This window comes from Pseudomonas sp. LAIL14HWK12:I1 (assembly GCF_003202095.1).
Classification (GTDB): domain Bacteria; phylum Pseudomonadota; class Gammaproteobacteria; order Pseudomonadales; family Pseudomonadaceae; genus Aquipseudomonas; species Aquipseudomonas monteilii.
Window position 1 is genome coordinate 57672 of sequence record NZ_QJKG01000013.1, and the last position, 55400, is coordinate 113071.

At 63.4% G+C, this 55400-nt stretch carries 57 protein-coding genes, 1 tRNA gene and 1 riboswitch (2 of these 59 cut by a window edge); of the genes, 33 read left to right on the forward strand and 25 right to left on the reverse strand.

Going from position 1 to position 55400, the window contains the following annotated elements; all coding sequences use genetic code 11:
* Positions 1-434: the 3' portion of an oxidoreductase gene (locus tag D906_RS24905; RefSeq protein ID WP_016715385.1), read on the forward strand. The gene continues 211 nt to the left of window position 1, outside the view; 434 of the gene's 645 nt are visible here — the last part of the coding sequence; its start codon lies off the left edge, out of view; it ends in the stop codon at positions 432-434.
* A 46-nt stretch (positions 435-480) separates the two neighbouring features.
* On the opposite strand, the gene D906_RS24910 is transcribed toward D906_RS24905, so the two are convergent.
* The 4 genes from D906_RS24910 to D906_RS24925 form a co-directional block, all read right to left on the reverse strand.
* Positions 481-768: a YceK/YidQ family lipoprotein gene (locus tag D906_RS24910; RefSeq protein ID WP_019097906.1), complete on the reverse strand. Its 288-nt coding sequence runs from the start codon at positions 766-768 to the stop codon at positions 481-483.
* Positions 765-1394, reverse strand: coding sequence for a flavin prenyltransferase UbiX (gene ubiX, locus D906_RS24915; protein ID WP_027615792.1), 630 nt, complete (start codon positions 1392-1394; stop codon positions 765-767). Before ubiX ends, D906_RS24910 begins: the two co-directional genes overlap by 4 nt.
* Positions 1391-2740, reverse strand: coding sequence for a UDP-N-acetylmuramate:L-alanyl-gamma-D-glutamyl-meso-diaminopimelate ligase (gene mpl, locus D906_RS24920; RefSeq protein WP_019097905.1), 1350 nt, complete (start codon positions 2738-2740; stop codon positions 1391-1393). Before mpl ends, ubiX begins: the two co-directional genes overlap by 4 nt.
* A gap of 66 nt (positions 2741-2806) precedes the next feature.
* Positions 2807-4780: a sigma-54-dependent Fis family transcriptional regulator gene (locus tag D906_RS24925; RefSeq protein WP_019097904.1), complete on the reverse strand. Its 1974-nt coding sequence runs from the start codon at positions 4778-4780 to the stop codon at positions 2807-2809.
* A gap of 256 nt (positions 4781-5036) precedes the next feature.
* Here D906_RS24925 and D906_RS24930 point away from each other — a divergent pair, with 256 nt between their 5' ends.
* The 13 genes from D906_RS24930 (at position 5037) to D906_RS24990 (ending at position 18172) form a co-directional block, all read left to right on the forward strand.
* On the forward strand, positions 5037-6557 hold the full coding sequence (locus D906_RS24930) for an aldehyde dehydrogenase family protein (RefSeq protein ID WP_016715380.1): 1521 nt from the start codon (positions 5037-5039) through the stop codon (positions 6555-6557).
* Positions 6558-6671: 114 nt separating this feature from the next.
* Positions 6672-8120 carry an ethanolamine permease gene (gene eat / locus D906_RS24935; RefSeq protein ID WP_016715379.1) on the forward strand — a complete coding sequence of 483 codons (1449 nt, stop codon included), beginning with the start codon at positions 6672-6674 and terminating at the stop codon, positions 8118-8120.
* Positions 8121-8166: 46 nt separating this feature from the next.
* Positions 8167-9561 (forward strand): ethanolamine ammonia-lyase subunit EutB, encoded by a 1395-nt coding sequence (locus D906_RS24940; protein ID WP_016715378.1) that lies wholly within the window; start codon positions 8167-8169, stop codon positions 9559-9561.
* Between the two features lie 8 nt (positions 9562-9569).
* Complete coding sequence (gene eutC, locus D906_RS24945; RefSeq protein ID WP_025754627.1) at positions 9570-10388, forward strand: ethanolamine ammonia-lyase subunit EutC; 819 nt, start codon at positions 9570-9572, stop codon at positions 10386-10388.
* Between the two features lie 108 nt (positions 10389-10496).
* Positions 10497-10955 carry a GNAT family N-acetyltransferase gene (locus D906_RS24950; protein ID WP_016715376.1) on the forward strand — a complete coding sequence of 153 codons (459 nt, stop codon included), beginning with the start codon at positions 10497-10499 and terminating at the stop codon, positions 10953-10955.
* A 185-nt stretch (positions 10956-11140) separates the two neighbouring features.
* Entirely contained in the window at positions 11141-11788 is a 648-nt protein-coding gene (locus D906_RS24955) for a DedA family protein (protein ID WP_016715375.1), read from the forward strand.
* Positions 11789-11797: 9 nt separating this feature from the next.
* Positions 11798-12613: a zinc-dependent peptidase gene (locus D906_RS24960; RefSeq protein ID WP_016715374.1), complete on the forward strand. Its 816-nt coding sequence runs from the start codon at positions 11798-11800 to the stop codon at positions 12611-12613.
* 93 nt (positions 12614-12706) lie between these two features.
* Positions 12707-13234, forward strand: a complete 528-nt coding sequence (ppa, locus tag D906_RS24965) for an inorganic diphosphatase (RefSeq protein WP_003255365.1) — start codon at positions 12707-12709, stop codon at positions 13232-13234.
* A 187-nt stretch (positions 13235-13421) separates the two neighbouring features.
* Complete coding sequence (locus D906_RS24970; protein WP_016715373.1) at positions 13422-14123, forward strand: XRE family transcriptional regulator; 702 nt, start codon at positions 13422-13424, stop codon at positions 14121-14123.
* 404 nt (positions 14124-14527) lie between these two features.
* On the forward strand, positions 14528-16273 hold the full coding sequence (locus D906_RS24975) for a copper resistance system multicopper oxidase (RefSeq protein ID WP_019097902.1): 1746 nt from the start codon (positions 14528-14530) through the stop codon (positions 16271-16273).
* The gene (locus D906_RS24980) at positions 16270-16581 is read left to right on the forward strand and encodes a hypothetical protein (RefSeq protein ID WP_033693656.1); all 312 of its coding nucleotides are present in this window, start codon (positions 16270-16272) and stop codon (positions 16579-16581) included. Before D906_RS24975 ends, D906_RS24980 begins: the two co-directional genes overlap by 4 nt.
* Positions 16571-17512 carry a copper resistance protein B gene (locus D906_RS24985; RefSeq protein WP_025754625.1) on the forward strand — a complete coding sequence of 314 codons (942 nt, stop codon included), beginning with the start codon at positions 16571-16573 and terminating at the stop codon, positions 17510-17512. The genes D906_RS24980 and D906_RS24985 overlap by 11 nt, the downstream gene beginning before the upstream one ends.
* Positions 17513-17521: 9 nt before the next feature.
* Complete coding sequence (locus D906_RS24990) at positions 17522-18172, forward strand: cytochrome c (protein WP_016715369.1); 651 nt, start codon at positions 17522-17524, stop codon at positions 18170-18172.
* A gap of 145 nt (positions 18173-18317) precedes the next feature.
* On the opposite strand, the gene D906_RS24995 is transcribed toward D906_RS24990, so the two are convergent.
* Positions 18318-20495, reverse strand: a complete 2178-nt coding sequence (locus D906_RS24995) for a TonB-dependent siderophore receptor (protein ID WP_026020396.1) — start codon at positions 20493-20495, stop codon at positions 18318-18320.
* A 182-nt stretch (positions 20496-20677) separates the two neighbouring features.
* On the opposite strand from D906_RS24995, the gene D906_RS25000 reads away from it, so the two are divergent.
* The 3 genes from D906_RS25000 (at position 20678) to D906_RS25010 (ending at position 23695) form a co-directional block, all read left to right on the forward strand.
* On the forward strand, positions 20678-21370 hold the full coding sequence (locus tag D906_RS25000) for a response regulator transcription factor (RefSeq protein WP_016715367.1): 693 nt from the start codon (positions 20678-20680) through the stop codon (positions 21368-21370).
* Entirely contained in the window at positions 21370-22716 is a 1347-nt protein-coding gene (locus D906_RS25005; protein ID WP_019097898.1) for a sensor histidine kinase, read from the forward strand. The genes D906_RS25000 and D906_RS25005 overlap by 1 nt, the downstream gene beginning before the upstream one ends.
* An 82-nt stretch (positions 22717-22798) precedes the next feature.
* On the forward strand, positions 22799-23695 hold the full coding sequence (locus tag D906_RS25010) for an alpha/beta hydrolase (protein ID WP_019097897.1): 897 nt from the start codon (positions 22799-22801) through the stop codon (positions 23693-23695).
* Positions 23696-23733: 38 nt separating this feature from the next.
* Here the strand turns inward: D906_RS25010 and D906_RS25015 are convergent, their stop codons facing one another.
* On the reverse strand, positions 23734-24720 hold the full coding sequence (locus D906_RS25015) for a zeta toxin family protein (protein ID WP_019097896.1): 987 nt from the start codon (positions 24718-24720) through the stop codon (positions 23734-23736).
* Between the two features lie 158 nt (positions 24721-24878).
* A riboswitch (FMN riboswitch) is annotated at positions 24879-25020 on the forward strand.
* Positions 25021-25100: 80 nt separating this feature from the next.
* Here D906_RS25015 and ribB point away from each other — a divergent pair.
* The 5 genes from ribB (at position 25101) to D906_RS25040 (ending at position 30990) form a co-directional block, all read left to right on the forward strand.
* Positions 25101-25751 carry a 3,4-dihydroxy-2-butanone-4-phosphate synthase gene (gene ribB / locus D906_RS25020; protein WP_019097895.1) on the forward strand — a complete coding sequence of 217 codons (651 nt, stop codon included), beginning with the start codon at positions 25101-25103 and terminating at the stop codon, positions 25749-25751.
* Positions 25752-25886: 135 nt separating this feature from the next.
* Positions 25887-26129 carry an exodeoxyribonuclease VII small subunit gene (locus D906_RS25025; RefSeq protein ID WP_003255380.1) on the forward strand — a complete coding sequence of 81 codons (243 nt, stop codon included), beginning with the start codon at positions 25887-25889 and terminating at the stop codon, positions 26127-26129.
* Complete coding sequence (gene ispA, locus D906_RS25030) at positions 26126-27013, forward strand: (2E,6E)-farnesyl diphosphate synthase (protein WP_019097894.1); 888 nt, start codon at positions 26126-26128, stop codon at positions 27011-27013. Before D906_RS25025 ends, ispA begins: the two co-directional genes overlap by 4 nt.
* A 105-nt stretch (positions 27014-27118) precedes the next feature.
* Positions 27119-29014, forward strand: a complete 1896-nt coding sequence (dxs, locus tag D906_RS25035) for a 1-deoxy-D-xylulose-5-phosphate synthase (RefSeq protein WP_019097893.1) — start codon at positions 27119-27121, stop codon at positions 29012-29014.
* Between the two features lie 104 nt (positions 29015-29118).
* Entirely contained in the window at positions 29119-30990 is a 1872-nt protein-coding gene (locus tag D906_RS25040) for a TonB-dependent receptor domain-containing protein (RefSeq protein ID WP_019097892.1), read from the forward strand.
* On the opposite strand, the gene D906_RS25045 is transcribed toward D906_RS25040, so the two are convergent.
* The 12 genes from D906_RS25045 to nrdR form a co-directional block, all read right to left on the reverse strand.
* Positions 30968-31780: a cobalamin-binding protein gene (locus tag D906_RS25045; RefSeq protein WP_016715359.1), complete on the reverse strand. Its 813-nt coding sequence runs from the start codon at positions 31778-31780 to the stop codon at positions 30968-30970. The two genes, D906_RS25040 and D906_RS25045, sit on opposite strands and share 23 nt — an antisense overlap.
* On the reverse strand, positions 31780-32199 hold the full coding sequence (locus D906_RS25050) for a hypothetical protein (RefSeq protein WP_019097891.1): 420 nt from the start codon (positions 32197-32199) through the stop codon (positions 31780-31782). The genes D906_RS25045 and D906_RS25050 overlap by 1 nt, the downstream gene beginning before the upstream one ends.
* Complete coding sequence (gene ribA / locus D906_RS25055; protein ID WP_012270291.1) at positions 32196-32813, reverse strand: GTP cyclohydrolase II; 618 nt, start codon at positions 32811-32813, stop codon at positions 32196-32198. The genes D906_RS25050 and ribA overlap by 4 nt, the downstream gene beginning before the upstream one ends.
* Before the next feature lie 143 nt (positions 32814-32956).
* Positions 32957-33700 (reverse strand): ABC transporter substrate-binding protein, encoded by a 744-nt coding sequence (locus D906_RS25060; protein WP_027615791.1) that lies wholly within the window; start codon positions 33698-33700, stop codon positions 32957-32959.
* Between the two features lie 16 nt (positions 33701-33716).
* Positions 33717-34220 carry a phosphatidylglycerophosphatase A gene (locus D906_RS25065; RefSeq protein ID WP_003255391.1) on the reverse strand — a complete coding sequence of 168 codons (504 nt, stop codon included), beginning with the start codon at positions 34218-34220 and terminating at the stop codon, positions 33717-33719.
* Positions 34217-35185 (reverse strand): thiamine-phosphate kinase, encoded by a 969-nt coding sequence (thiL, locus tag D906_RS25070; protein WP_025754617.1) that lies wholly within the window; start codon positions 35183-35185, stop codon positions 34217-34219. The genes D906_RS25065 and thiL overlap by 4 nt, the downstream gene beginning before the upstream one ends.
* An 18-nt stretch (positions 35186-35203) precedes the next feature.
* Positions 35204-35704, reverse strand: coding sequence for a transcription antitermination factor NusB (gene nusB, locus D906_RS25075; protein ID WP_003255393.1), 501 nt, complete (start codon positions 35702-35704; stop codon positions 35204-35206).
* On the reverse strand, positions 35701-36177 hold the full coding sequence (gene ribE / locus D906_RS25080; protein ID WP_003255395.1) for a 6,7-dimethyl-8-ribityllumazine synthase: 477 nt from the start codon (positions 36175-36177) through the stop codon (positions 35701-35703). Before ribE ends, nusB begins: the two co-directional genes overlap by 4 nt.
* 92 nt (positions 36178-36269) lie before the next feature.
* Complete coding sequence (ribBA, locus tag D906_RS25085) at positions 36270-37361, reverse strand: bifunctional 3,4-dihydroxy-2-butanone-4-phosphate synthase/GTP cyclohydrolase II (protein ID WP_016484697.1); 1092 nt, start codon at positions 37359-37361, stop codon at positions 36270-36272.
* An 18-nt stretch (positions 37362-37379) separates the two neighbouring features.
* A complete protein-coding gene (locus D906_RS25090; RefSeq protein WP_003255399.1) occupies positions 37380-38045 on the reverse strand; it encodes a riboflavin synthase in 666 nt (221 codons plus the stop codon).
* Between the two features lie 42 nt (positions 38046-38087).
* The gene (gene ribD / locus D906_RS25095) at positions 38088-39218 is read right to left on the reverse strand and encodes a bifunctional diaminohydroxyphosphoribosylaminopyrimidine deaminase/5-amino-6-(5-phosphoribosylamino)uracil reductase RibD (protein ID WP_027615790.1); all 1131 of its coding nucleotides are present in this window, start codon (positions 39216-39218) and stop codon (positions 38088-38090) included.
* Positions 39219-39220: 2 nt separating this feature from the next.
* Positions 39221-39685: a transcriptional regulator NrdR gene (gene nrdR / locus D906_RS25100; protein WP_009685710.1), complete on the reverse strand. Its 465-nt coding sequence runs from the start codon at positions 39683-39685 to the stop codon at positions 39221-39223.
* 106 nt (positions 39686-39791) lie between these two features.
* On the opposite strand from nrdR, the gene D906_RS25105 reads away from it, so the two are divergent.
* From D906_RS25105 to trxA, 3 genes are read left to right on the forward strand one after another with little or no spacing between them, the layout of a single operon-like run.
* The gene (locus tag D906_RS25105; protein WP_019096521.1) at positions 39792-40244 is read left to right on the forward strand and encodes a YbaY family lipoprotein; all 453 of its coding nucleotides are present in this window, start codon (positions 39792-39794) and stop codon (positions 40242-40244) included.
* Positions 40245-40904 carry a methyltransferase gene (locus D906_RS25110; RefSeq protein WP_027615789.1) on the forward strand — a complete coding sequence of 220 codons (660 nt, stop codon included), beginning with the start codon at positions 40245-40247 and terminating at the stop codon, positions 40902-40904.
* A 31-nt stretch (positions 40905-40935) separates the two neighbouring features.
* Positions 40936-41808: a thioredoxin gene (gene trxA / locus D906_RS25115; RefSeq protein ID WP_016715351.1), complete on the forward strand. Its 873-nt coding sequence runs from the start codon at positions 40936-40938 to the stop codon at positions 41806-41808.
* 42 nt (positions 41809-41850) lie between these two features.
* Here trxA and D906_RS25120 read toward each other — a convergent pair whose 3' ends face one another.
* Positions 41851-42195 (reverse strand): hypothetical protein, encoded by a 345-nt coding sequence (locus D906_RS25120; protein ID WP_016715350.1) that lies wholly within the window; start codon positions 42193-42195, stop codon positions 41851-41853.
* Positions 42196-42325: 130 nt separating this feature from the next.
* On the opposite strand from D906_RS25120, the gene D906_RS25125 reads away from it, so the two are divergent.
* The 5 genes from D906_RS25125 to D906_RS25145 all read left to right on the forward strand — a co-directional run bounded on the left by D906_RS25125 (position 42326) and on the right by D906_RS25145 (position 46246).
* Positions 42326-42901 (forward strand): DUF2796 domain-containing protein, encoded by a 576-nt coding sequence (locus D906_RS25125; RefSeq protein ID WP_027615788.1) that lies wholly within the window; start codon positions 42326-42328, stop codon positions 42899-42901.
* A complete protein-coding gene (locus tag D906_RS25130; RefSeq protein WP_016715348.1) occupies positions 42902-43612 on the forward strand; it encodes an ABC transporter ATP-binding protein in 711 nt (236 codons plus the stop codon).
* On the forward strand, positions 43612-44877 hold the full coding sequence (locus D906_RS25135) for an ABC transporter permease (protein ID WP_019096676.1): 1266 nt from the start codon (positions 43612-43614) through the stop codon (positions 44875-44877). Before D906_RS25130 ends, D906_RS25135 begins: the two co-directional genes overlap by 1 nt.
* A gap of 63 nt (positions 44878-44940) precedes the next feature.
* The gene (locus D906_RS25140) at positions 44941-45453 is read left to right on the forward strand and encodes a DUF3299 domain-containing protein (RefSeq protein ID WP_026020315.1); all 513 of its coding nucleotides are present in this window, start codon (positions 44941-44943) and stop codon (positions 45451-45453) included.
* Between the two features lie 109 nt (positions 45454-45562).
* Positions 45563-46246: an OmpW family protein gene (locus D906_RS25145; RefSeq protein WP_014589498.1), complete on the forward strand. Its 684-nt coding sequence runs from the start codon at positions 45563-45565 to the stop codon at positions 46244-46246.
* Here D906_RS25145 and D906_RS25150 read toward each other — a convergent pair.
* Entirely contained in the window at positions 46234-47427 is a 1194-nt protein-coding gene (locus D906_RS25150) for an MFS transporter (RefSeq protein ID WP_027615787.1), read from the reverse strand. The two genes, D906_RS25145 and D906_RS25150, sit on opposite strands and share 13 nt — an antisense overlap.
* 101 nt (positions 47428-47528) lie before the next feature.
* Here D906_RS25150 and D906_RS25155 point away from each other — a divergent pair, with 101 nt between their 5' ends.
* Positions 47529-47972, forward strand: a complete 444-nt coding sequence (locus D906_RS25155) for a helix-turn-helix domain-containing protein (RefSeq protein ID WP_019096680.1) — start codon at positions 47529-47531, stop codon at positions 47970-47972.
* A gap of 30 nt (positions 47973-48002) precedes the next feature.
* On the opposite strand, the gene D906_RS25160 is transcribed toward D906_RS25155, so the two are convergent.
* From D906_RS25160 to D906_RS25170, 3 genes are all read right to left on the reverse strand, one after another.
* A complete protein-coding gene (locus D906_RS25160) occupies positions 48003-48935 on the reverse strand; it encodes an NAD-dependent epimerase/dehydratase family protein (RefSeq protein ID WP_016715344.1) in 933 nt (310 codons plus the stop codon).
* Positions 48928-49812, reverse strand: a complete 885-nt coding sequence (locus D906_RS25165) for a sugar nucleotide-binding protein (RefSeq protein ID WP_019096681.1) — start codon at positions 49810-49812, stop codon at positions 48928-48930. The genes D906_RS25160 and D906_RS25165 overlap by 8 nt, the downstream gene beginning before the upstream one ends.
* A gap of 150 nt (positions 49813-49962) precedes the next feature.
* Positions 49963-50772 carry a helix-turn-helix transcriptional regulator gene (locus D906_RS25170; protein ID WP_016715339.1) on the reverse strand — a complete coding sequence of 270 codons (810 nt, stop codon included), beginning with the start codon at positions 50770-50772 and terminating at the stop codon, positions 49963-49965.
* A 178-nt stretch (positions 50773-50950) separates the two neighbouring features.
* Between D906_RS25170 and D906_RS25175 the strand changes: the two genes are divergently transcribed.
* Both D906_RS25175 and D906_RS25180 read left to right on the forward strand, forming a co-directional pair.
* Complete coding sequence (locus tag D906_RS25175; RefSeq protein WP_019096683.1) at positions 50951-52393, forward strand: sodium:alanine symporter family protein; 1443 nt, start codon at positions 50951-50953, stop codon at positions 52391-52393.
* Positions 52394-52456: 63 nt separating this feature from the next.
* Positions 52457-53455 carry an asparaginase gene (locus tag D906_RS25180; RefSeq protein WP_177325295.1) on the forward strand — a complete coding sequence of 333 codons (999 nt, stop codon included), beginning with the start codon at positions 52457-52459 and terminating at the stop codon, positions 53453-53455.
* A 15-nt stretch (positions 53456-53470) separates the two neighbouring features.
* Here the strand turns inward: D906_RS25180 and D906_RS25185 are convergent.
* Both D906_RS25185 and selB read right to left on the reverse strand, forming a co-directional pair.
* Positions 53471-53566 (reverse strand) — tRNA-Sec (locus tag D906_RS25185).
* A gap of 6 nt (positions 53567-53572) precedes the next feature.
* On the reverse strand, positions 53573-55400 hold the 3' portion of the coding sequence (selB, locus tag D906_RS25190; RefSeq protein WP_027615785.1) for a selenocysteine-specific translation elongation factor. Its footprint extends 95 nt past the window's final position; 1828 of the gene's 1923 nt are visible here — the last part of the coding sequence; its start codon lies beyond the right edge, outside the window; the stop codon is at positions 53573-53575.

Sequence of the window (55400 nt, forward strand, 5' to 3'; positions counted from 1 at the left end):
GCTGCCTGGGCACCACGCTGAAGCAGGCCGGCTCCGAATCGGCGTTTCGTGCGGTGGACCTGGACATGGTGGTGGCGTTCAGCAAACGTGCCCGGGAAATGGGCGCGCGGCATCTGTTAGTGGTCAGCGCGCTGGGGGCCGACCCGAAATCGTCGATTTTCTACAACCGGGTCAAAGGTGAGATGGAAGAGGCGCTGAAGGCTCAGGACTGGCCGCAGTTGACCATCGTGCGGCCGTCGTTGCTGCTGGGCGAACGCATTCAGCCACGCCTCAGTGAGCAGTTGGTTTCGCCGTTTTCCAAGCTGATACCGGGTAAATACCGGGGGATCGAGGCTTGCACCCTGGCACGAGCGCTGTGGCGCCTGGCGCTGGAGGAAGAGGACGGGATACGGGTTGTGGAGTCGGATGAGTTGCGCAGGTTGGGCAAGAAATAGGCGTTACCTATGACGGCCTCTTCGCGGGTAGCCCGCGAAAGGGCCGTTACAGGCCACCGGTGGCCTGGAAGCCTACACCGGCTGCTGTCAGCAACGACAACGGCAACAACAGGGTATCGAGCAACATGCTCCCCGGCAGGTCCAGACCAGGATAGGCTGGTGCATCAGCCCCGTAGTGGTCTCGCGGGCAGCACCCACCATTGATCACGTACAAATCCAGCCGGGTGCCGGCATACACCACCGGCGCCCCGGGCTTGGCGGCATCCAGCGTGCGTACCGTGGCGCAGCCCCCCAGCATCAGCAGCGCCAGCCCCCCCACCAACGCTCGCTTCAATCATCCACCCCAAAGTGGTGTTCACCCCAGCGCGGCAACATGTCCTGGGGAATGTTCAGCAGGTTGAGAATACGCGCCACGACAAAGTCGACCAGGTCGTCGATGGTCTGCGGCTGATGGTAGAAGCCCGGTGCCGCCGGTAGGATCATCGCGCCCATCTGCGACAGCTTGAGCATGTTTTCCAGGTGGATGGTGGAAAACGGCGCTTCGCGTGGCACCAGGATCAGTTGCCGACGCTCCTTGAGGGTAACGTCGGCAGCGCGTTCGATCAGGTTGTTGCAGGCACCGGTGGCAATGGCCGACAAGGTGCCGGTGGAACAAGGCACTACCACCATCGCCGCCGGGGCACCGGAGCCGGAGGCCACCGGCGACATCCAGTCTTCCTTGCCATACACGCGGATCTGCCCGTCGGCGGCGCCGGTGTATTCGGTAAGGAAGGCCTGCATCGCCTGGGGCTTGGCCGGCAACAGCACGTCGGTCTCGGTGGCCATTACCAGTTGCGCGGCCTTGGAGATCAGGAAGTGCACTTCGCGGTCTTCGCGCACCAGGCAATCGAGCAGGCGCAGGCCATACTGGGCGCCCGAGGCGCCCGTCATGGCCAGGGTGATGCGTTCCGGCCCGCTCACTTCAGCGCCTCGGCCAGTTTGCCGTGCAGGCCGCCAAAGCCGCCGTTGCTCATGATCACCACATGAGTGCCCGGGCGGGCCTGGCCCTTGACCCGCTCGATGATCGCGTCAAGGCTGTCGGCTACCACACTCGGGACCTTGCACTGCGCGGCGGTGGCCGCCAGGTCCCAGCCGAGGTTGGCCGGGGCGTACCAGATGACCTGGTCGGCGTCGTTGACGCTCTCTGGCAAACCGTCACGGTGGGCGCCCAGCTTCATCGAGTTGGAGCGTGGTTCGATCACGGCAATCACCGGGGCCTCGCCAACACGCTTGCGCAGGCCATCGAGGGTAGTGGCGATGGCAGTCGGGTGGTGGGCGAAATCATCGTAGATGGTCACGCCCTGCACTTCGGCCACCTTTTCCATGCGCCGTTTTACGCTCTTGAACGCGCTGAGGCCTTCGATGCCCATGGCCGGGGCCACGCCGACATGGCGGGCGGCGGCCAGGGTGGCCAGCGCGTTGGCAACGTTGTGCTGGCCCGTCAGTGCCCAGTCCACCACGCCTTGCGCTTCGCCTTCGAACAAGACTTCGAAACGCGAGCCGTCGGGGCTGAGCAGGCGCGCCTGCCACTGGCCACCCACGCCTGTGGTCTGCACCGGGGTCCAGCAGCCCATGCCGATCACCCGCTCCAGCGCTTGCTCGGTGGTAGGGTGAATCACCAGGCCTTCGCTCGGGATGGTGCGTACCAGGTGGTGGAACTGCCGCTCGATCGAGGCCAGGTCCGGGAAGATGTCCGCGTGGTCGAACTCAAGGTTGTTGAGGATCGCGGTACGCGGGTGGTAATGCACGAACTTCGAGCGCTTGTCGAAGAAGGCGCTGTCGTACTCGTCGGCTTCGACGACGAAGAACGGCGTGTCGCCCAGGCGGGCCGATACCGAGAAATTCTGCGGCACACCGCCAATCAGGAAGCCCGGGCTCATGCCGGCGTGCTCCAGCACCCAGGCCAGCATGCTGCTGGTGGTGGTCTTGCCGTGGGTACCGGCAACGGCCAGCACCCAGCGGCCTTGCAGCACATGGTCGGCCAGCCACTGCGGGCCGGAAACATAGGGCAGGCCCTTGTTCAGCACGTATTCCACTGCCGGGTTGCCGCGTGACATGGCGTTGCCGATGACCACCAGGTCGGGTGCCGGGTCCAGCTGGGCCGGGTCATAGCCTTGGGTCAGTTCGATGCCCTGGGCTTCGAGCTGAGTGCTCATCGGGGGATAGACGTTGGCGTCCGAGCCGGTGACGCGATGGCCAAGTTCCTTGGCCAGCACCGCCAGCGAGCCCATGAAAGTGCCGCAAATACCGAGAATGTGAATATGCATGGTCGACCTCGCAAAACATCGAGGCAGGGTAGCCCAGGGCGCGACAAATCGCACCCGCTGTTTCGCTCAGTCGGCCCTCGCAATGCCGTGTTTGCGCAGTTTTCGATACAAGGTATTACGGCTGATGCCCAGATGCTCGGCGACACGGGTCAAGTGCCAGTGTTTTGCCTCCAGGGTCGCCATCAGCGCTTGGCGCTCGGCATCCTCCAACACAACTGGCCCTATCGCCGGCAAGCCAGATCCCACAGGGTTTGCACGCGCCTCAGGCTTGGTGCAGTACCTGTGGGAGCTGGCTTGCCGGCGATCGAGGGCGAAGCCCTCGCGAACAATAGCGGGGAGATCCGAGAACTCGATTCGGGCGTTCTCGCAAAGCGCCACCAAGGTACGCAGCACGTTGCGCATCTGCCGCACATTACCCGGCCAGGCAAAGTCCAGCAGCGCCTGACGCGCCCTGGGCTCCAGTTCGACACGTTGCCCCTGCGCCTCCTGATGCAGCAAAAAGTCCAGCAGCTGTGTTTTGTCACTGCGCTCACGCACCGCCGGCAACGCCACCTCCAGGCCATTCAGGCGGTAATACAGGTCCTCGCGGAAACTGCCCTGCTCCACCCGCTCCAGCAAGTCGCGGTGGGTGGCGCTGACAATACGGACATCCACCGCTTGCGGCTCGCCACCGATGGGCACCACCTGGCGCTCTTCCAGTACCCGCAGCAGGCGGGTTTGCAAGGCCAGCGGCATGTCGCCGATCTCGTCCAGCAGCAAGGTGCCGCCATCGGCCTGCAGCAGCTTGCCGCGCATGCCTTCTTTGCGTGCTCCGGTAAAACTGCCGCCTCGGTAACCGAACAACTCGCTCTCGATCAGGCTTTCCGGGATCGAGGCACAGTTGATGGCGATGAACGGCTTGCCGCGTCGCCCGCTGGCCTGGTGCACGGCCTGGGCAAACGCTTCTTTGCCACAACCGGTTTCACCACGTAGCAACAGCGGCACGTCACGCTCGAACACCCGTACGCTGCGGCGGAATTCGTTCTGCAGAGCCGGGTCGAGCAGGCAGATGGCCGGTTCCATCGGGTGCATGGGCAAGGGTTGCGCAACAGGCACCGACCACACGGGCGCACGGGCCTTGCCGCGCAGGCTGGCAAACACTTGGCGACCGTCCAGCGTATGCAGCGGCCAGACCGTGCTGCCAGCGGGGGTGGCGCGGCTGAACAGTTCGTCGTGGCTACAGGCAAAAAAACGCTCCACGGGTTTGCCCAGCACGCCACCGCGCACGCTGCCCAGCAGGTTCAACGCGCTCTGGTTGGCAGCACAAATCCGCCCATCGCCGTCGAACGCCAGCAGGCCTTCGCTGAACAGGCCGACCGACTCGGCCTGCAGGTGAAAACGCAACAGCCACTGCTGCTCGAAGTGGCGCAGGAAATAGCAGCTTTCAATCATCTTCGCCGACAGGTTCACCAGCGCCATGGTGTGGAACTGGCTCTGGCGCGAAACGTCAGGCCGCGCGGATGACACATCCAGCACCGCCAGCAACTCGCCATGCGGGTCGAACACCGGGCTGGCCGAGCAGGTCAGGCCAGTGTGGCGGCCGCGAAAGTGCTCGTTCTGGTGAATGGTCAATGCCTGGCGCTCGACCAGGCAGGTGCCGATGCCGTTGGTGCCCTCGCGCGCCTCGCTCCAGTCGGCGCCCAACCACAGCCCGGCACGCTCGAAGCTGCGCCGCTCGGTGGCCGCGCTGACGCAGTTGAGGATCACCCCGCGGGCGTCGGTCAGCAGTACCGCATGGCCGGCGCCGGAAAGCTGCTGGTGCAGGCTGTTCATTTCATGATCGGCAATTTGCAGCACCTGGCGCAGGCGCTCGCGGCTTTCCAGCAAACGCCCATGCTCGAGCACCACGGGCGCCTCGATTACCGAAGGGTCGAGGTGGTAGTCCTCCAGGCAGCGCAGCCAGGAACGGGCGATGGACGGGTCACTGCCCCCCTCCCCGGCCCCACCATGGGCAACGGTATGCACTTGCTGGGCATGGCGAATGAAAGGATTGCTCTGCATTTGTTGTAGTTCTCCGCAGATAGAGAGTCCTGCCAGCATCCTCCACCCGGGAAGCCTTTGCAATGCACCCGTCTGGGACGTGTCGTAAATGGCACAAAGTGTCACCCCCGCGCGTATCGGCGCTGGTACAAGGGCTTATCAGCAGGCCTTGGTAGCTGACCCAAGTCATTGATTTGACTGGCGTGCGAAACGCTGGCCCAACCTTTGCTCTACGCTTTCCAACTCCTCAACAAACATAACAGCCAGGAGACACACCATGCGTTACGCACATCCCGGTACCGAGGGCGCGAAGGTTTCCTTCAAGAGCCGCTACGGCAACTACATCGGTGGCGAGTTCGTAGCTCCGGTCAAGGGGCAGTACTTTGAAAACACGTCCCCGGTGAATGGCAAACTGATCGCCGAATTCCCCCGTTCCACTGCCGAAGACATCGATAAAGCGCTCGACGCCGCCCACGCCGCTGCCGACGCCTGGGGCCGCACGTCAGTGCAGGACCGCTCAAACGTGCTGTTGAAGATCGCCGACCGCATCGAGCAAAACCTCGAACTGCTGGCGATTACCGAAACCTGGGACAACGGCAAGCCAGTCCGCGAAACCCTCAACGCCGACATCCCGCTGGCGGTCGACCACTTCCGCTACTTCGCCGGCTGCATCCGCGCCCAAGAGGGCGGTGCTGCAGAAATCAACGAAGGCACCGTGGCCTACCACATTCACGAACCGCTGGGCGTGGTCGGGCAGATCATCCCGTGGAACTTCCCGATCCTGATGGCCGCCTGGAAACTTGCCCCGGCCCTGGCCGCCGGCAACTGCGTGGTGCTCAAACCTGCCGAGCAGACCCCGCTGGGCATCACCGTGCTGGTCGAACTGATTGGCGACCTGCTGCCAAAAGGCGTGCTCAACGTGGTGCAAGGCTTTGGCCGCGAAGCCGGTGAAGCCCTGGCCACCAGCAAGCGCATCGCCAAGATCGCCTTCACCGGCTCCACCCCGGTGGGCTCGCACATCATGAAATGCGCAGCCGAAAACATCATTCCATCCACCGTGGAACTGGGCGGCAAGTCGCCGAACGTGTACTTCGAAGACATCATGCAAGCCGAGCCGAGCTTCATCGAGAAGGCGGCCGAAGGCATGGTGCTGGCGTTCTTCAACCAGGGCGAAGTGTGCACCTGCCCATCCCGGGCACTGGTACAGGAGTCGATCTACCCGCAGTTCATGGAAGTGGTGATGAAGAAGGTGCTGCAGATCAAACGCGGCGACCCGCTGGACACCGACACCATGGTCGGCGCCCAGGCTTCGCAACAGCAGTTCGAGAAGATCCTCTCGTACCTGCAGATCGCCCAGGACGAAGGTGCCGAGCTGCTGACCGGCGGCAAGGTGGAAAAACTGGAAGGCTCGCTGGCCACCGGTTACTACATCCAGCCGACCCTGCTCAAGGGCAACAACAAGATGCGCGTGTTCCAGGAGGAAATCTTCGGTCCGGTGGTCAGCGTCACCACCTTCAAGGACGAAGCCGAAGCCCTGGCGATTGCCAACGACACCGAGTTCGGCCTGGGTGCCGGCGTGTGGACCCGCGATATCAACCGTGCCTACCGCATGGGCCGCGGGATCAAGGCTGGCCGCGTATGGACCAACTGCTACCACCTGTACCCGGCGCATGCGGCGTTCGGCGGCTACAAGAAGTCCGGTGTTGGCCGTGAGACCCACAAGATGATGCTGGACCACTATCAGCAAACCAAGAACTTGCTGGTGAGCTACGACATTAACCCGCTGGGCTTCTTCTAAGCCCGTCAGCCAGAGCGGTTCGCGTTCACGAACCGCTCTGGCTCGCTTCCTGCAGTACCCATCACCATCGGCCCGGAACCCTTCCGGCCACCAAGAAAAAGAACAGGTGAAACTATGCCAAGCGATCATTCCGCCGGCTCGCCGGCAGGCTCTTCTGTCGACTTCGAAAAAGTCGGCTCGGACTATTTCCAGCAACGTGAACTGAAAAAAGGCGCCGCCGGCTGGGTACTGCTGGTCGGCCTGGGCGTGGCCTACGTCATTTCCGGCGACTATGCCGGCTGGAACTTCGGCCTGGCCCAGGGCGGCTGGGGCGGCATGTTCCTCGCCACCTTGCTGATGGCCACCATGTACCTGTGCATGTGCTTTTCGCTGGCCGAACTGTCGTCGATGATCCCCACCGCAGGCGGCGGCTACGGCTTTGCCCGCAGTGCGTTCGGCCCGTGGGGCGGCTTTCTGACCGGTACGGCGATCCTCATCGAATACGCCATCGCCCCTGCCGCCATTGCCGTGTTCATCGGCGCTTATTGCCAGTCACTGTTCGGCATCGGCGGCTGGATGATCTACCTGGCGTTCTACATCGTGTTCATCGGCATCCACATCTTCGGTGTGGGGGAAGCGCTGAAGCTGATGTTCATCATCACCGCCATCGCCGCCATCGCCCTGGCGGTGTTCCTGGTGAGCATGGTGCCCCATTTTGATGCAGCCAACCTGTTCGACATCGCCAAAACGGACGCGGTGGGCGCCAGCAGCTTCCTGCCGTTCGGTTATGTGGGCGTGTGGGCGGCCATTCCTTATGCCATCTGGTTCTTCCTGGCTGTCGAAGGTGTGCCGCTGGCCGCCGAAGAAACCAAGAACCCCAAGCGTGACCTGCCACGCGGCCTGATCGGTGCCATGCTGGTACTGTTGGCCTTCGCCCTGCTGATTCTGGTAGTCGGCCCCGGCGGTGCAGGCTCCGAAGCACTGAAAGCGTCCGGTAACCCGCTGGTCGAGGCACTGTCCAAAGCCTATGGCGGCAGTACCTGGATGGGCGGTTTCGTCAACCTGGTCGGCCTGGCCGGGCTGATCGCCAGCTTCTTCTCGATCATCTACGCCTATTCCCGGCAGATCTTCGCCCTGTCCCGCGCCGGCTACCTGCCGCGCAAGCTGTCGGAAACCAACAAAAGCAAGGCGCCGGTGCTGGCCTTGATCATCCCCGGCATCATCGGCTTTGCCCTGTCGCTGACCGGCCAGGGTGACCTGCTGATTCTGGTAGCCGTATTCGGCGCTACCCTTTCTTACGTGCTGATGATGGCCGCACACATCACCCTGCGCATCCGCCGGCCGAAGATGGAGCGCCCATACCGCACCCCCGGTGGCATCTTTACCTCGGGCGTCGCGCTGGTGCTGGCCTGCATCGCTGTGGTTGCCGGCTTCCTGGTCGACCCACGGGTGGTGATTGGCGCCGCAGTGATCTATGCGGTATTAATTGCCTACTTTGCTTTCTACAGCCGCCACCACCTGGTTGCGGGCACACCGGAAGAGGAATTCGCCGCGATCCAGAAGGCCGAAGAGGCCCTGCACTGATTGCCGCCACCCGCCGCAGGGCAACCTGCGGCTCTGGAGATTCTGTATGGCAAGTTTCGTACACACGGTCGGCCACCTGGTCTACCGCTTCGACAGCCTCAAGGAAGTGATGGCCAAGGCCAGCCCGGCACGCTCCGGGGACTACCTGGCAGGCGTTGCAGCCAGCAACGACGGCGAACGCGTTGCCGCGCAGATGGCGCTGGCCAATATCCCGCTGACGCACTTTCTCAATGAAGCGCTGATCCCTTACGAAGATGACGAGGTTACCCGCCTTATCGTCGATACCCACGATGCCCAGGCGTTCGCACCGGTCAGCCACCTGACCGTGGGCGGCCTGCGTGACTGGCTGCTGAGCGAAGAGGCCGATGAAGACAGCCTGCGCGCCCTGGCGCCCGGGCTGACACCGGAAATGGCAGCAGCGGTCTCGAAGATCATGCGTGTCCAGGACCTGGTGCTGGTGGCGCAGAAGATCCGCGTTGTTACCCGTTTTCGCGGCACCATGGGCCTGCGCGGGCGCCTGTCGACCCGGCTGCAGCCCAACCACCCGACCGACGAGCCGGCCGGTATCGCCGCCAGCATCCTCGATGGCCTGCTGTACGGCAACGGCGATGCCATGATCGGCATCAACCCGGCCACCGACAGCATCGCCTCGATCTGCGCCCTGCTGGAAATGCTCGACGCCATCATCCAGCGCTACGACATCCCTACCCAGGCCTGTGTGCTGACCCACGTCACCACCTCGATCGAGGCGATCAACCGTGGCGTGCCGCTGGACCTGGTGTTCCAGTCCATCGCCGGTACCGAGGCGGCCAACGCCGGGTTTGGCATCAACCTGAACGTACTGCAGGAAGGCTACGAAGCGGGCCTGTCGCTGAAGCGCGGCACCCTTGGGCAAAACCTGATGTACTTCGAAACCGGCCAGGGCAGCGCGCTGTCGGCCAACGCCCACCACGGCGTCGACCAGCAAACCTGCGAAACCCGCGCCTATGCCGTGGCCCGCCACTTCAAGCCGTTTCTGGTCAACACCGTGGTCGGTTTCATCGGCCCGGAGTACCTGTACAACGGCAAGCAGATCATCCGCGCCGGCCTGGAAGACCACTTCTGCGGCAAGCTGCTGGGCGTGCCGATGGGCTGCGATATCTGCTACACCAACCACGCCGAAGCCGACCAGGACGACATGGACACCCTGCTGACCCTGCTGGGGGTGGCCGGGATCAACTTCATCATGGGTATCCCCGGTTCCGACGACATCATGCTCAACTACCAGACCACCTCGTTCCACGACGCGCTGTACGCGCGCCAGACCCTGGGCCTGAAGCCCGGGCCGGAATTCGAAGCGTGGCTGGCCCGCACCGGCATCTTCACCCAGGCCGATGGCCGGGTGCGCTTTGGTGACAACCTGCCGCCGGCCTTCCGCCAGGCCTTGGCACAGCTTGCATAGGGATGACCATGGACCCTCGCACACCTACCCCCGACAACCCCTGGCTGGCCCTGCGCAACCTGACCCCGGCACGCATCGCCCTGGGCCGCACCGGCACCAGCCTGCCGACCGGGGCGCAGCTGGACTTCCAGTTCGCCCATGCCCAGGCCCGCGATGCCGTGCACCTGGCCTTCGACCACGCCGGCCTGGCGACCCAACTGAGTGACCGTGGCCGTGACAGCCTGGTGCTGCACAGTGCCGCCAGCGACCGCCACCAGTACCTGCAGCGCCCGGACCTGGGCCGGCGGCTCAACGAAGACTCGATTGCCACCCTGCGCCAGCACGCACAGGCGAACCCCGGCGGCGTCGACCTGGCCATCGTGGTTGCCGATGGCCTGTCGGCGCTGGCTGTTCATCGCCACACCCTACCGTTCCTGAGCCGTTTCGAGGAGCAAGCGGCCGCTGATGGCTGGACCAGCGCCCCTGTGGTGCTGGTACAGCAGGGCCGCGTGGCAGTGGCAGACGAGGTCGGCGAATTGCTGGGCGCACGGATGACCGTGATGCTGATCGGCGAACGCCCAGGGCTCAGCTCGCCCGACAGCCTGGGCCTGTATTTCACCTACGCGCCGAAGGTCGGCCTGACCGATGCCTACCGCAACTGCATTTCCAACATCCGCCTGGAGGGCCTGAGCTATGGCATGGCGGCGCACCGCTTGCTGTACTTGATGCGCGAAGCCTGCAAACGCCAGCTTTCCGGGGTGAATCTGAAGGACGAAGCCGAGGTCCATAGCCTGGAAAGTGAAGACAGCGCCAACCAGAAAGGCAACTTCCTGCTCGGCAAAGGGTAAAAAACATGTCACGGAAGGCGGATTGCACTTGTGACGCGCATTGGGCAGCATGCCCTTGAACGCTGCAGGCATTCCGCTGTTTCCCTAAATGGACTCTGAGGGCCGCACATGCGCATCATCAAGGCAACCCTGGAACACCTCGACCTGCTCACGCCACTGTTCGTCAGATACCGTGAGTTCTATGGGCAGCTGCCCTATCCCGACAGCTCGCGCAGCTTTCTGGAAAAGCGCCTGAAACGGGATGAATCGGTGATCTACCTGGCGCTACCGGATGATGACGACAGCAAGCTGATGGGCTTCTGCCAGTTGTACCCCAGCTATTCGTCGCTATCGCTGAAGCGGGTATGGATACTCAACGACATCTACGTGGCCGAAGACTCGCGACGCATGCTGGTGGCTGACCACCTGATGCGTGAGGCGAAGAAAATGGCGAAAGAGACCAACGCCGTGCGCATGCGGGTTTCGACCAGCGCGGACAACGAAGTTGCGCACAAGACCTACGAATCCATCGGTTTTCGTGAAGACACCGAGTTCAAGAGCTACATCCTGCCAATCAGCCAGGATTGACAGTCCCGGCCCTTTCGCGGGCGTGCCCGCGAAAGGGCCAGCACAGGAAGCACCTGCCGTAACCCCCCGCTACAAACTCCCCGGGCATGATCCTGACTTAGCCGTATAATGCCCCACCTGTCATGTGTGAAAATTTACCCATCCCCAGGTAACCGAGCCTACGCCCCAGAACACAGGTGCTGTACATGGATTTCAACCCGCTGGACCTTATCCTGCATCTCGATGCCTACCTCGATCTGCTGGTCACCAATTACGGTCCCTGGATCTACGCCATCCTGTTCACCGTCATTTTCTGTGAAACAGGGCTGGTGGTAATGCCTTTCCTGCCAGGCGATTCGCTGCTGTTCATCGCTGGCGCCGTGGCCGCTGGTGGTGGCATGGACCCGGTGCTGCTGGCCGGCCTGCTGATGGCTGCCGCCATCCTGGGGGACAGTACCAACTACGTCATAGGGCGAACGGCCGGCGAGCGGTTGTTCAACAACCCCAACTCGAAGATCTTCCGCCGCGATTACCTGCAGCGTACCCACGACTTCTACGAACGCCACGGCGGCAAGACCGTGACCATGGCGCGCTTCCTGCCCATCCTGCGTACCTTTGCACCGTTCGTCGCCGGCATCGCGCACATGCATTACCCACGCTTCCTCGGTTTCAGCATCGCCGGTTCGCTGCTGTGGGTGGGAGGCCTGGTTACCCTGGGTTACTTCTTCGGTAACGTGCCGTTCATCAAGCAACACCTGTCGCTGATGGTGGTGGGCATCATCATCCTGTCGCTGGTGCCGATGATCCTCGGCCTGCTGCGCGGCCGCCTGGGCCGGGCCGCCAAGGCTCACTGACCGCCACTCATGTGGTCGTTCAGCGCCTGGCGGCGCAAGCGCACCCTGGCGCGCTACCCTATCTCCCCCCAGCAATGGCAGGCCGTACGCGAGCGCCTGCCGATGCTGGACGGCATCAGTGACGCCGAAGACCACTGGCTGCGCGAAGCCTGCATCCTGTTCCTGCTCGACAAGCACCTCACCTGCCTACCCGGCGTCGAACTGGACGACGAGCAGCGCCTGCTGCTGGCCGCCCAGGCGCAACTGCCACTGCTGCACCTGGGCGAGCTGAACTGGTACCAGGGTTTCCACGAAATCATCCTGTACCCCGACGACTTCAAAAGCCCCCAGCGCCACCGCGATGCCAGTGGCGTAGAGCACGTCTGGGACGGCGAGCACAGCGGCGAAGCCTGGCAGCAGGGGCCGATCATCCTGGCCTGGAACGGCGTGCTGGCCAGTGGCGGCTGGGAGGCCTACAACCTCGTCATCCATGAGCTGGCGCACAAGCTCGACATGCTCAATGGCGATGCCAACGGCCTGCCCCCGCTGCACAGCGGCATGCCGGTGGATGAGTGGGCAACGGCCATGCAACAAGCCTACGACGACCTCAACCGCCAGCTGGACGCCAACCCCGACGCCGAAACCGCCATCGACCCCTATGCCGCGGAAAACCCGGCGGAGTTCTTTGCGGTCACCAGCGAATACTTCTTTAGTGCCCCCGACCTGCTGCAGCAGGCTTATCCATTGGTCTACCGCCAGTTGTCGCTGTTCTACCGGCAAGACCCGCTGGCGCGCCTGCGCCAGCTACAGGCCGAACACCCCGAATACCGCGAAAGCCACGCCTGACGGGGCCGCACATCAGGCCAGGCGTGGCATGCCCCGGCAGAATGTGCCTATAATCGCCGCCACTTTTTTGGTCAAACACGGGGGCACTGCCCAATGAGCTACAGCAAGATTCCGGCGGGCAAAGACCTGCCGAACGACATCTACGTCGCCATCGAGATCCCGGCCAACCACGCGCCGATCAAATACGAAATCGACAAGGACAGCGACACCCTGTTCGTCGACCGTTTCATGGCTACCCCAATGTTCTACCCAGCCAACTACGGCTTCATTCCGAACACCCTGGCTGACGACGGTGATCCGCTGGACGTGCTGGTTGTTACCCCTTACCCGGTAGCGCCAGGCTCGGTTATCCGCGCCCGTCCGGTTGGCGTGCTGAACATGACCGACGACGGCGGCGGCGACGCCAAGGTCATCGCTGTTCCTCACGACAAGCTGTCGCAGCTGTACGTTGACGTGAAGGAATACACCGACCTGCCAGCCCTGCTGATCCAGCAGATCGAGCACTTCTTTGCAAACTACAAAGATCTCGAGAAGGGCAAGTGGGTCAAGATCGAAGGTTGGGAAGGCGCCGACGCCGCCCGTGCCGCGATCACCAAATCGGTTGCTGCCTACAAGGGCTGATACCGGTTGCAGGAAGAACCCCGCCAAGGCGGGGTTTTTTTATGCCTGAATGGGCGATGCTCAGGGTGCTGGTAATAAATCCTACGCAGTCCTACATCAACTCCCTACAAACCACCTCTTTTCGTACAACCCCTGTCAACACCCGGTTCATATCCTTGCTGACACCCCCGCCGCTACACTCGCTACCATGAACACTTCCGGCGACCGCCTCAAAGCCCTGCTCCACGAATGTGGCCTGACCCCTTCCGATTTTGCCGCCCAACGCAGCGTCACACCGCAGCACGTCAACAACTGGTTCAAACGTGGTGTGCCTTTGGCCCGGCTGGACGAACTGGCCGACTTGTTCTGTGTGCACCGCCGTTGGCTACGCACCGGAGAAGGGCCCAAACATCCCAACCCGATCCTGCGCAGCGGCGCGCCCCGGCCGACGCCCGTCAACCCGCCCTCTCCGCTGTCGGTGGAACATGGCCGGGCAGTGAAGGTGCCTTACTACCAGTTGCAACAAGGGCAGCTGTCGCCGGTGGCCAGCAAACACCTGCGCTTGCCGGCAAAAGCCTTGAGAGGCCTGGGTGTGCATGCTGCCAATGCGATCTGCCTGGCAATGCCGGCCAGCAACATGCTGCCCCTGATTCCGCTGAATGCCAGCCTGGCCATCGACCTGGGCATGACCCGAGTGGTCGAGGGTGAAACCTATGCCCTGCTGCACAACGGCATGCTCAGGGTGAACAACCTCAGCCTTGGCCAGCACGGTACGCTGTACCTGCACAGCCATGACCGGCGCAACTACGCAGTCGAACGCTACACCCCCGCACAGTGCCAGGCGCAGGGCCTGGAAATTCTTGGCTGGGTGTTTCACTGGTCGCATTTCCGCCAACAGCGGCCTGGCTGAAACACCCTGTGCCATTTTTTGCTGGGCATCCTGCGCGTGCCCTTGTATGCTACGCGGCACATTCAGCCCCGACCGGCGCAAGCCGCGGTCCAGAGGGCTCTGGCGATATCCCACACGGGCATCTGCCATTTCTTTCAGGCCCTTGATGGCCACTCAGTTAAGGCGATTGCGGCTTACCATAAATTAGTCGGAAGCGTCCCCGAGAAGCCGGCCACAAGCCGGCTTTTTAATGCCTCGCCGAAAGCCATCCCAAGGCCTCTGCGGCCTACCTCCCTCCTTCAAGAAGCTGACGAAAAAGTAATGTCGGACTCAGTTTTCTGACAGCGGCAACTCGCTAGTTTGGTCGTGGGCTGCGACACCCAGCAGCCGGGATATCCGCACCCCACACGACTGGACGCAACGGCATGCAAAGCAAAACCACAAGACGCACCTTCGTCAAAGGCCTGGCCGCTACCGGACTGCTCGGCGGGCTGGGCATGTGGCGCACGCCGGTGTGGGCCTTGACCAGCCCTGGCCAGCCAAACGTGCTGACAGGCAGCGACTTCGACCTGTACATCGGTGAACTGCCGGTCAATATCACCGGCACAAGGCGCACAGCGATGGCCATCAACGGATCCATACCTGGCCCAACGCTTCGCTGGCGCGAAGGCGATACCGTTACGCTTCGCGTGCGCAACCGTTTGAAGCAGGACACCTCCATCCACTGGCACGGCATCATCCTGCCGGCCAACATGGATGGTGTGCCTGGCCTGAGCTTCCATGGCATCGCCCCGGATGGCCTGTATGAGTACAGGTTCAAAGTCCATCAGAACGGCACCTACTGGTACCACAGCCACTCAGGCTTCCAGGAACAGGTTGGGGTGTACGGCGCGCTGGTCATCGATGCGAAAGAACCCGAGCCGTTCACCTATGACCGGGATTACGTGGTGATGCTCAGCGACTGGACGGATGAAGACCCTGCCCGGGTGCTGTCCAAGCTCAAGAAACAGTCTGACTACTACAACTTCCACAAACGGACGGTGGGTGATTTCGTCAACGACGTGAGCGAAATGGGCTGGTCCGCTGCGGTGGCGGATCGCACGATGTGGGCCGAAATGAACATGAGCCCCACCGATCTCGCGGACGTGAGCGGATACACCTACACCTACCTCATGAATGGCCAGGCACCGGGCGCCAACTGGACGGGGGTATTCAAGCCTGGCGAAAAAATCCGCCTGCGCTTCATCAACGGCTCCGCCATGACGTATTTCGACGTGCGTATTCCCGGCCTTAAGATGACCGTGGTTGCGGCGGATGGGCAGTATGTGAAGCCGGTAGCGGTCGACGAGTTCCGTATCGCGGTTGCTGAAACCTACGATGTGATTGTCGAGCCCGAGGATGAGCAGGCATACACCCTCTTTGCTCAATCCATGGACCGCACCGGTTATGCCAGGGGCACCTTGGCCATCCGCGAAGGCCTGCAAGCGGCTGTTCCAGCTGTTGATCCACGCCCGCTGATTTCCATGAGTGACATGGGTATGGATCACAGCGGCATGTCGGGGATGGACCATGGCAGCATGGCTGGCATGGACCACAGCCAGATGGCCGGCATGGATCACGGCAGCATGGCTGGCATGAGTGGAGCCATGCAGGGCCATCCTGACTCAGAGACCAACAACCCCTTGGTCGACATGCAGACGATGAGCCCCACGCCAAAACTGAGCGACCCGGGCATCGGGCTGCGTAACAACGGCCGACGTGTGCTGACGTATGCGGACCTGCGCAGCACCTTCATTGATCCCGACGGCCGAGAACCTGGCCGCACCATCGAGTTGCACCTCACAGGCCACATGGAAAAGTTCGCCTGGTCGTTCGACGGGGTCAAGTTTTCCGATGCCGAGCCGCTGCGCCTCAAATACGGGGAGCGCCTTCGTATCACCTTGGTCAACGACACCATGATGACTCACCCCATCCACCTGCATGGCATGTGGAGCGACTTGGAGGATGAGAACGGCAACTTCATGGTGCGCAAGCACACCATCGACATGCCGCCTGGCTCGAAACGAAGTTACCGCGTGACTGCGGATGCTTTGGGGCGCTGGGCCTATCACTGCCACCTGCTGTTCCACATGGAAATGGGCATGTTCCGAGAAGTCCGCGTGGACGAATGAACTGGAGATCCGAGATGAACAAACCTATGAAACGAAGCGCGTTTTTCCTCTCTGCTGCGATGGCTGGCCTGCTGGCTGTTTATGCCCCGTCGTCGTGGGCCGGTGACAACCATGAGCAACACACCCAGAAAGCCGCAGATGCAGCAAAAGCCAAGGGCGCTCAAGGCATGGACCACGGTTCCATGAAGGGCATGGATCACAGCGCCATGAAGGGCATGGACCATGGCTCGATGGAAGGTATGGATCACAGCAAGATGATGGAATCGCAGGGCAGCGACAACGCCAAGGCAGGGAAAGATGGCCAATAGCCCGGCGCGACCCTCGCTGCTGGCCCTGGCCGTTTCACTCGGTATGCTGGGTGCTGCACCCAGCTTCGCCGCTGGCGAAATGGACCATTCGGCGATGGGGCACGGCTCCATGTCGGGCATGGACCCTAGCCAGATGAATCATGGCAGCATGCAGGGCATGGATCATGGGGGCATGGATCACTCGAAGATGAACCATGGTACTGCCAGCCCTGCGACGACCAGCCGAACGCCGATTCCCGAATTGACGGATGCAGACCGGCAGGCGGCATTCCCCCCATTGGGCGGGCATCAGGTACACGACAGCGCGCTCAATAGCTTCTTCTTGCTGGACCAGCTTGAGTATCAGGATGCAGACGAAGGCAGCACCCTGGCCTGGGATGCTACCGGGTGGGTCGGCGGCGATATCAACCGGTTGTGGATTCGCTCCGAAGGCGAACGCACCAACGGCGTCACCGAAGATGCCGAGTTGCAGCTGCTCTATGGCCGCGCTATCAGCCCCTGGTGGGATGTGGTTGCCGGAGTGCGCCAGGATTTCAAACCGCAATCACCGCAAACCTGGGCGGCGTTCGGCATCCAGGGCATGGCGCTTTACGGCTTCGAGGCCGAAGCCACCGCGTTCCTGGGTGAGAACGGTCAAACCGCCGCGCGCCTGGAAGGCGACTACGACATTCTGCTGACCAATCGCCTGATCCTTCAGCCCACCGCCGAAGCCAATTTCTATGGCAAGAACGACCCTGAGCGAGGCGTGGGTTCTGGCCTGGCGAATACCGAGGTCGGGCTGCGGCTACGGTATGAAATCGTTCGCCAGTTCGCACCTTACATAGGCATCACCTGGAGCCGCTCCTACGGCAAAACGGCTGATTTCGTCCGCGACGAGGGTGGTGATGTGGATGAAGCGCGTTTCGTTGCCGGCATTCGCATGTGGTTTTGAGAGCCCGACATGAAAAAAACAATTACAACGCTTGTTGCAGCAGGCGCCGTCGCCGGTGCGGGCGTATTGGGCGCAGCTTACTTTGGCCTGGTGAACGTCGGGGCTGATGATCCCCATTTCCCGGCCGTGCATGCCTTTCTGGCCATGGCCCGGGATCGGTCCATCGAGGTACGGGCCAGGGATATCGAGGTACCGGACCTCAAGAATGAAAACCTGATTCGCATCGGCGCCGGTAACTACAACGCCATGTGCATTGGTTGCCATCTGGCCCCTGGCGTCGAAAAGACCGAGCTGAGCCAAGCGCTGTACCCGTCGCCTCCTGATCTGAGCAAGCTCGGCGCCAGCGGTGATCCCGCTGTTGCGTTCTGGACCATCAAGCACGGCATCAAGGCTACGGGAATGCCAGCTTGGGGCAAGAGCATGGATGATTCGTATATCTGGGGCATAGTGGCTTTTCTCGACCAACTACCGCAGATGAATGCTCAGCAGTACCAGGCGATGGTCGCAAGCAGTGGCGGCCACCAGCATGGGGGCGGTGAGAGTGACATGCACAACCATGAAGGCCAGCATGGGCAAGACCAAGCCGGCAGTGATCACCACTCGAAGCCGGCGTCGAAGACGCATGCTCATCGTGATGGGTCAGGAAAAATCGGCCCTTGAAATGTTCACCTTGAATGCTGCACTGGGCAGACAGGTGCATGCCGACAGGGTTGCAGCGCCTGGTAGATCGAGGGCCGCGCGGGCGGCGCTCGATTTCATAAACGATGCAAAATCGTCGACGTAGACCTACACGCCACAACACCAATCAGAAGTCATACCGCGCCCCAACCATCATGCTGCGCGACGGCCCGTAGAAGTTGAACGTGGAGGTCGACCCCACCCGCGACAGGTAATCCCGGTCGAACAGGTTGTTGACGTTGAAGGTGGCGGTCAGCTTCGAGGTCACCGGGTACGACAGCATCGCATCCACCGTGGCATAGCCCGGTGCATCGATGCGCACGCCGCCATTCTCGGAATAGAAGTTGCTCATCGCCGAAATGCCGCCACCAATGGCCAGGCCGTTCAGCGGGCCTTGGCTGATGGTGTACTTGCTCCACAGCGAAGCCTGGTTGCGCGGCATGATGAAGAAGGTCGTTTCTGCATCACCCTTGAGGGTTTCGGTTTCCATCCAGGTGTAGCCGGCCAGCAGCTCCCAGTTTGGCGTCAGCTTGCCGCTTACTTCCACTTCGGCACCTTTGACGCGGGTTTTGCCGGAGGCAACCGAGAAGTTGGTGTCTACGCCATCTTCGTCGTATTCGGTAGTGGCGCGGTTCTTGTCGGTCAGGCGGAACACCGAGAAGCGGGTGTTCAGGTCGCCGCCGAAGTAGCTGCTCTTGAGGCCGAATTCGTATTGCTCGCCTTCACGCGGTTTCAGCACCCGACCGTTGCTGTCGGTGTCGGACTGCGGCTTGAACACCTGCGAGTAGCTGGCGTACAGGGCGTGGTTTTCGGTCAGGTCATAGACCAGGCCGCCATACGGGGTGAAGTGGCCATCCACGCGCTTGCTGTCGTTGGTGGTGGCACCGGTGCTCAGGGTGGTGGTGTAGAAATCACCGCGATACCAGCTGAAGCGGCCACCGGCGATCAACGCCAGGCGCTCGATCGGGCGGAAGGTGACCTTGGAGTACAGGCCGTATTCCTCTTCCTGCATGCCGGTCTCGGTGCTGTAGTTGGGCGACGGTTTGGCGAACTGCTTCGGCGAGTAGGTGTTGACGTTGATGACGCCCAGGTTGGTGGTGCCGTTGAGGTATTCGGTGTCGTAGTTCTTGTAGTCGGTACCGACCACGAATTCGCTGACCTGGCCGAGGGTTTCGAACGGCTGGCTGTAGCTGGCGTCCAGCGAGTAGGTGTCCTGAGTGAAGTCACGGGCGCTGGCGCGCTCGGAGTTGGCACCGGTGGTGGCGTTGGTCGCGGTGAAGGCGTACAGGTAATTGGTGTCGCGGTGCGAGCCACGGGCGGCGACACGGCCATAGCCGCCGTTGTCGAAGCGGTGGGTCAGCTCGGCGACCAGGTCGGTGGTCTTGCCGTCGAAGTAGTTCCAGTCGGCACCCAGGAAACGGGAGTGGCTGAAGTCCGGCACGTCGCCAGACAAGGTTGCCGGATAGCCGTTGTGCGGGGTGATGTTCTTCACTTCGTGCATCAGGCCGAACGACAGCGTGGTGGCATCGTCCAGGTCGACATCCAGCGCGCCGTAGTAACTGTTGCTGGTGTTGGCGTTGTAATCGACTTCGCCATTGGTATCGTCACGGGATGCAATGAAACGCCCGCGCACGCGGCCGGCATCATCCAGCGGCCCGCTCAGGTCGATTTCTTCGTGGTTGGTGTCCCAGGTGCCGTAGCTGCCTTCAATATGGCCCTGGAATTCGGCGGTCGGGCGCTTGCGCACCATGTTGACGATGCCGCCCAGCTCGCTGGTGCTGCTGAACAGCCCGGCCGGGCCACGCATGATTTCGACACGGTCGAACGCCGCCAGCGACGGCACGGTGCCGAAGATGCTGGCCATGGGGGCCGGCAGGCCGTCGATGTTGAACTCGCTGTATTCGTAACCACGGGCGTAGATCGAAGACCGGCCGCTGTCGTTGGTCAGGGTGCGCAGGCCGGCGGTGTACTTGGCCAGGTCATCCAGGTGTACGAATTGGCGGTCCTTGACGTAATCCTGGGTGTAGACGGTGATCGATTGCGGAATGTCCTTGAGCGCCGCAGGGGTCTTGGTGCCCACAGTCGCGGCATCGACGCTGTAGCCGCCGGTTGCTTCCGAGGGCAGCATGTCGTACAGGCGGTTGCCTTCGATGGTCAGTGCCGGCAGGTCAAGCGCGTTGTCCTCTACCGCCGCCTGGGTCGCGACCGTGTCAGCCAGTGCCGACACCGAAAATGGCGCCAGCAAGCTCAGCACCAACAAGCCCCGCGCCTGTCGCGAGTTCCCCACACGTTTGAAACTGTTCATGACACACCCTTCGCCCAAATGACAGTAATTCGCAAACGAAACAAGTTGCTTTTTGCGAACGATACCGGAGCGAAAACAGGGGTGCAGCAGGATTAACCTTCTTAACACAACCGGGCGTTGCCCTCCCCCTGCCAGCAATGGGATGATTCGTAACTGATAGAAGTTCTCATTCAAGGCTCAACGTGCCCACCTCACTTCTCCTCGTCGAAGACGATCCACGCCTGCGTCAGGACCTGGAACGCCATTTCCTCAACCGTGGTTTCCAGGTGCATGCCTGCGCCAGCGGCACTCAGGCCCTGAATGCCATAGCACGCGCGCAGTTCGAACTGGTGTTGCTGGACATCATGCTGCCGGGCATCGACGGCCTCAGCCTGCTCGACGCATTGCGCCGCCAGCAGGCGGTGCCGGTCATGCTGATGTCGGCGCTGGGGGCGGAACAGGACCGCATCAGTGGCTTCACCCGAGGTGCGGACGACTACCTGCCCAAGCCCTTCAGCCTGGCGGAGCTGGACGCACGGGTCGATGCCCTGTTGCGGCGCGTGGCGTTCGATCGCGGCACGGCGCTGCGGGCCGACGTGGGCGAGGTAATGCTGGACCACGACCGCCAGGACGTTATCCACAACGGTAACGCCGCAGGCCTCACGGCTTCCGAATTCCGCTTGCTGGTGACGCTGCGTGCCCACCCCGGCGAAGCCTTGAGCAAGCCGTTCCTGTACCAGACCGTGCTTCACCGGGCCTATACCCGCCTGGACCGGGGCCTGGATGTGCATGTGTGTAACCTGCGCCGCAAACTGGCCGACATCAATGCCCAGCACCTGCAGATCCAGGCCGTGCGCGGCCAGGGTTACATCCTGGTCGACACGGAACAGCCCTGATGCGCCGCCACCCGTTGCTGTGGAAACTGGCCGTGCTGCAAGTCGGCTTCTGCCTGTTGCTGGTCTGGCTGATCTGGACCTGGGGCCTGTCGGTGGAGCGCAGCACCTATTTCCTGTCCCCGGCCGACCAGGACTACCTGGCGCGCTATGCGCAACAAGCCGAAGACGCCTGGGACCAAGGCGGTGCGGTGGGCGTCGAGAGCTGGCGCAAGCAACTGGAACACGCCGAGAACACCTGGGTGGCAGTGATCGGCCCGCACCTGCAAAGCCTCGGTACCACCCCGCTAAGTGCCGAGCAGGCCAGCCACCTGACCTTCATGCGCAAACTCGATTGGCCGATGAGCCGTCGCCTGCAAGATGAACTGCCCTACGTCAGCATCGAATTTCCACGACACCCCGAGCACGGCCGCTTGGTGCTGCAGTTGCCTGAGCGACTGCTACCCACCGGCCTTACGCCGTGGACCCACGTGGTCACCCACGGCGTAGCCCCCGCACTGCTCGCCCTGCTGCTGGGCCTGGCGTTGTACCGGCATTTGGTAGTGCCGCTGAACCGCCTGCGCGACCGCGCCGACGCCCTGCGTGCCGATGACCTGGACAGCCCCGCCCTCCCCCTGCAAGAGCGTCGGGATGAGTTGGGTGAACTGGCACAGGCCTTCGAGCACATGGCCGGGCGCTTGCGCCAGAGTCTGGAGCAACAGCGCCTGCTGTTGCGCACGTTGTCGCACGAACTGCGCACGCCGCTGGCACGACTGCGTATCGCCCATGACAGCGACTTGCCGTCGCATCAGTTGCGCGAGCGTCTGGACCGCGAAGTCGCCGACATGCAGAAGTTGCTGGAAGACACCCTGGACCTGGCCTGGATGGACACCGAGCAACCCAGCTTGCCGACCGAACCGGTATTGATGGTTTCAGTGTGGGAAGCCCTGTGCCAGGACGTCTGCTTCGAAAGCGGCTGGGCCCCTGCGCGCCTGCCCTGTTCGCTTGGTATCGACTGCCAGGTACAAGCCCACCTGGACAGCCTTGCACAAGCCTTGGAAAACCTGCTGCGCAATGCCATTCGCCATTCGCCACCCGAAGGCCGGGTCAGCCTGGATGGCTGGCGCGAAGGCGAGGTTTGGCACCTGCGCCTGAGCGATCAGGGCCCCGGCGTGCCGCACGCGGAGCTCGAACGCATCTTCAAACCTTACCAACGCCTTGCCGACAGCGGTGCCGGGTTCGGCCTGGGCCTGGCCATTGCCCGACGCGCCATCGAGCTGCAAGGCGGCCGATTGTGGGCCAGCAATGGCCACCCGGGCCTGTGCCTGCATTTGACCTTGCCGGCCGCCAGCGACTGTTTAGAAAGTTAATGCGCTTTACGCTCAATCAGGACTGATTATCATCTGGGCGCTCCAGCCTCGCGTTCCTCGCCAGGCCCTGACGAGACGCCTGATGAGCAAGATGACCCTGACCCTGACACTGGCTTTGGCACTGGCCCTTGCGGCGCCTGTTGCCCTGGCACAGCCCGAGCGTAACCAGAAGATGGACACCTCGCTGCTGCAGCGCCAGGACCTGGCCTATCGCTTCACCCAGCTCGACCTGGACTCGGCCGATGGCCAACGCCATTACCGCTTGTGGGTCGGCAAACCAAACCGACCGGCGCCCGCCTCAGGGTACCCGGTACTGTGGATGCTCGATGGCAATGCCGCGATCGGGGCGCTGCAAAGCCAGCAACTGGACAAGCTCGCCGCCGGCCAGGCGCCTTTACTGGTGGCCGTGGGTTACCAGACCGAACAACGTATCGAGCGGACCGGGCGTACATATGACTACACCCCGGCGCTGCCTGGCCAGGCTGAGCAGCGTGACCCGCTGACCGGCGAGCCCAGTGGCGGTGTGGATGCGTTTCTTGATCTGCTGACCGAACGCATGCGGCCGATGGTGGCCGGGCTGGCCCCGATCGACGCGCAACAGCAGACGTTATGGGGCCATTCCTATGGCGGCCTGGCCGTGCTGCATACGCTGTTCACCCGGCCCGGGGCGTTCAGTGACTATGCGGCGGCCAGCCCTTCGTTGTGGTGGCATGACGGGGCGATCGTGCAGGAGGCGCAGGGGCTTGAGCAGCGCTTGGGCAACAACTCTGCGCGGCTGCTACTGATGCGGGGCAGCGCAGAACCCTCGAACCCCCGGGCACAGCTTAAAGGCGATGCCGAGAAGCCCGCGCGCGAGCTGGCGGCGGACCTGGCCAAGGTAAAAGGCCTTCAGGTGCGCTTTGAACGGTTCGATGGGCTGGATCATGGGCAAATGCTGGAGGCTTCCTTGAACGCGGTGATCGAGCAGCTGGCCAGATAACAGGTAATCCCGTTCCGGCCTGCTGCTCCGTCGCATCGTCAAGGATAGGTGTACTTGAGCACGTACTGGCTCAGTTCACGGAAGGCATCCCCGGAAATCCGGGCTACAAGGTCTGGTGTCCGGCCAAGCGTCTTGCAGCATGCCGCGACCATCTGCTGGCGCACCGGCTCATCGAGCATGCTGGCATGCACAACCTGGAAGAACTGAAGGTAAACGCCAGAACCACTGCCTTCAGGGCTGCGCCGGATTTCAACAGGTGTGTCGTGGTAAGGCGCCCGGAAGAACGGCTGACCCTCGTAGTCCGGCTGTGGGGTCAGCACACCCGGGGCATCACACCGGCTGTGACACAGCACTTTGCTCTGATGATCCGTCTCGAAGCCTCGTTCATAAAGCGTCACTTGCGACCCGGGGGCCTGTAGGCAGGCACTTTCGAATGCGTTCAGGATCTTCCGGGCATTCGCCTGGGAAGCCTGGATCTGCGACAACGCCACGAACCGCTCGATTTCACCCTTGGCGACGCTTTTTACGCCCCGGTCAAGGGTTGCCCAGTGGCTGAATTCTTCTTTGCAGGCAATCATGTGAATCTCGAAGCGGTAACCTGCCTCGACGGCAGCAGGCGGGAAACCGGCGAACGCTTCTTCGTCCAGTGCCGATTCCATGATGATGTTGTAGCGGTTGGCGAAGGCATACTCGAAAACCTTGCCGCTCAGCTCTCTGACGAAGGCTTCGGTGTGTTCGTAAACATGCAACACACCGTGCTCGCTCATCTGTGCGTAGTGCGGGTGCAGTTTGCGGAACTCAGGCAAATAAAGCCGCACATGGTTCTCGTAGCGCTCGCTGGGCAGCAACTGCTTCTCCAGCAAGTAAGTCTTGCCCGACCCTTGCGCCCCCGCAACGATTAGCATGTTCGGGGCGGGGTCACTTTCAGGCCCATCCGCCTCGCGTGCCTTGTCGAACAGCGTGTTGTCGAGCAGGGCAAAGGCATCAGTCACGTCGTTGGCAGTGAACGGGTAAAGCGTGGCCATATCTGCAATCCTCAAGTATCTGCCCCAAGCGGGCTGCCCGGCACTCTAGAAGTTGCGATGGCGTACCGTGTGGTAGATGGCTATGGCATCTCTGGCCAGCCCGCCGAAGGTCGTAGACGCGTGGGTTGCCAGTGGGGTGGCCATGTGCGTTATGCTTGGCCGGTCTTCAGGGCGGGGTGAAAGTCCCCACCGGCGGTAAATCGAAAGATGAGCCCGCGAGCGCCCCGGCCATGCCGGGGGTCAGCAGATCTGGTGCGACTCCAGAGCCGACGGTCATAGTCCGGATGAAAGAAGGCGTCAGGCAGGGGCCATCCGGGCGCCCTTGCGCGCGCATTTTGTTCGCCCCGAGACGTTCATCGATCATTCACGAGGAGCGTTTCATGTCCACCCTTCAACACCCGCAATTCCCCAACGTTTGCGCCGCCATCGCCGCCTTCCAGGCCGGGCGCCCTGTATTGCTGCTCGATGACGACGACCGCGAAGACGAAGCGGACATTATTGCGGCTGCCGAAAACATCACGCTGCAAACCATGGCCATGATGATCCGCGACTGCAGCGGCATCGTCTGCCTGTGCCTGGACGAAGCCACCGTTGACGAACTGCAACTGGCGCCGATGGTGCAGAACAACCAGGCCCGCCACGGCACCGGTTTCACCGTCACCATCGAAGCGGCAGAAGGCATCACCACCGGGGTTTCTGCCCAGGACCGCATCACCACCATTGGCGCGGCGTTGCGTTCCAGCGCCGAACAACGCCATATCGTCAGCCCAGGGCATGTGTTCCCGCTGCGCGCCCGCAATGGCGGGGTGTTGACCCGCCGTGGGCACACCGAAGGCTCGGTGGACCTGGCACGCCTGGCCGGCCTGCGCCCGGCAGCCGTGCTGTGCGAGCTGATGAACCCCGATGGCAGCATGGCCCGTGGCGAGCAGGTGGCGGTGTACGCGCGGCAGTACAACTTGCCGGTGCTGACCATCGAGGAGCTGGCGCGGTACCGGGAGGCGATGCTGGAGCGCGAAGCCGAGCCTGCCTGATAGGCCACCTTGGGCCCTTTCGCGGGCACGCCCGCGAAAGGGCCCTTGAACTTGCCTCATTGCCCCGGAAGTTTGCTCCCCCCGCCCCGCTCTGCTAGTGTCGCGCCGTTCTGATATGCCACCGAGACAGTCGCCATGGCCCGCAAAAAAGCCTCCCTCGATTTCGAGCAATCCCTCGCAGACCTGCAAGCACTGGTCGAGCGCCTGGAGAACGGCGAGTTGTCGCTGGAAGAGTCGCTGGCCGCCTTCGAGCAAGGCATCGCCCTGACCCGTGACTGCCAGGGTGCCCTGGCCCAGGCCGAACAGAAGGTGCAAATTCTGCTGGAGCGCGATGGCGAGCTGGCTGCACAGCCCTTCGACGCGGAGCCAGAAGCATGATCGGCACCTACCAGGCCAGTTGCCAGGCACGCGTCGACGCAGCCCTCGAACCCCTGTTCGTCGCCCCGACCAAAGAGCTGGAACGCCTTTATGCCGCCATGCGCTACAGCGTGATGAACGGCGGCAAGCGTGTACGGCCATTGCTGGCCTATGCAGCCTGCGAAGCCCTGGGTGCCCCGGCCGAGCAAGCCAACGGCGCAGCCTGCGCGGTCGAACTGATTCACGCTTATTCGCTGGTGCATGACGACCTGCCGGCCATGGACGACGACGACCTGCGTCGCGGCCAGCCAACCACTCACAAAGCCTTCGATGAAGCCTGCGCCATCCTGGCTGGCGACGGCTTGCAGAGCCTGGCGTTCAGCGCCCTGCTCGACCCAGGCCTGAGCCCGCAGGCCGACAGCATTCGCCTGGCCATGGTGCAGGCCCTGGCCAAGGCCGCCGGGCCAGCCGGCATGGTCGGCGGCCAGGCCATCGACCTCGGTTCGGTGGGCCTGAAGCTGGACCAGCAAGCGCTGGAGTTCATGCACCGGCACAAGACCGGCGCACTGATCGAAGCCAGCGTGCGCCTTGGCGCATTGGCCAGTGCCCGTGCCGAACAGGCGCAGCTAGAGGCCCTGCAGACTTATGCACAGGCCATCGGCCTGGCGTTCCAGGTACAGGATGACATCCTCGACGTGGAAAGCGACACCGCCACCCTGGGCAAACGCCAGGGCGCTGACATAGCCCGTGACAAACCGACCTACCCGGCCCTGCTGGGGCTGGAAGCGGCCAAGGCCTATGCGATCGAACTGCGCGACCAGGCGCTGGTCGCACTGGATGGGTTCGGCGACAAGGCCGAGCCACTGCGGGCGTTGGCGCGTTACATCGTCGAACGCCGCAACTGATTTTCGGGGCCGCTGTGCGGCCCATGCAACACCCGTCTGAATGGGCAGCTTTTCCTACAATGGGGTAAACTGCCGCGTCTTCACACACCTATAACGACTCGCCTGATGCCCACGACGTTTCAAGAGATCCCCCGCGAACGCCCGGTCACGCCGTTGCTCGACCGCGCTGACACGCCTGCCGGCCTGCGCCGGCTGGCCGAAGCCGACCTGGAGACCCTGGCCGACGAACTGCGCCAGGAACTGCTCTACACCGTGGGTCAGACCGGTGGGCATTTTGGTGCCGGTCTGGGCGTGATCGAGCTGACCATCGCCCTGCACTACGTATTCGACACCCCGGACGACCGACTGGTGTGGGACGTGGGCCACCAGGCCTACCCGCACAAGATCCTCACCGGGCGCCGTAACCGCATGCTCAGCCTGCGCCAGAAGGACGGTATTGCCGCCTTCCCGCGCCGCAGCGAAAGCGAGTACGACACCTTTGGCGTCGGCCACTCCAGCACCTCGATCAGCGCCGCACTGGGCATGGCCATTGCCGCCCGCCTGCAAAACAGTGCACGCAAGTCGATTGCGGTGATCGGTGATGGCGCGCTGACAGCCGGTATGGCCTTCGAGGCGTTGAACCACGCCCAGGAAGTCAACGCCGACATGCTGGTGATCCTCAACGACAACGACATGTCGATTTCGCGCAATGTCGGTGGCCTGTCCAACTACCTGGCCAAGATTCTCTCCAGCCGCACCTACTCGAGCATGCGTGAAGGCAGCAAGAAAGTGCTGTCGCGCCTGCCCGGCGCCTGGGAAATCGCCCGGCGCACCGAGGAATATGCCAAGGGCATGCTGGCCCCCGGCACCCTGTTCGAAGAGCTGGGCTGGAACTACATCGGCCCGATCGACGGCCACGACCTGCCGACAATGATCGCCACCCTGCGCAACATGCGAGACCTGAAAGGCCCGCAGTTCCTGCATGTGGTGACCAAGAAGGGTAAAGGCTTCGCCCCGGCCGAGGTCGACCCGATCGGCTACCACGCAATCACCAAACTGGAGCCGGCCGACAAGCCTGCCGCGCCGAAAAAAGCCAGCGGGCCGAAATATTCCGCCGTGTTCGGCCAGTGGCTGTGCGACATGGCCGCCGCCGACAACCGCCTGGTGGGTATTACCCCGGCGATGAAGGAAGGCTCGGATCTTGTAGCCTTCAGCGAGCGCTACCCGGAACGTTACTTCGACGTAGCGATTGCCGAGCAGCACGCCGTCACCCTGGCAGCCGGCATGGCCTGCGAGGGCGGCAAGCCGGTGGTGGCGATCTACTCCACCTTCCTGCAGCGCGCCTACGACCAGCTGATCCACGACGTGGCGGTGCAAAACCTCGACGTACTGTTCGCCATCGATCGCGCCGGCCTGGTTGGCGAAGACGGCCCGACTCACGCGGGCAGCTACGACTTGTCGTACCTGCGCTGCATCCCGGGCATGCTGGTGATGACCCCGAGCGACGAGAACGAGCTGCGCAAGATGCTCAGCACCGGCCACCTGTACAACGGCCCGGCGGCTGTTCGCTACCCGCGTGGTACCGGCCCGAATGCGCCGATCAGCGGCGACCTCGAACCGCTGGAAATCGGCAAGGGCGTGGTTCGTCGCCAAGGTGAGAACGTCGCCCTGCTGGTGTTCGGCGTTCAGCTGGCCGAGGCCATGCAAGTGGCCGGGCAGATCAACGCGACTGTGGTCGACATGCGTTTCGTCAAGCCGCTGGACGAAGCCTTGGTGCTGGAACTGGCTGGCAGCCATGAATTGCTGGTGACCATCGAAGAAAACGCCATCATGGGCGGCGCTGGGGCTGCGGTGGGTGAGTTCCTTGCCAACGAAGGCGTGGTCAAGCCATTACTGCACCTTGGGCTGCCGGACATCTATGTCGAGCATGCCAAGCCTGCGCAAATGCTGGCTGAATGTGGGCTGGATGCAACCGGGATCGAGGCTTCAGTGAAAGCCCGCATGGCCAAGCTCGGCCTCTAGGGCCTATTCGCGGGCACGCCCGCTCCCACAGGTATATCACCGCCCTTAAGAGCAGTGGATTACCTGTGGGAGCGGGCGTGCCCGCGAATGCTATGGTGCAGAAAATGAGAAACCCAACCTTTGCCACCCTGCTTTGCCTCCCTCTCACGCTGCTGGCCGCCGAACGCGACGACGCACTCAAGCTCCCCGACGTACTCATTAGCGCCAGCCGCCAAGTCGAATCACGCACAGCCACCAGCGCCGCCAACACCGTCTTCACCCGCACCGACATCGACCGCCTGCAACCCACCAGCGTCACCGACCTGCTCGCCCGCGCGCCCGGCGTACAAGTGGCCCCGACCGGTGGACGCGGCAGCCTGCCGGGCATCTTCATCCGCGGCACCAAGGCCGCCCAAAGCCTGGTGCTGGTCGATGGTATGCGCATCGCCAACGCCACCTCCGGCGACAGCGGCCTGCAGTTTCTAGACGTCGACCAGATCGAGCGTGTCGAAGTGCTGCGCGGCTCGCGCTCGGCGGTGTATGGCAGCGATGCCATTGGCGGGGTGATCCAGATCTTTACCCGCCGTAGCAATGGCCCCGGCCTACAGCCGCGCCTGCGCATGGCCGCTGGCAGCAACCAGACATTCCAACGCAGCGTGGGCCTTGCTGGTGGTAACGGGGCGACCCGGTTCAACCTTGGCGCTAGCCTGGATGAAACCGCCGGTATCGACTCGACCGGACCGTCTTTCACCAGCGATGGTGACCACGATGCCTACCGCAACAAGTCGCTGAACCTGAGCCTGAGCCACACTTTTGACGAGCGTTTCGAGGCCGGCCTGAACCTGCTCGATAGCCGCGGCCGTAGCGAGTACGACAACCCGTTCGGCGGTTTCGACCCGGTCACCTTTGAAAGCTTCGGGCAAAAGCCCTACACCGATTTCAGCGTCAGCAGCCTGGGCAGTTACTTCGATGCCCAGCTTACCGACACCTGGCATTCACGGCTGGAACTGGCCCACAGCGAAAACCGTGACGACAAACGCGACAAGCTCAGCGCCGAACGCTTTGTGTTCAACACCTACCGGGACCAGGTCACCTGGCAGAACGACCTTGCGCTGGGCGAGCAACACAGCCTGCTGCTCGGCGGCGACTGGTACGAAGACCGCGTGCACGCCAGCACCGATTTCACCGAGGACAGCCGCTGGAACCGTGCCGCCTTCCTCCAACACCGCTACCGGGGCGAGCAGTTTTCCACCGAAGTGGGCGTGCGCCATGACCGTAACCAGCAGTTCGGCGGCCAGACCACCTGGAGCGGCAGCCTGACCGTACCGTTGAATGCGCAGAACGACGTGCTGCTGTCCTACAGCGAAGGCTTTCGGGCGCCAACCTTCAATGACCTGTATTACCCCCAGTTCAGCAACCCGGACCTGGATCCCGAACATTCCAGAAGCTACGAGCTGCAATGGCGCAGCCAGCTGACAACAGACAGCCGCCTGGAAGCCTCGCTGTACCGCACAGATTTGCGCGATGCGATCGTGTTCGGCCAGGACTCGATACCGCGCAATGTCGCCTCGGCGCGCATCAACGGCTTCGAAATGGCCTTGGCGCAACAATGGGGGGCGTGGCGCAGCCAGTTGGGCCTGGCACTGATCGACCCACGTGACCGCGACAGCGGCCACACCCTCGCCCGCCGTGCCCGCCGCACACTGAGCCTGGACCTGGACCGTGAACTGGGCCGTTTCAGCGTGGGGGCAAGCTGGCAAGCGGTCAGCAGCAGCTATGACGATGAAGCCAACCGCAACCGCATCGGCGGCTATGGCCTGCTCGGTTTGCGCGGTAGCTGGGCAGCCACGGATGAAGTGAAACTGGAAGCAAAGCTGGATAACCTGCTGGACCGCGCCTACAACCGTGCCCTTTATAGCTATGAAGGCGCCTACCACCCGTACCGCGAAGAAGGCCGCACACTGCTGTTCAGCGTTACCTGGACGCCGGCGCTTTAGCCGCGAGCAACGCGCACAAGCGGGCGGTGGCTTCGATCATCTGCCCGCTGGGCCGCTCTAGCCCCTTGTCGGGCACCACCAGCAGGCGGCCATCGGCAACCGCACGCAGTTGCGGCCAGGCCTTCCAGCTCGCCAGCTGTACTTGATCGCCCGCCAGGATGACCTGCGGATTACGCAGCAGTACAGACTCCACGTTCACCTGCGGCGCTGGCTGACTGAGGTCGGCGAACACATTGCGCGCCCCGCACACGGCCAAGGCGTCGCTGACCACCTGCCGGCCACCCAAGGTGTACAACGGCCGATCCCACACTTGATAGAACACCTGCAAGGGCTCGTCTCGCCGGTACTGCTGGCGCAACTGCTGCAGCCGATTGCGCAGGGTTTGAGCGTACGCATGGCCTTGCTCGGCACGCCCGATGCGCCCGGCAATGGCCTCGATCTGTTCAATCAGTTGCTCGATGTCATGGGGTTCGGCACTGAAAGTGGCAATGCCCAGGCGCTTGAGCTGGTCGCGCTGGGCGGGCGGCACGCTGCCAGGCCACAGCAGCAACAGGTCGGGGCGCAGGCTGAGCAGGCGCTCCATGTCCAGTTGCCCTTGGCGCCCGACCGAGGGCAGGTCGCGCAGCGCCGCCGGCCGTTCGCCACCGTCGAGCACACCCACCAGCAGGTCGTCGGCCTGCAGCTCGAGCATGATTTCGGTCATCGACGGTGCCAGACTGACGACCCGCATGGGTTCAGCGGCCAGTGCGGTGCAGGCTACCAGCACCAGAAGGCCAGCCAGCAGACGCATTAACCGAGCTGACGCGGAATGCGATAGAGGTACAGCACCACCACGGTGGACAGCGCCAGCAGGATCTGCGGCACCGCTTCGAGGCCGACCAGCACCGACAGCGCGGCAATCCAGGCCGGGAAGCAGGCGTACAGCATGGCCATGCGCCGAACCCGCGCCAGTTCGATCCAGGCGGCGGGCTCTTCGCCCGTGCCAAGTACCTTGGAAGTGGCGATCAGCGCACGCTTGTAAGCCCCGAAACGCGGCAGGCTGAGGAACATGGTCGCCGCGCCGGCAATGAACAGTGGCATGGCCAGCACCGGGATCAGTGCGTCACCGCCACCAAAGGCCCAGGCCATCACCGGCAGCGGCACCAGGCCCACTGCCAGGTACTGCCACCAGGCCAGCGCCAGGCGCTGCTTGACCTCGGCGCGGGTCACGCCTGGGGCGCCTCGCCCTGGTGTTCGTTGCCCAGCATGTGGCCCAGTTTGCCGGCCTTGGTCGCCAGGTAGTAGCGGTTGTGTGGGTTGTGGCCGGTGTGCAGCGGCACACGCTCGGCAACCACGATGTTCATGTCGGTCAGGGCTTTGACCTTGCGCGGGTTATTGGTCATCAGGCGCAGCGACTTCACGCCCAGGTGTTCCAGCATCGGCAGGCACATGGCGTAGTCACGCTGGTCGGCGGCAAAGCCCAGGCGCTCGTTGGCTTCGACGGTGTCGGCGCCGCCATCTTGCAGCTCGTAGGCGCGGATCTTGTTCAGCAAGCCAATGCCACGGCCTTCCTGGCGCAGGTACAGCAGCACGCCACGGCCTTCACGGGCGATGGCCTGCAGTGCGGCTTCCAGCTGCGAACCACAGTCGCAACGCTGGCTGAACAGGGCATCGCCGGTCAGGCACTCGGAGTGCAGGCGCCCCAGCACCGGCTGGCCGTCCGCGATGTCACCCAGGCTGAGCACTACGTGCTCACGGCCAGTGGCTTCGTCGAGAAAGCCATGCATGGTGAAGGTCGCGAAGGGAGTCGGGAGTTTAGAGGCGGCAACAAAGACGACGGGCACGTTGTGCTCCTGGAATAAGTTGAAAATTTCTCGTGGGCCGATTGTATCAGCCAGTTGCAGGCTGTGGGCGGGCTGAATACGGTGGGTTAAGATCGAAAAGTTCGATGCTTAGCAGCGATGATGGGGCCAAAAGCGCCCCTCTCTCAATGGGGGCGACTGTCCGCAGTGAACGGATAGGGCTGCTTCCAATGTTCGAAAATCGGCTTCAGCTCGCCACGGCGCACCAATTCGGCCATGCGCTTGTCGAACAGGTTGCGCAGGGCCTTGGCCTGGTCGCTTCGGGCAAAAGCCAGGTACAGCGGAAGTTCGGCCACATGGGTACGACGGAAGCGCTCGGGCTGCGAAGACTGGCTCAGCACATAATCGACTTCGGTCTGTGCATCGATGTAGAAGTCCACACGGTCATGCTCGAGCATCGGCAAGATGCCTTCGCGGCGCTGAATCTCACGAAACTCATGCACATCCGGCAGGTAGCTGCCGTAGTCATAGCCTCGTACCCAGGCCAGGCGGTATTTGCCAACGTTCTCTGGAGTCGGCACAGGCTTGCTGGCTAGCCCCAGGGCGTAGATATGGTCCATGTCGAAGTGCCAGCGCGGGTACAGATTGTCGTCGTTCTCGTCCTTGTACGAGCCGACCCAGGCATCGGCTTCGCCGCGTTTGACCAGCCCGATTGCCCGGCTGTAGGGCGCGGTCTGGGTCACCACCTTGACCCCGGCCGGCTCGAACACCTTGCGTAGCACGTCCCAGGCGACCCCGCTACCGTCGGCGTTGGTGTAATCAAGCCACTCCTCGCTGACCAGGTGGATCTGCTTCGGCACACCGTCAGCAGCGTTCACCCACGGGGCAACACTCAGCAGCATTGCCAGCAGCACAGTCCTTATGGCCATTCATGCGCTCCCTGTTTCAGGCAACCGCCCACACCAGAACCTGCATGCCCAGCCACGCGAACACGCCGGCCAGGATATCGTCGAGCATGATGCCGACGCCCCCGTGCACATGACGGTCGATCCAGCGGATCGGCCACGGCTTGAGGATGTCGAAGAAGCGGAACATCAGGAACCCTGCCAGCAGCCACTGCCAACCTTCCGGCACCAGCCAGAGGGTGATCCACATGCCGACAATCTCATCCCAGACAATGCCTTCATGGTCGTGTACGCGCAAGTCATTGGCGACTTTGCCGCACAACCAGAAGCCAAACAGCATGCTCACGCCGAGCAGCAGCCAGTACCCCCAGTCGGGTAGCATCTGCCACAACGGGATGAACGGTATGGCCACCAGCGAACCCCAGGTGCCCGGGGCCTTGGGCAAGGTGCCGGACCCGAAGCCGAAAGCGATGAAGTGCCACGGGTTGCGCCAGACCGAAGGCGGAACGAACTCCGCAGGCACCTGGTTGGGGTGATCGGTCACGGTGTCTCCCTAAAGTGTTGATAGCCCCGCTGAACGGGGGTAATGTCCCGGCCCTGCGCGTCGCGCAAGGTTACGCCCTGCCCTTCGAGCACGCGGCCAATGGTGTGCACCTCGACGAAACCGAGGTTGGCCAAGGGCGCCAGCGCCTCAGGTGGCAGCGTGAAGGCCAGCACGTAATCGTCGCCACCCGCAAGCGCAGCCTGCACTGCCGCCTCGCGGCCGAGGAACGCCTCTACAGCAGGAGACACTGGCACCTGGGCCAGGTTCACCTCCAGCGCCACGCCGGACGCCTTGGCGATATGCCCACAATCTGCGAGCAGGCCATCGGAGATGTCCAGGGCAGCGGTAGCCTGGCCGCGCAGGAGCGTGCCCAGGGTGAGCTGCGGCATCGGCGACCAGTAATGGGCAAGCAGCGGCTCAGCCAGCTCGGCGGGTGCCTCGCGCTCACCCAGCACCAGCGGCAATGCACCGGCGGCCTTGCCCAGCACACCGCCGACGCACAGCAAGTCGCCTGGCCGTGCACCGCTGCGGCGCAACGCCTGGCCAGCCGGCACGCGGCCGAACACGGTAACGGTGATGCTCAGCGGCCCCCGGGTGGTATCCCCTCCGATCAGGCTCATGCGGCAGCGATGGGCCATGCGGCTTATGCCGTCCGCATAGGCGGCCAGCCAGTCTGGGCCAACATCCGGCAGGGTCAGGGCGAGGGTGAAGCCGATTGCGGTCGCGCCCATGGCCGCCAGGTCACTGGCCGCCACGGCCAACGAGCGCTGGCCCAGCAGAAGCGGATCGCAGACCGCAGGAAAGTGCACCCCGGCGACCAGGGTATCGGTCGACACCGCCAGTTGCTCGCCTGGGGGAAGCTGCAGCAGGGCGCAGTCGTCACCGATCCCCAGTGCCACGCCCTCGCCGCCCTGCGCACAGGGCGCGGCGGCGAAGTAATGGTTGATCAGCTCGAACTCACCCATGGGCAGGCAGCGCCGGAATCAGCGCTTGTTCGCCTTGACTTCTGCTTCACGCAGGGCCGGAGCGAGCTTGTCCAGCACGCCGTTGACGAACTTGTGGCCATCGGTGGCACCGAAAACCTTGGCCAGCTCGACACCTTCGTTGATCACGACGCGATAAGGCACATCGACGCGCTTGATCAGTTCCCAGGTGGACAGACGCAGCACGGCCAGTTCGACCGGGTCGAGCTCTTCCAGTGCGATGGTCATGCAAGGCACCAGCGCCTTGTCGATTTCGCCCTTGATTGCCGGGACCCCATGCAGGATCTCGCGGAAATAGGCACCGTCGACATCGGTGAAATCGTTATCCACCCGGAACTGCGCTTCGATCTCGTTCAGCGAATGCTGGGCCATGTGCCACTGGTAGAGGGCCTGGGTCGCGAGCTTGCGGGCTTCGCGGCGCTTGGCGCTCTTCGAGGGCTTGCCGGCATCCGCAGGTTTTGGATCGCGCGGGTTGAAACGATCGCTTTCGTCGCTAATCACTTGGCCTCCAACTGCGCCAGCAGGCTGACCATTTCCAGAGCGGACAAGGCAGCTTCAGCACCTTTGTTGCCGGCCTTGGTGCCGGAACGCTCGATGGCTTGCTCGATAGAGTCGACGGTCAGTACGCCGAAGGCCACCGGAACACCGAACTCCATGGACACCTGGGCCAGGCCCTTGGTGCATTCGCCCGCCACGTATTCGAAGTGCGGGGTACCACCACGGATCACGGCGCCCAGGGCAATGATCGCGTCGTAGGCGCCTTGCTGGGCGACCTTCTGTGCCACTAGCGGGATTTCGAATGCACCCGGGGCACGGATGATGGTGATGTCGCTTTCGCTGACACCGTGGCGTACCAGGGCATCAACGGCACCGCTTACCAGGCTTTCGACGACGAAGCTGTTGAAGCGGCCAACCACCAAAGCATAGCGACCTTTGGGGGCGATGAAGGTACCTTCGATGGTCTTCAGGGTCATTCCGATATTCTCATCTTCAAGAGCGAGGCCGCATGCTGGCGGCCTCGACAGGGGTATGGACTCGAGCTGGAGGGCGTCACTGCCGCCTCAAGTCACTCGGAGGGCACGTATTCTACAACTTCCAGATCGAATCCGGATATCGCATTGAACTTCATCGGCGAACTCATCAGGCGCATCTTGCGCACACCGAGGTCCCGCAGGATCTGCGAACCGGCACCCACGGTGCTGTAGGTGGTCGGTGCCTTGGCCGGCGCATCGCCCGCGCTTTCGCGGATGTGCGCCAGCAGCACGTCGCCGTCCAGCGGGTGGCCCAGCAGCAGCACCACGCCGCTGCCGGCCTCGGCCACGGCAGCCATGGCCGCACGCAGGCTCCAGCGGCCCGGTTGCTTGACCAGCAGCAGGTCGCGCAGCGGGTCCATGTTGTGCACGCGCACCAGGGTCGGCTCTTCAGCGCAGATCTTGCCCAGGGTCAGGGCCATGTGCACGTCGCCTTCCACCGCGTCGCGGTAGGTGACCAGGTTGAACTCACCCAGCTCGCTTTCCACCGGCTGCTCGGAGACGCGCTGCACAGTGCGTTCGTGGATCATGCGGTAGTGAATGAGGTCGGCGATGGTGCCGATCTTCAGGCCGTGCTCGGCGGCGAAAACTTCCAGTTCCGCGCGGCGCGACATGGTGCCGTCGTCGTTCATCACTTCGCAGATGACGCCGCTTGGCTCGAAACCGGCCATGCGCGCCAGGTCGCAGGCGGCTTCGGTGTGGCCGGCGCGGGCCAGGGTACCGCCAGGCTGGGCCATCAACGGGAAGATGTGGCCTGGGCTGACAATGTCTTCGGCCTTGGCATCCTTGGCGGCGGCAGCCTGCACGGTGCGGGCGCGGTCAGCGGCGGAAATGCCGGTGGTGACGCCTTCGGCGGCTTCGATCGACACGGTGAACTTGGTGCCGAAGCCCGAGCCGTTGCGCGGCGCCATCAGCGGCAGCTTCAGCGTTTCGCAACGCTCGCGGGTCATCGGCATGCAGATCAGGCCACGGGCGTGCTTGGCCATGAAGTTGATGTGCTCGGGCAGGCAGCACTCGGCTGCCATGATGATGTCGCCTTCGTTTTCGCGGTCTTCGTCATCCATGAGGATGACCATTTTGCCCTGGCGGATGTCTTCGACCAGTTCTTCGATGCTGTTGAGCGCCACGCGGCACCCCCTTCTCAATCAGGATTTCAAGAAGCCGTTGGCGGCCAGGAAGCTTTCGGTAATGCCACTGCCCTTGCTCGGTTCAGCGGCCTTGTCACCCAGCAGCAAGCGCTCCAGGTAACGGGCCAGCAGGTCGACCTCAAGGTTTACCCGACGCCCTGCGCGGTAGTCGGCCATGATGGTTTCGGACAGGGTGTGCGGGACAATGGTCAGCTCGAACTCGGCGCCATTGACCTCATTGACCGTCAGGCTGGTGCCGTCGACGGTGATCGAACCCTTGTGGGCGATGTACTTGGCCAGTTCCTTGGGTGCACGCACGCGGAACTGGATGGCGCGGGCGTTATCGCTGCGCGAGATGATTTCACCAACCCCGTCGACGTGGCCGCTGACCAGGTGCCCGCCCAGGCGGGTGGTGGGGGTCAGGGCCTTTTCCAGGTTGACCTTGCTGCCACTCTTGAGGTCGATGAACGCGGTGCGCTTGAGGGTTTCGACGCTGACGTCGGCCCAGAAGCCGTCACCCGGCAGTTCGACAGCGGTCAGGCACACACCGTTGACGGCGATGCTGTCGCCGAGCTTGACGTCACCCAGGTCGAGCTTGCCGGTTTCGACGTAGACGCGCACGTCGCCACCCTTGGGGGTGAGGCTGCGGATGGTGCCGATGGATTCGATGATGCCGGTGAACATGGGGTCTTCCTCAAAAACGGTTTGCACGGGGCAAGCCCGGCATTATACGCCGGGCGCCGGCAGGGGGATGGCCGTGACCCGCCAGTCATCGCCCACTGCGCGCATTTCGGTAATTTTCAGCCGCGGTGCTTCGCTCATCTTGTCCAGCGGCCAGTCCAGCAACGGGCGGGCGTTGGAGCCGAGGAAAGTGCCGGCGACGAACAGCTGGAACTCGTCGACCAGGCCTTGCCGGGCAAAAGCACCCACCAGGCCCGCACCGGCTTCCAGCAGGATTTCGTTGACGCCACGGGCCGCCAGGGCTTGCAGCAGCGCAGGCAGATCGACCTGGCCATTGTCACCCGGCAGGCTGAGCAACTCGTGGCCGGCAGCGGCATAGCGCGGGTCATCTGCGACAGCCGTCACCACCAGCACCGGGCCGGCCTGGAAGAACGGTGCATCCAGTGGCAAGCGCAGGCGGCCATCGACCAGCACGCGCAGCGGTGGGCGGCTGAGCGCCAGGGCGGTGGTTTCGGGGTCGAGGCCCAGCTCGTCACCGCGCACGGTCATGCGGGCGTTGTCGGCCAGCACACTGGCAGCGCTGGTCAGCACCACGCTGGAACGGGCGCGCAGGCGCTGCACCGCAGAGCGGGCAGCCGAGCCGGTGATCCACTGGCTTTCGCCACTGGCCATGGCGGTGCGGCCATCCAGGCTCATGGCCAGTTTGGCGCGCACGAACGGCAGGCCATGTTCCATGCGTTTGAGAAAGCCCGGGTTGAGTGCGCGGGCATCGGCTTCGAGCACGCCGCTGGCCACTTCGATTCCCGCCTCCGCCAAACGCCGCAGGCCTTGCCCCGCCACTTGCGGGTTAGGGTCCTGCATGGCGGCCACCACCCGCGCCACACCGGCCTTGACCAGCGCTTCGGCACAGGGCGGCGTGCGGCCATGGTGGCTGCACGGCTCCAGGGTGACGTAGGCGCAGGCACCGCGGGCACGCTCACCCGCCTGGCGCAGGGCATGCACTTCGGCATGCGGCTCGCCGGCGCGCACGTGCCAGCCTTCGCCGACCACTTCGCCGTCGCGCACGATCACGCAGCCTACACGCGGGTTCGGGTGGGTGGTGTACAGGCCTTTGCTCGCCAGCTCCAGCGCGCGGGCCATATAGTGGGCGTCAAGGATGGCGGCTTGGCTGGGCATGTTCACTCTTTAGCTGGCTCACGGGCCAGGCGGTCGATTTCTTCGCGGAACTCGTCCAGGTCCTGGAAGCGCCGGTACACCGAGGCAAAGCGGATATAGGCCACTTCGTCGAGCTTGCGCAGCTCGGCCATGACCATTTCACCCACCACCAGCGATTTAACTTCGCGCTCGCCAGTGGCGCGCAGCCGGCTCTTGATGTGCGCCAGGGCTGCTTCCAGGCGCTCGACGCTGACCGGGCGCTTCTCCAGGGCCCGTTGCATGCCGGCACGCAGCTTGTCTTCGTCGAAGGGCTGGCGTGTGCCGTCCTGCTTGATCAGCCGGGGCAGCACCAGCTCGGCGGTTTCGAAGGTGGTGAAACGCTCGCCACAGGCCACGCATTCGCGGCGGCGGCGCACCTGCTCGCCCTCGGCGACGAGGCGAGAGTCGATGACCTTGGTGTCGTTGGCACCGCAAAAGGGACAGTGCATGGTGGCAGGCAACAAAAAAAGGGAGGGCCATGGTAGCGCATTGCACTGGCAAGACAAGCCAAAGGGGTTAACATCCATGGGAATTCTGCCCGCGAAGGACTACCCCATGCACTACCGAGCGCTCGTCGTGCTGTGCTGCGCCGCCCTGCTCGCCGCTTGCGGCAGCGACAGGCCCAAAACCGACACACCTGCGGCACCCACGCCAGCCCGCGCGGCCAAACAGGCCGAAGTACTCGGCCCGTTGCCGGCCTACCAGCGCGAACTGAGTGGCACCTTGCTGGAAATCCCGGCCGGTGCCGACGTGGAGCTTGCCTTGCTGGTCATCGACGAACGCGACCGCCCGCAACGCCTGCTGGCCAGCAGCAACCTGACCGGTACCGGCCAGGCCCTGCCCTACCACCTGCGCTTCAACCCCGAGGCCTTCCCGGCCGGTGCGCGGGTCGAGCTGCGTGGCCGGGCCAGCAGCTCCGGCCAGCTGATCATGCACCTGCCACCGGTGCGCATTACCCAAGCCCAGACCCAGGCCACCGGCCCGCTACGTTTCGAGAAGGCGCCGTAAGTGGCTCCGCTGGCCCTGCAACAGGCCCTCAGTGGCCTGATCGGCGAAGCGCGCCTGGTGGTCAGCGAGCTGCCCGGCTGCGACCTGAAGCTATGGCTGATCGACCACCAGAACATGGACCGCGCCTTCAGCAGCGAAGAAACCCGGCGCATTCTTGAAGAGCCGCCCTACTGGAGCTTTTGCTGGGCCAGCGGCCTGGCCATGGCCCGCTACCTGGCCGAACGCCCTGAATGGGTGGCAGGCAAGCGCGTGCTGGACTTTGGCGCCGGCTCCGGAATCGCCGGCATTGCCGCCGCACGCGCGGGTGCGCGGGAAGTGGTGGCCTGCGACCTCGACCCGCTGGCCCTCGATGCCTGCCGCGCCAATGCCGCGCTGAACGGGGTTGAGCTGAACTACAGCAGCGACTTCTTTGCCGAAGACGACCGTTTCGACCTGATCCTGGTTGCCGATGTGTTGTACGACCGCGCCAACCTGCCGCTGCTGGATGCCTTCCTCTGTCGCGGCCGCCAGGCGTTGGTGGCCGACTCGCGGGTACGCGACTTCAGCCACCCGCTGTACCAGCAGTTGGGCGTGCTCGAAGCGCTGACCCTGCCAGACCTGGCCGAGCCACACGAATTCTGCAGGGTCAGCCTGTACCACGCCAGCCGCGACACCTTATAGTGGTGCCATACACGAGTTTGCGAGAGTCGCGATGACCCAAGACACGCCTTACATTTTCGACGCTACAGATGCCACCTTCCAGCAACTGGTGATCGAGAACTCCTTCCACAAGCCGGTGCTGGTGGACTTCTGGGCCGAGTGGTGTGCGCCGTGCAAGGCGCTGATGCCATTGCTGGCCAAGATCGCCGAGGGTTACCAGGGCGAGTTGCTGCTGGCCAAGATCAACTGCGACGTGGAGCAACAGGTGGTTGCCCAGTTCGGCATCCGCAGCCTGCCGACCGTGGTGCTGTTCAAGGACGGCCAGCCGGTTGACGGCTTTGCCGGTGCCCAGCCGGAATCGGCGATTCGCGCCATGCTCGAACCGCATGTGCAGATGCCTGCCGCACCTGCAGCTTCGCCACTGGAACAGGCCAAGGCGCTGTTCGCCGAAAGCCGCTTTGCCGAAGCCGAAGCGCTGTTGCAGGCGCTGCTGGGTGAGGACAACAGCAATGCCGAGGCGCTGATCCTGTACGCCCGCTGCCTGGCCGAGCGTGGTGAACTGGGCGAGGCCCAAGTGGTGCTGGATGCGGTCAAGACTGATGAGCACAAGGCTGCACTGGCCGGTGCCAAGGCCCAGCTGACCTTCCTGCGCCAGGCAGCCAGCCTGCCAGAAGTGGCGGACCTGAAAAGCCGCCTGGCACAGAACCCACAGGATGACGAAGCGGCTTATCAGCTGAGCATTCAGCAGCTGGCGCGTCAGCAGTATGAGGCGGCACTGGAGGGGTTGCTGAAGCTGTTCCAGCGTAACCGTGGCTATGAGAACGGGCTGCCGCAGAAGGCGTTGCTGCAGGTGTTCGAGTTGCTCGGCGGCGATCACCCGCTGGTTGGCGTGTATCGCCGCAAGCTGTCGGCGGCGATGTTCTGAGAATGCCGGGGGCCGCTTTGCGGCCCCAAAATTCTGACCCTTTTACCCCACCCAGTGATAAACCGGCGCATCCACGCCACTTTCCACTTTCACTTCACTGCTGTGCCGCAAGCGCACCAGCAGCCGCTTGCCCGCCGCCGCACTCCCCGCCAGTCCCTCCAGCCTGTCCAACAATTCCGGCCCGCTCATCTGCCCCGCCAGGCGCAACACCTCACGTGCGGCAGTCCATTGCCCATCATCCTGTCTCGATGCCGCCACGGTTTGCGTTGCTGCGGCCTGCGCCACCACTGGCACCTCAACCTGCCGCCCCAACTGCGCCCACTCCTCAGGCGCCAACTCGATGGTCAGGTCCACCGGCCAGTTACCAATCTGTCCACGAATTCTCATGATGCATTCCTTGAACCCAGGTCAATGCACCCATGCTACCGCAACATGAAACCTGCGCCACGCAGGCTGGCGGCGCGCAGAAAAGTTGTTATAACATAACTCATTCCTTCAGCCCGCCCCGGAGCCGTCCATGCGTCGCCTGCTGCTTGCCCTGCCCTTCGCCTTGCTGCCACTGACCGTGGCCCATGCCCACGATGACCATGATCACGACCACGCCCATGGCACCCTCGGCGCCCACGAGCATGGCGTCGCCAAGCTCAACGCCGTGCTCGATGGCAATACCCTGGAGCTGGAACTGGACAGCCCGGCAATGAACCTGGTCGGCTTCGAACATGCCGCCAACAGCGACGCCGACAAGGCCAAGGTCGCCGCCGTGCGCCAGCAGCTCGAACAACCCCTGAAGCTGTTCGGCCTTTCTGCTGCCGCTGGCTGCAAAGAGGATCAGCGAGAACTGGAAAGCCCGCTGTTCGGTGACGCCCCGAAAGCCGACGAAGATGGCGACGAACATGAGCACGGCCACCAGCACAGCGACATCGGCGCCCACTACCAGCTGACCTGCGCCAACCCCGACAAACTGGCGCAAGTGGACCTCGCGCCGCTGTTCAAGGCCTTCCCGGCCACCCAGAAGATCAACGTGCAACTGATCGGCCCGAATGGCCAGAAAGGTGTGGAAGCCACGCCGGCCAAGGCAGCGGTCGCTTTCTGAATGAGCCAGTCGCTGATCGAACTGCACGACCTGGTATACGCCTGGCCAGGTCAGCCGCCGCTGCTGGATATTCCGGCCTTCCACCTGGACACGGGTGAAGCCCTGTTCCTCAAGGGCCCCAGCGGCAGTGGCAAGACCACCTTGCTGGGCCTGCTGGGCGGCGTGAACGTACCGGCTCAGGGCCGCATCCAGTTGCTTGGCCAGGACCTTGGCAGCCTGGGCCAAGGGGCGCGTGACCGCTTCCGCGTCGACCACACGGGTTATATCTTCCAGCAGTTCAACCTGCTGCCGTTCCTGTCGGTACGCGAAAACGTCGAACTGCCCTGCCGCTTCTCAAGCAGCCGCAAGGCCCGCGCCGAGCAGCGCCATGGCAGTGTCGACCAGGCAGCCAGCACGCTGCTGGCCCACCTGGGGCTGGATGACTCCGGCCTGCTCGCCCGCCGCGCCGACAGCCTGTCGATCGGCCAGCAGCAACGGGTGGCCGCCGCCCGCGCACTGATCGGCCAGCCCGAGTTGGTGATCGCCGACGAACCGACCTCGGCGCTGGACGCCGATACCCGTGAAGCGTTCATCCGCCTGCTGTTCGAAGAATGCCGCGCCGCCGGTGCCAGCCTGCTGTTCGTCAGCCACGACCAGAGCCTGGCGCCACTGTTCGACCGCCACCTTTCCCTGGCCGACCTCAACCGCGCCGCCAAGCCCCGGGAGGCCTGATGTACCTGCTCCGCCTTGCCTTGGCCAGCCTGGCCAACCGCCGTTTCACCGCCTTCCTCACCGCGTTTGCCATCGCCCTGTCGGTGTGCCTGCTGCTGGCCGTGGAGCGCGTTCGCACCGAGGCCCGCGCCAGCTTCGCCAGCACCATCAGCGGTACCGACCTGATTGTCGGCGCCCGCTCCGGCTCGGTGAACCTGCTGCTGTATTCGGTATTCCGCATTGGCAACGCGACCAACAACATCCGCTGGGACAGCTTCCAGCACTATGCGCAGGACCCGCGGGTGAAGTGGGCGATCCCTGTCTCGCTGGGCGACTCGCATCGCGGCTACCGGGTGATGGGCACCACGACGGATTACTTCGAGCATTACCAATACGGCCGCCGTCAGCACCTGGAATTGAGCCAGGGGCGTGAGTTCGCCAGCGACCCGTTCGAGGTGGTACTCGGTGCCGAAGTCGCCGAGGCATTGCACTACAAGCTGGGCGACAAGCTGGTGCTGGCCCATGGCGTGGCAGCGATCAGCCTGGTCAAGCATGACGACAAGCCGTTCACAGTGGTTGGCGTGCTCAAGCGCACCGGCACACCGGTCGACCGCACACTGCATATCAGCCTGGGCGGCATGGAAGCCATCCATATCGACTGGCACAACGGCGTACCGGCCCGTGGCGCCGGGCGCATCAGTGCAGAGCAGGCACGCACGATGGACCTGCAACCTGCCGCCATAACCGCGTTCATGCTGGGCCTGAACAACAAGATCGCGACGTTCAGCCTACAGCGGGAAATCAACGAATATCGCAGCGAGCCGCTGCTGGCGATCCTGCCTGGGGTGGCCCTGCAAGAGTTGTGGAGCCTGATGGGCACGGCGGAACAGGCGTTGTTCGTGGTGTCGCTGTTCGTGGTGCTGACCGGCCTGATCGGCATGCTCACGGCCATTCTCACCAGCCTCAACGAGCGCCGGCGAGAAATGGCAATCTTGCGTTCGGTCGGGGCCAGGCCGTGGCATATCGCGGGGCTGCTGGTGCTGGAGGCACTGTCACTGGCGGCGGTCGGGATCGTGGCCGGACTGGGCTTGCTGTATGCGGGTATCGCCGTGGCACAGGGGTATGTGCAGGCCAACTATGGGTTGTATTTGCCGCTGGCCCTGCCGAGTGCCCATGAGTGGACGCTGCTGGCTATCATCCTGGGGGCGGCGTTGCTGATGGGGAGCGTGCCAGCTTGGCGGGCCTACAGGCAGTCGCTGGCCGACGGCCTGTCCATTCATCTTTAAGAGCCTGTAATGATCAGAAACCTCACTGCCGTCTTCGCGGGCAAGCCCGCGAAAAGGCCGGCAATGCACATGCTGCTGACCCTGTTGTTGCTGGTAGCGATGCCTCTATGGGCCGCCGAGCCCAAAGAGCTGGACTGGCCCGCCCTGATCCCCGAAGGCGCCCCGGTCATCCCGCCGCAATTGGCGCCGTTGCATGACATGTCACAGCTCAGCAACGCCCTGTCTGCCGAATCCGCCCCACCCGCGCGCCAGCAGGCCCCCGACGCGCCGGTGGTAAAAAGCCTTGATGGCCAGCAGATCAAGTTGCCCGGCTACATCGTGCCCCTGGAGGTCAGCGAGGAAGGCCGCACCACCGAATTCCTGCTGGTGCCTTACTACGGCGCGTGCATCCATGTGCCCCCACCACCGTCTAACCAGATCGTGCATATTTTCAGCGAAATGGGCGTGCGCATCGAAGACCTCTACCAGCCCTACTGGATCGAGGGAAAGATGCAGGTTAGAGCCTCCAGCAGCGAACTGGCCGATGCCGGTTACCAGATGGAGGCCGAGAAAATCTACGCATATGAGCTGAGATGAGAACTGTTTCGAATTCATGAAGACGCTTCTTTGAGCTGGGTCAAACTTTCTGTTTAACCAGCTCCGTACCATTGGACTACTCGATTAATAACGTCCTTTGGGAGCTTCCATGAACAAGTCCTTGCTCGGCGCCTCGCTTGTGGCCCTTGCGCTCGCCGCCCCTGCCGCCCACGCCTACCAGGCAGGGGACATGATTTTGCGCGCAGGCGCCATTACCACTGCCCCGAACGAGAGCAGCGGCGACCTGAAGTTCGACGGCAACAAGGTGTCGGGCACCAAGGCGACCCTGGACAGCGATACCCAGCTGGGCCTGACCTTTGCCTACATGCTCACCGACCACATCGGCCTGGAGCTGCTGGCAGCCACCCCGTTCAAGCACACCGTGGGCGTAAAAGGCCTGGGCGGCGGGCTGGACGGCAAGCTGGCAGACATCAAGCAACTGCCACCGACCCTGTCGCTGCAGTACTACCCAATGGAGCCGAACTCGCGCTTCCAGCCGTACGCCGGCGTGGGCATCAACTACACCCTGTTCTTTGACGAAGACTTGAGCAGCGCACGCAAGCAACAAGGCTTCAGCAACCTCAAGCTGCAAGACTCGGTCGGTATTGCCGGCCAGCTGGGCATGGACTACATGCTCACCGACAACCTGCTGGTCAACGCCTCGGTCTGGTATGTCGACATCGACACCAAGGCCAGCGTCAACGGCCCGACCGCACTGGGCTACAGCAAGACCAAGGTCGACGTAGACGTCGACCCGTGGGTGTACATGGTCGGCCTTGGCTACAAGTTCTGACCGGAACACGGCAGGGCGGCTTCGGCCGCCCTTTCTCGTTGCAGCCACAGCCAGTACCCCAGCGCGACCGCACTGATGGCCATGCCAAGCCCACACACCGCAGGCCACCCCCATCTGGCATACACGCCGCTCGCCAGCACCGCACCCAAGCCGCTACCGACCGAGTAGCAGCACATATAAGCACCAATCAATCGGCTAGCCATCGCACCACGCCCTGCCAGCAACACGCTCTGGTTGGTGACATGCACTGCCTGCACGGCGAAGTCCAGCATCAACACACCTAGCACGAAGACCATCAGCGACTGCCCGACAAAGGCGGTGGGCAACCACGACAGCGTCAGCAACGCCAGCGCCAGCCCGGTGGTGCGCGCTCCCAGCCCCAGGTCGGCCAAGCGTCCAGCGCGCGCTGCCGCCAACGTACCCGCCACGCCTGCCAGACCGAACAGGCCAATCTCGGTATGGCTCAACGCCAATGGCGCAGCGCTGAGAGGCATGACCATGGCGCTCCACAGCACGCTGAACGCGGCGAAGATCAATACGCCGAACACACCGCGCTGGCGCAACAGCCTGTCGTGCCGAAACAAGCGGAATTGGGACACGATCAGCGCCCGGTAACCGGGACGCTGCACCAACGGCTGCCCGCTTGGCAAACAGCACCACAGCACCAACGCCAGTATCAGCAACAGCACTGCGGCCACTAGATAAACACTGCGCCAGCCGGCCAGGTCAGCCACCCCACCCGCCACCAGGCGCGCCAACAGAATGCCCAGCACCACGCCGCTCGTGACGGTGCCTACCGCTTGCCCTTGCTCACCAGGCGAGGCCAGGCTGGCGGCATGCGCCACCATCACCTGCACCATCACGGCCATCAGCCCGGTGATGGCCAGTGCCAGCAGCAGCATCGCCCAGTTTGCCGCCATGCCGACGCCGACCAGCGCCAAGGCCGAGAATAGCAACTGGCCGAGCAACAGGCGTTTGCGGTCGATCAGGTCCCCAAGCGGCACAATCAGCAACAGCCCCAGGGCATAGCCCGCCTGGGTTGCACCCACTACCCAGCCAATCTGCTGCTGTGCCACACCCAGTTCGGCGGCCATCGATTCGAGCAAAGGTTGGGCGAAGTACACCGTCGCCACCGCCATGGCGCTGGTGATGGCAAGCAGCAGGGTTATCCAGCGTGTCATCGGGATGGCCTCAACAATGTAGTTTCGAATTGAAACCACTTATGGCTATTTAGCAAAAGTGGTTTTAATCTGCAACCAGACATTCAGGACAGGCCTGCAACATGCTCGATGAAAACAATGCGCAATGCCCGGTAGCCCGTGCCCTGGAGGTACTGGGTGACCGCTGGGCACTGATGATCCTGCGCGATGCCTTCGATGGCCTGCGGCGTTTCAGCGAATTTCAGAAGAACCTGGGGCTGGCGAAGAACATCCTCGCCTCACGGCTCAAGCTGCTGGTGGAAAGTGGGTTGCTGATGACGCAGCCCGCTTCGGATGGCAGTGCCTACAAGGAATATGTGCTGACCGAGAAAGGGCGCTCGGTGTTTCCTGTGGTGGTGGGCCTGAGGCAGTGGGGGGAGCGGTTTTTGTTTGAAGCGGGTGAGGTGCGTTCGGAGCTGGTCGATGCTGTCAAAGGGCAAGCTATCGAGAACTTGCAGGTACGAGCTTTGGACGGGCGGGTACTGAAGGCCGAAGATTGCCTGCGCCGAGTGGTGCGGCATGGATGATTCTGGGGCCGCTTAGCGGCCCCAGCGTTTTCAGCTTTTACCCAGAAGCCGCGCCAGCCCTTCAACCATTGGCGTCGCCTGCGGGAAATCGAACCGCGCCAGCAAGCGCTGGTTATCCGCCCGCGAATGGCGAATGTCACCCGAACGCGCCGCCACATAGCTAATCGCCGGCAAGCTCCCCACCACCTTCTCCAGCGCCGCCAGCAACTGGTTCAGCGAAGTGGCCTGGTTGAGGCCGATGTTCACCGCGCCCTCCTCCACCTGCGGCTGTTCCAGCGCCTGCACCATCACCTGCACCAGGTCACCCACGTAAAGAAAGTCGCGGGTCTGTTCGCCATCACCGAAGACGGTGATCGGCAAGCCCTGCACCGCGCGCTCGCAGAAGATGCTGATTACCCCGGAATACGGCGAAGACGGGTCCTGGCGTGGCCCGAAGATATTGAAGAAGCGGAACACCACCGGCTCCAGGCCATGCTGACGACGGTAGAAGTCCAGGTATTGCTCACTGGCCAGTTTGTCCACGGCGTAGGGGGTCAGCGGCGCCTTGGGCGTGTCTTCGGCAATCGACTCGCCCTCGCCATTGTTGCCGTACACCGCTGCACTTGAAGCAAACAGCACCCGGCGCAGGCCATGCACGCGCATCGCTTCGCACACGTTAAGGGTGCCGATGAAATTGCTCTGGTGTGTGCGCACCGGGTCTTCGACCGAGGCCTGCACCGAGGCCACTGCCGCCAGGTGCACCACGGCACTGCAGCCGGCTGCGGCCTGGGTGACCAACCCGGCATCGGCAACATCGCCTTCGATCAGCTCCAGCCGTGGGTGGTCGACCTGCAGGTTACTGCGCCGGCCAGTGGAAAAGTCATCGAGAATGCGTACGGCGTAGCCTTTGTCCAACAACGCATCGCACAGGTGGGAGCCAATGAAGCCGGCACCGCCGGTGATCAGGATGGGGGCGTCAGCCATGGCGGTAGAACCGGTCCAGTAGAGGCGGCAGGCCGGCGCGCCAGGCACGCGGCTTGATGCCGAAGGTATGAAGGATTTTCTTGCAGGCCAGTACCGCGTGCTGCGGCTCTTCGCTGGCATCCGGCCGTGCGGCATGAGCCTGCGGCGTTGGCGCCTGAACCGCGAGCTGGCGGTACTGGCCCGCTTCGGCAAGGATCGCCTGGCCTAGCGCCAGCGGCGTGGTCGCCTCGTTGCCGGCGTAATGGTAGGTGCCCCACAGCGGCGCACTGCAATCGAGCTGCTTGAGCACCGACAGGATCACCCGCGCAGCATCGTCGACAGGTGTCGGGTTACCACGCCGGTCATCGGCCAGCAGCAGCTCTTGCGGTTGCTCGGCACGGGTCAGGAAGCGGCCCAGCGACCCGTCGATGCTTTCGTCGAGCAACCAGCCAAAGCGCAGTAGCACATGCTGCGGGCAGGCCGCACGCACGCTCTGTTCGATGCGCCACAACGCCTGGCCACGCAGGCCCAGCGGCACTGGCTCGTCCTTTTCGCTGTAGGCCGTGGCCCGCGAACCGTCGAACACGCGGTAGCTGGAAGGCTGTACCAGGGTGATCTGGTGGTGCTGGCACAGCTCTGCGAGCCGCTCTACTGCCCGCTCCTGTTGAGCCAGGCGCTGTTCGCTGACCGACTCGGCCTGGAACCAGTCGAAGTAATAGGCCAGGTTGACCACGGCGTCGGGGCGGTGATCGTCGAGCAACTGGGTGAGGCTGGCCGGCGTCCAGCCGTTTTCGGGCGGGCGCGGCGCCAGGAATGCGATGTCCTCCTCGGCCCCAAGACGAATCAGCGCTTGCCCGAGGGCATTGCCACCACCCAACAGCATTAGGCGCATACGCATAGAGTCAGCAGATCCGGAGAGGTTGATGAAGGAAAGGGGTCATTTTGCGGTTTCCTCTGCGGGAAGTCCAACCACAGGCCTTATTCAGTTGCCTGCATGGCCTCTGTGGGAGCGGGTTTACCCACGAAGAGGCCAGTACAGGCGCTACATCTATTCAATCTCAAACAAACTGTTGCGCAGTGGCCCAACGCTCAAACGCTCACGCACATCGTCATCTATACGTGGATCATCCGGCCGGTACAGTTTTACCTGCCGATAGGCATTGATGCGATTGATCTCTTCCCCCAGATACTCCCACACCACCCGGGTACAGGCCGGGTTGCGTCGGTCGCCGCTGGACACTCCAGCCTTCAGGCCATTCAGGCGGGTGATGCGGCTTTTGAAGCTGGGGATGAGGATGGTCTGGCTCATTTCGTTGTACGTGAGCGACTCGTAGTCGATCAGGAACAGCCGGTCCTGCAACTGGAACGCAGCACCCAGGTAGCGGCAGCGTACCTCGGCGTGCTGGTCGGTGGTGCTGGAGCGTTCCTGGCGTTCCTGGCGCTCGAACAGGAAGCGGCCGCGCTCCTCCCACAGGTGCACCAGCGACACCAGGATGGTGCCCGGCACCGACATGCAGTTGGAATACTCGAAGTAGTAACCGCAATAACGCGACAGGTTGCCGGCGTGGTCGTGCAGCGGACGGAACAGTTCGCTGATCGGGTCGCTGGGCTGGTCGGCCAGCGTCGACACCCGTGCGCCGATGAGCCTGGCGAACTGCTCGGCCGGCAAATTCAGTTCGTAATCCTCGACGCCGAAGAAGTCACCGATGCGCTTGAGGTTGTAAGCCGTCGGACGGCTCTGCCCGCTCAGGTACTTGTTGAACTGTGCCCGGTTGATCGACAGCTGTCGGCAAACTTCGGAAATAGAGCGGTAGTGGCTGCAAGCCAGCTTGAGGTTGGTAGCGAAATGATCGCTCATGTGCGGGACCCAGGTGACGCGAATGACGCCATTGTAGCATCAAGTCGCGCCAACTGAGACCAACCCGCGAAATTGTAACCACTCTTGTCATGGCCAACCATGCGCCCCAACGAATAGCGGTGCGCCTGCCGTCCGCTGGTCTTTCCACACGAAGAATAAGAATCGAGGTCATTCTCCAATGCTCGAAGTACTCAACGATTTCCTCTCGGGGAAACTCCTCATCGTGCTGATCGTAGGGCTGGGTAGCTACTTCACCATCCGCTCCCGATTCGTTCAGTTCCGCCATTTCGGCCACATGTTCGCCGTGTTCAAGGAATCGCTGCGTGGCCAGGCAGGCCAGCTGAGCTCCTTCCAGGCCCTGATGCTGAGCCTCGCCGGCCGCGTTGGCGCAGGTAACATTGCCGGTGTCGGTATTGCCGTGACCCTGGGTGGCCCAGGTGCCGTGTTCTGGATGTGGGTCACCGCATTGGTGGGCATGTCCAGCAGCTTCTTCGAATGTACCCTGGCCCAGGTGTACAAGCGCGCCGATGGTGACGGCCTGTACCGTGGCGGCCCGGCCTACTACATCCAGCATGGCCTGAACCGCAAAGGCATGGCCATCGTGTTCTCGATCCTGCTGCTGGTCACCTACGGCTTCGCCTTCATCGGCCTGCAGTCGTACACCGTGACCCACTCGCTGCAGAACGCCTTCAACTTTGCCCCGAGCCAAACCGGTATTGTCCTGGCCGTGCTGCTGGCAATCACCTTCATCGGCGGCATCAAGCGCATCGCTGCGGTGTCGGACCTGCTGGTACCGGTCAAGACCCTGGCCTACATCGGGGTGACCCTGTACGTGATCGGCACCCAGATCGAACACGTGCCAGCCATGCTGGAAACCATCTTCAAGAGCGCCTTCGGCCTCGACCCAGCCTTCGGCGGCCTGCTCGGCAGCGCCATCGTCATGGGCGTGAAGCGTGGCGTGTTCGCCAACGAAGCGGGCCTTGGCAGTGCGCCAAACGTCGCTGCCGTGGCTGCGGTGAAACACCCGGGCGCCCAGGGCGTGGTCCAGGCCTTCAGCGTGTTCCTCGACACCTTCGTGATCTGCACCTGCACCGCGCTGCTGATCCTGCTGTCGGGCTTCTATACCCCGGGCTTCGAGGGTGACGGCATTGTCCTGACCCAGAACTCGCTGGCCGCCGTGGTCGGTGACTGGGGCCGTGTGTTCGTCAGCGTGGCACTGTCGCTGTTCGTGTTCACCTGCATCCTCTACAACTACTACCTGGGCGAGAACAGCCTGCAGTTCCTCACCCGTAACCGCGTGGTACTGATGGTGTTCCGTGGCCTGGTGCTGGCACTGGTGGTCTGGGGCTCGATGCAAGACCTGTCGACCGTGTTCGCCTTCGCCGACATCACCATGACCTGCCTGGCCTTCGTCAACCTGGTGGCCCTGGCCCTGCTGTTCAAAGTCGGCCTGCGTGTGATGCGCGACTATGACGAGCAGCGCAAGGCGGGTATCCAGCAGCCGGTGTTCGATTCGACCAAGTTCGCCGACCTGGACCTGGACCGCAATGCCTGGCCTGCCAATCCGCAGGCGGAAACAGCCACTGACAAAACAGTCGGCCAAGCGCAGCCTCAGCGCTGATACCCTGCCCTGCCCAGCCGCCCCTTCTGCGGGCGGCTTTTCTTTCTCCGCTCACCGCTACGGATGTTCTCCATGCGTGCCGTAAAGAATCTTCTCGTTCTCTATACCGGTGGCACCATCGGTATGCTCGAAACCCCGGAAGGCCTGGCGCCAGCCGGCGGTTTTGAAGCACGGATGCGCGAGCACTTCGCGCACATGGCCGATGCGCCCCAGCTGCAATGGACCCTGCAGGAACTGAACCCGCTGCTCGACAGCGCCAACATGCAACAGAACAACTGGCTGGCGATGCGCGATGCCATTGTCGATGCGGTAGATGTGGCGGGCCATGACGGCGTGCTGGTGCTGCACGGCACCGACAGCATGGCGTACAGCGCTGCGGCATTGTCGTTCCTGCTGCTGGGGCTGCCGGTTCCGGTACTGCTGACCGGCTCGATGCTGCCGGCGGGTGCCGCTGACAGCGATGCGTGGGCCAACCTGTGTGGTGCGCTGCGCCAGTTCGAACATGGCCTGGAAGATGGCGTGCGGCTCTACTTCCATGGCCAATTGCTGCATGGCTGCCGGGCCTCGAAGCTGCGCAGCGAGGCGTTCGATGCCTTTGCGGCGCTGCCGCGCCATCGTGATGGTGAGCATGCCGACATGATCCCTGCCGAGCTGGGCTACAAGCAGCCGCGCAAGCCGGTCAACCTGGCGGTCGTGCCGGTGTTCCCGGGGCTGCAGGCCGGGCACTTGCAAGGCTTGATCGACAGTGGTGTGCAGGGGTTGCTACTGGAATGCTACGGCAGCGGTACCGGCCCATCGGATGACCAGGCATTGCTGAATGTACTGAGCGCGGCGCGCCAGCGCGGTGTGATGCTGGCGGCTATCAGCCAGTGTCCTGAAGGTTCGGTGGTGTTCGACACCTATGCGGCGGGCAACCGCTTGCGCGGTGCCGGATTGGTCAGTGGTGGCGGCATGACCCGTGAGGCAGCGCTGGGCAAGATGGTTGCGCTGTTGGGGGCGGGTTTGGATGTGGATGCTGCAGAGCAGTGGTTTGCTCTGGACCTGTGCGGGGAACGGGCCTGAACAGGCGAAAGAAAATGGCGGAAGGCAGCGGGAGTCGAACCTGCCCGGGAACGGCTGCCGTCCCCAACCGGGTTTGAAGCCCGGCCGCGCCACCGGGCGCGATTGCCTTCCTTGAACTCAGTGCCTGGTCTGCTGCTGGGCCAGGGCGCTGTCGGCGCGGATGTGACGCTGGTCGGCCACCCTCCGGGTCAGGCCGATGCGGTCGAAGTACTCGAGAATCTGCACACTGCGCTTGCGACCGATACCCAACATATCGCGAAACGCGGCAACCTGCACTATCGGCGTCTCACTGGCCTGCCCCAGCAGCAGCGCTGCCATGCGCTGTAGCGTCACCTCAGGGTAGAACAGGTCACGCACCACCTGGTGCACCAGGCCCAGCCGTGCAAGCTTGCGCAACAACAGGCGCACATCAGCTTCGGCGCAGTTCTCTTCACTTGCCAGCGTCCTGACCCAGGGCGGGTCGTATTGCCCCGCCAGCAACCTCGGCTCCAGGCGCGCCCACAACTCACTGTCGGCTTCGCTCAATTGCACCTTATGATCGGGCAAATGCAGCCAAGGCCCGCTGCTGGCGATGCTGCCGTCTTCAAGCAACTCATCCAGCAGGCTGACGAAGGCCGGTCGCTCCAGGGGCAGGGCTGCAAAACGGCGCAGGCGATCACGGTCCGGGCCGAGCTGGTCGGGCTCTTGTTCGTGGAACCGTGCCAACTGCTCCATCACCTGCTGCTTCAGCACGTGCCACTTGGCAGTGGCGAACAGCAGTTGGCCCTGCCGCGTGGCCACCACCAAAACTTCTTCCGGCAACTGCCAGGTTTCTCGCAGGCGATTGAACTGCCGCTCAAGCCGCTGGGGGTCGATACCGCCCGGTGCACTGGCAAGCAGCGCCGGCAGCGCCTGCTCCAGTTCTTCGGTATCGCGCAGCACCTGCAACTGGCGCAGGCGCTCATCGCTGCGGCGTTGGCGGCTTGGCGCGAACGGGTCCAGCACCTTGCCACCGCCCAAGGTGCGCTGGGCACGCTGGTCGCGCAGCACCAAACGGTCGCCATGCACCGCCTGCAGCGGCGCATTGAGCAACAACTGGGCAAACATGCGCTGGCCGGCCGCCAGGCTTTCACCTTCAAGCAAGGCGACCCGGGCCGTCACATCCTGAGTCCCCAGGTGTACGTGCACCGCGCTGAAATGTTCGAACGTACGTGTCTCTCCCGGTAACAGGCTCAGCTCGATATCCACCCGTACGCCAGGCGCATGCAGCCACTCAGGCACCAGCCAGTCACCCCGGTGTACCTGCTCCAATGCCAGTCGCTCGGCAGCGATGTTCAGCGCCACCCGCTGGCCCGCTTCTGCCACCAACGAGGCCTTGTTCTGTGCATGCAGGCCACGCACGCGCACCGCTTTGCCGGCCTTGCCCAGCAACAAGGTATCGCCGGCACTGACCCGCCCGGCCAGCGCCGTGCCGGTGACCACGACGCCAGCGCCGCTAACCGCGAAAGCGCGGTCGACGGCCAGACGAAAACCACCGCGCACAGCGCGTGCCCGTACATTGGCCTCAGCCTCCAGCAGGGCTTGACGCAGCGCGTCCACGCCTTCCCCGCTGATGCTCGACAATGGGAACTGCCGCGCACCGGCATACGGCCCTGGCGCCAGCAGTTCACTGACTTGCGCCTGCACATCGGCCAGCCGGGCCGGCTCGACCCGGTCGCATTTGCTGATCGCCACCAGGGCCTGGGGAATGCCCAGCAGCTCGATGATCGCCAGGTGCTCGCGCGTCTGCGGCATGACCCCGTCGTCAGCAGCCACCACCAATAGCACCAGGTCGATGCCATGGGCACCGGCCAGCATGTTGTGGATAAATCGCTCGTGGCCCGGCACATCGATGAAGCCCGTCAGCGGCGCGCCTTCGCTCAGTGCCGCATAGCGGTAGCCAAGGTCGATGGTCATGCCGCGGGCG

What these genes read in the sequence shown, in the direction of transcription:
- D906_RS24970 (WP_016715373.1), top strand. Translation starts at nt 13,422, where the DNA reads ATGAACACTTCCGGCGACCGCCTCAAAGCCCTGCTCCACGAATGTGGC.
- eutC (WP_025754627.1), top strand. Translation starts at nt 9,570, where the DNA reads ATGGACCCTCGCACACCTACCCCCGACAACCCCTGGCTGGCCCTGCGC.
- D906_RS25040 (WP_019097892.1), top strand. Translation starts at nt 29,119, where the DNA reads ATGAGAAACCCAACCTTTGCCACCCTGCTTTGCCTCCCTCTCACGCTG.
- ribE (WP_003255395.1), bottom strand. Translation starts at nt 36,177, where the DNA reads ATGACCCTGAAGACCATCGAAGGTACCTTCATCGCCCCCAAAGGTCGC.
- D906_RS25045 (WP_016715359.1), bottom strand. Translation starts at nt 31,780, where the DNA reads ATGCGTCTGCTGGCTGGCCTTCTGGTGCTGGTAGCCTGCACCGCACTG.
- trxA (WP_016715351.1), top strand. Translation starts at nt 40,936, where the DNA reads ATGACCCAAGACACGCCTTACATTTTCGACGCTACAGATGCCACCTTC.
- D906_RS25180 (WP_177325295.1), top strand. Translation starts at nt 52,457, where the DNA reads ATGTTCTCCATGCGTGCCGTAAAGAATCTTCTCGTTCTCTATACCGGT.
- D906_RS25130 (WP_016715348.1), top strand. Translation starts at nt 42,902, where the DNA reads ATGAGCCAGTCGCTGATCGAACTGCACGACCTGGTATACGCCTGGCCA.
- D906_RS25140 (WP_026020315.1), top strand. Translation starts at nt 44,941, where the DNA reads ATGCACATGCTGCTGACCCTGTTGTTGCTGGTAGCGATGCCTCTATGG.
- D906_RS24995 (WP_026020396.1), bottom strand. Translation starts at nt 20,495, where the DNA reads ATGAACAGTTTCAAACGTGTGGGGAACTCGCGACAGGCGCGGGGCTTG.
- D906_RS25175 (WP_019096683.1), top strand. Translation starts at nt 50,951, where the DNA reads ATGCTCGAAGTACTCAACGATTTCCTCTCGGGGAAACTCCTCATCGTG.
- D906_RS25155 (WP_019096680.1), top strand. Translation starts at nt 47,529, where the DNA reads ATGCTCGATGAAAACAATGCGCAATGCCCGGTAGCCCGTGCCCTGGAG.
- D906_RS24980 (WP_033693656.1), top strand. Translation starts at nt 16,270, where the DNA reads ATGAACTGGAGATCCGAGATGAACAAACCTATGAAACGAAGCGCGTTT.
- D906_RS25010 (WP_019097897.1), top strand. Translation starts at nt 22,799, where the DNA reads ATGAGCAAGATGACCCTGACCCTGACACTGGCTTTGGCACTGGCCCTT.
- nrdR (WP_009685710.1), bottom strand. Translation starts at nt 39,685, where the DNA reads ATGCACTGTCCCTTTTGCGGTGCCAACGACACCAAGGTCATCGACTCT.
- thiL (WP_025754617.1), bottom strand. Translation starts at nt 35,185, where the DNA reads ATGGGTGAGTTCGAGCTGATCAACCATTACTTCGCCGCCGCGCCCTGT.
- ispA (WP_019097894.1), top strand. Translation starts at nt 26,126, where the DNA reads ATGATCGGCACCTACCAGGCCAGTTGCCAGGCACGCGTCGACGCAGCC.
- D906_RS25145 (WP_014589498.1), top strand. Translation starts at nt 45,563, where the DNA reads ATGAACAAGTCCTTGCTCGGCGCCTCGCTTGTGGCCCTTGCGCTCGCC.
- D906_RS25125 (WP_027615788.1), top strand. Translation starts at nt 42,326, where the DNA reads ATGCGTCGCCTGCTGCTTGCCCTGCCCTTCGCCTTGCTGCCACTGACC.
- D906_RS25060 (WP_027615791.1), bottom strand. Translation starts at nt 33,700, where the DNA reads ATGGCCATAAGGACTGTGCTGCTGGCAATGCTGCTGAGTGTTGCCCCG.
- D906_RS25005 (WP_019097898.1), top strand. Translation starts at nt 21,370, where the DNA reads ATGCGCCGCCACCCGTTGCTGTGGAAACTGGCCGTGCTGCAAGTCGGC.
- D906_RS25135 (WP_019096676.1), top strand. Translation starts at nt 43,612, where the DNA reads ATGTACCTGCTCCGCCTTGCCTTGGCCAGCCTGGCCAACCGCCGTTTC.
- D906_RS24990 (WP_016715369.1), top strand. Translation starts at nt 17,522, where the DNA reads ATGAAAAAAACAATTACAACGCTTGTTGCAGCAGGCGCCGTCGCCGGT.
- D906_RS24925 (WP_019097904.1), bottom strand. Translation starts at nt 4,780, where the DNA reads ATGCAGAGCAATCCTTTCATTCGCCATGCCCAGCAAGTGCATACCGTT.
- dxs (WP_019097893.1), top strand. Translation starts at nt 27,119, where the DNA reads ATGCCCACGACGTTTCAAGAGATCCCCCGCGAACGCCCGGTCACGCCG.
- D906_RS24975 (WP_019097902.1), top strand. Translation starts at nt 14,528, where the DNA reads ATGCAAAGCAAAACCACAAGACGCACCTTCGTCAAAGGCCTGGCCGCT.
- eat (WP_016715379.1), top strand. Translation starts at nt 6,672, where the DNA reads ATGCCAAGCGATCATTCCGCCGGCTCGCCGGCAGGCTCTTCTGTCGAC.
- D906_RS24960 (WP_016715374.1), top strand. Translation starts at nt 11,798, where the DNA reads ATGTGGTCGTTCAGCGCCTGGCGGCGCAAGCGCACCCTGGCGCGCTAC.
- D906_RS24950 (WP_016715376.1), top strand. Translation starts at nt 10,497, where the DNA reads ATGCGCATCATCAAGGCAACCCTGGAACACCTCGACCTGCTCACGCCA.
- D906_RS25090 (WP_003255399.1), bottom strand. Translation starts at nt 38,045, where the DNA reads ATGTTCACCGGCATCATCGAATCCATCGGCACCATCCGCAGCCTCACC.
- D906_RS24940 (WP_016715378.1), top strand. Translation starts at nt 8,167, where the DNA reads ATGGCAAGTTTCGTACACACGGTCGGCCACCTGGTCTACCGCTTCGAC.
- D906_RS25160 (WP_016715344.1), bottom strand. Translation starts at nt 48,935, where the DNA reads ATGGCTGACGCCCCCATCCTGATCACCGGCGGTGCCGGCTTCATTGGC.
- D906_RS25105 (WP_019096521.1), top strand. Translation starts at nt 39,792, where the DNA reads ATGCACTACCGAGCGCTCGTCGTGCTGTGCTGCGCCGCCCTGCTCGCC.
- D906_RS25165 (WP_019096681.1), bottom strand. Translation starts at nt 49,812, where the DNA reads ATGCGTATGCGCCTAATGCTGTTGGGTGGTGGCAATGCCCTCGGGCAA.
- ppa (WP_003255365.1), top strand. Translation starts at nt 12,707, where the DNA reads ATGAGCTACAGCAAGATTCCGGCGGGCAAAGACCTGCCGAACGACATC.
- D906_RS24930 (WP_016715380.1), top strand. Translation starts at nt 5,037, where the DNA reads ATGCGTTACGCACATCCCGGTACCGAGGGCGCGAAGGTTTCCTTCAAG.
- D906_RS24955 (WP_016715375.1), top strand. Translation starts at nt 11,141, where the DNA reads ATGGATTTCAACCCGCTGGACCTTATCCTGCATCTCGATGCCTACCTC.
- D906_RS25025 (WP_003255380.1), top strand. Translation starts at nt 25,887, where the DNA reads ATGGCCCGCAAAAAAGCCTCCCTCGATTTCGAGCAATCCCTCGCAGAC.
- ribB (WP_019097895.1), top strand. Translation starts at nt 25,101, where the DNA reads ATGTCCACCCTTCAACACCCGCAATTCCCCAACGTTTGCGCCGCCATC.
- D906_RS25015 (WP_019097896.1), bottom strand. Translation starts at nt 24,720, where the DNA reads ATGGCCACGCTTTACCCGTTCACTGCCAACGACGTGACTGATGCCTTT.
- D906_RS25120 (WP_016715350.1), bottom strand. Translation starts at nt 42,195, where the DNA reads ATGAGAATTCGTGGACAGATTGGTAACTGGCCGGTGGACCTGACCATC.
- ribD (WP_027615790.1), bottom strand. Translation starts at nt 39,218, where the DNA reads ATGCCCAGCCAAGCCGCCATCCTTGACGCCCACTATATGGCCCGCGCG.
- D906_RS24985 (WP_025754625.1), top strand. Translation starts at nt 16,571, where the DNA reads ATGGCCAATAGCCCGGCGCGACCCTCGCTGCTGGCCCTGGCCGTTTCA.
- mpl (WP_019097905.1), bottom strand. Translation starts at nt 2,740, where the DNA reads ATGCATATTCACATTCTCGGTATTTGCGGCACTTTCATGGGCTCGCTG.
- D906_RS25150 (WP_027615787.1), bottom strand. Translation starts at nt 47,427, where the DNA reads ATGACACGCTGGATAACCCTGCTGCTTGCCATCACCAGCGCCATGGCG.
- D906_RS25170 (WP_016715339.1), bottom strand. Translation starts at nt 50,772, where the DNA reads ATGAGCGATCATTTCGCTACCAACCTCAAGCTGGCTTGCAGCCACTAC.